The 56,635-nt window shown below is 61.9% G+C and carries 53 protein-coding genes and 2 tRNA genes (2 of these 55 cut by a window edge); 30 read left to right on the top strand and 25 right to left on the bottom strand.

Annotated elements, in window-relative coordinates; translation table 11 throughout:
* Together ACODR6_RS25195 and ACODR6_RS25190 are read left to right on the top strand one after the other, a co-directional pair.
* On the top strand, positions 1-106 hold the final stretch of the coding sequence (locus tag ACODR6_RS25195) for an acetyl-CoA C-acetyltransferase (protein WP_489025043.1). The gene continues 1,103 nt to the left of window position 1, outside the view; only the last 106 of its 1,209 coding nucleotides appear in the window; the start codon falls outside the window, past its left edge; its stop codon occupies positions 104-106.
* A 13-nt stretch (positions 107-119) separates the two neighbouring features.
* The gene (locus ACODR6_RS25190) at positions 120-2,333 is read left to right on the top strand and encodes an FAD-dependent oxidoreductase (RefSeq protein WP_489025041.1); all 2,214 of its coding nucleotides are present in this window, start codon (positions 120-122) and stop codon (positions 2,331-2,333) included.
* A 164-nt stretch (positions 2,334-2,497) separates the two neighbouring features.
* Here ACODR6_RS25190 and greA read toward each other — a convergent pair whose 3' ends face one another.
* Both greA and ACODR6_RS25180 read right to left on the bottom strand, forming a co-directional pair.
* Positions 2,498-2,980, bottom strand: a complete 483-nt coding sequence (gene greA / locus ACODR6_RS25185) for a transcription elongation factor GreA (RefSeq protein WP_489025039.1) — start codon at positions 2,978-2,980, stop codon at positions 2,498-2,500.
* A 69-nt stretch (positions 2,981-3,049) separates the two neighbouring features.
* Entirely contained in the window at positions 3,050-4,399 is a 1,350-nt protein-coding gene (locus ACODR6_RS25180) for a peptidoglycan L,D-endopeptidase MepK (RefSeq protein ID WP_489025037.1), read from the bottom strand.
* Between the two features lie 225 nt (positions 4,400-4,624).
* Between ACODR6_RS25180 and ACODR6_RS25175 the strand changes: the two genes are divergently transcribed.
* On the top strand, positions 4,625-5,434 hold the full coding sequence (locus tag ACODR6_RS25175; protein ID WP_489025035.1) for a hypothetical protein: 810 nt from the start codon (positions 4,625-4,627) through the stop codon (positions 5,432-5,434).
* Positions 5,435-5,486: 52 nt separating this feature from the next.
* Positions 5,487-6,215, top strand: coding sequence for a hypothetical protein (locus tag ACODR6_RS25170; RefSeq protein ID WP_489025033.1), 729 nt, complete (start codon positions 5,487-5,489; stop codon positions 6,213-6,215).
* A 19-nt stretch (positions 6,216-6,234) separates the two neighbouring features.
* Here the strand turns inward: ACODR6_RS25170 and ACODR6_RS25165 are convergent, their stop codons facing one another.
* The 3 genes from ACODR6_RS25165 to ACODR6_RS25155 form a co-directional block, all read right to left on the bottom strand.
* On the bottom strand, positions 6,235-7,209 hold the full coding sequence (locus tag ACODR6_RS25165; protein ID WP_489025031.1) for an NAD-dependent epimerase/dehydratase family protein: 975 nt from the start codon (positions 7,207-7,209) through the stop codon (positions 6,235-6,237).
* Positions 7,210-7,217: 8 nt separating this feature from the next.
* Positions 7,218-8,429: a glycosyltransferase family 4 protein gene (locus tag ACODR6_RS25160; RefSeq protein ID WP_489025029.1), complete on the bottom strand. Its 1,212-nt coding sequence runs from the start codon at positions 8,427-8,429 to the stop codon at positions 7,218-7,220.
* A 152-nt stretch (positions 8,430-8,581) separates the two neighbouring features.
* Positions 8,582-9,787, bottom strand: a complete 1,206-nt coding sequence (locus ACODR6_RS25155) for an MFS transporter (protein ID WP_489025027.1) — start codon at positions 9,785-9,787, stop codon at positions 8,582-8,584.
* A gap of 139 nt (positions 9,788-9,926) precedes the next feature.
* Here ACODR6_RS25155 and ACODR6_RS25150 point away from each other — a divergent pair, with 139 nt between their 5' ends.
* Positions 9,927-10,514 (top strand): TetR/AcrR family transcriptional regulator, encoded by a 588-nt coding sequence (locus ACODR6_RS25150; RefSeq protein ID WP_489025025.1) that lies wholly within the window; start codon positions 9,927-9,929, stop codon positions 10,512-10,514.
* Here the strand turns inward: ACODR6_RS25150 and ACODR6_RS25145 are convergent.
* Positions 10,474-13,971, bottom strand: coding sequence for a hybrid sensor histidine kinase/response regulator (locus tag ACODR6_RS25145; RefSeq protein ID WP_489025023.1), 3,498 nt, complete (start codon positions 13,969-13,971; stop codon positions 10,474-10,476). The genes ACODR6_RS25150 and ACODR6_RS25145 overlap by 41 nt on opposite strands.
* Before the next feature lie 214 nt (positions 13,972-14,185).
* On the opposite strand from ACODR6_RS25145, the gene mscL reads away from it, so the two are divergent.
* The 5 genes from mscL (at position 14,186) to ACODR6_RS25120 (ending at position 20,355) form a co-directional block, all read left to right on the top strand.
* Complete coding sequence (mscL, locus tag ACODR6_RS25140; protein ID WP_112713422.1) at positions 14,186-14,617, top strand: large conductance mechanosensitive channel protein MscL; 432 nt, start codon at positions 14,186-14,188, stop codon at positions 14,615-14,617.
* Positions 14,618-14,743: 126 nt separating this feature from the next.
* The gene (locus ACODR6_RS25135) at positions 14,744-15,910 is read left to right on the top strand and encodes a pyridoxal phosphate-dependent aminotransferase (protein ID WP_449098380.1); all 1,167 of its coding nucleotides are present in this window, start codon (positions 14,744-14,746) and stop codon (positions 15,908-15,910) included.
* A 202-nt stretch (positions 15,911-16,112) separates the two neighbouring features.
* Positions 16,113-17,147: a UDP-glucose 4-epimerase GalE gene (gene galE / locus ACODR6_RS25130; RefSeq protein ID WP_489025021.1), complete on the top strand. Its 1,035-nt coding sequence runs from the start codon at positions 16,113-16,115 to the stop codon at positions 17,145-17,147.
* A 111-nt stretch (positions 17,148-17,258) separates the two neighbouring features.
* Complete coding sequence (locus ACODR6_RS25125; protein ID WP_203429605.1) at positions 17,259-19,232, top strand: putative bifunctional diguanylate cyclase/phosphodiesterase; 1,974 nt, start codon at positions 17,259-17,261, stop codon at positions 19,230-19,232.
* Between the two features lie 64 nt (positions 19,233-19,296).
* A complete protein-coding gene (locus ACODR6_RS25120; protein WP_489025018.1) occupies positions 19,297-20,355 on the top strand; it encodes an enoyl-CoA hydratase/isomerase family protein in 1,059 nt (352 codons plus the stop codon).
* 6 nt (positions 20,356-20,361) lie between these two features.
* Here ACODR6_RS25120 and ACODR6_RS25115 read toward each other — a convergent pair whose 3' ends face one another.
* From ACODR6_RS25115 to ACODR6_RS25105, 3 genes are all read right to left on the bottom strand, one after another.
* Positions 20,362-22,422: an ATP-dependent helicase gene (locus ACODR6_RS25115; protein ID WP_489025016.1), complete on the bottom strand. Its 2,061-nt coding sequence runs from the start codon at positions 22,420-22,422 to the stop codon at positions 20,362-20,364.
* Positions 22,423-22,512: 90 nt separating this feature from the next.
* Positions 22,513-22,743 (bottom strand): hypothetical protein, encoded by a 231-nt coding sequence (locus tag ACODR6_RS25110; RefSeq protein WP_246777543.1) that lies wholly within the window; start codon positions 22,741-22,743, stop codon positions 22,513-22,515.
* A 136-nt stretch (positions 22,744-22,879) separates the two neighbouring features.
* Positions 22,880-23,017 carry a hypothetical protein gene (locus ACODR6_RS25105; RefSeq protein WP_162708636.1) on the bottom strand — a complete coding sequence of 46 codons (138 nt, stop codon included), beginning with the start codon at positions 23,015-23,017 and terminating at the stop codon, positions 22,880-22,882.
* 162 nt (positions 23,018-23,179) lie between these two features.
* Here ACODR6_RS25105 and ACODR6_RS25100 point away from each other — a divergent pair, with 162 nt between their 5' ends.
* Positions 23,180-23,446, top strand: a complete 267-nt coding sequence (locus tag ACODR6_RS25100; protein WP_112713410.1) for a hypothetical protein — start codon at positions 23,180-23,182, stop codon at positions 23,444-23,446.
* A gap of 315 nt (positions 23,447-23,761) precedes the next feature.
* Here the strand turns inward: ACODR6_RS25100 and ACODR6_RS25095 are convergent, their stop codons facing one another.
* From ACODR6_RS25095 to ACODR6_RS25085, 3 genes are all read right to left on the bottom strand, one after another.
* Positions 23,762-24,004 (bottom strand): DUF982 domain-containing protein, encoded by a 243-nt coding sequence (locus ACODR6_RS25095; protein WP_199626167.1) that lies wholly within the window; start codon positions 24,002-24,004, stop codon positions 23,762-23,764.
* A gap of 215 nt (positions 24,005-24,219) precedes the next feature.
* A complete protein-coding gene (locus tag ACODR6_RS25090; protein ID WP_489025014.1) occupies positions 24,220-24,387 on the bottom strand; it encodes a Thivi_2564 family membrane protein in 168 nt (55 codons plus the stop codon).
* 202 nt (positions 24,388-24,589) lie between these two features.
* Positions 24,590-24,664, bottom strand: a tRNA-Thr gene (locus ACODR6_RS25085).
* Between the two features lie 154 nt (positions 24,665-24,818).
* Between ACODR6_RS25085 and ACODR6_RS25080 the strand changes: the two genes are divergently transcribed.
* The 11 genes from ACODR6_RS25080 to ACODR6_RS25030 all read left to right on the top strand — a co-directional run bounded on the left by ACODR6_RS25080 (position 24,819) and on the right by ACODR6_RS25030 (position 31,757).
* Complete coding sequence (locus ACODR6_RS25080) at positions 24,819-25,013, top strand: hypothetical protein (protein ID WP_130279080.1); 195 nt, start codon at positions 24,819-24,821, stop codon at positions 25,011-25,013.
* Positions 25,014-25,119: 106 nt separating this feature from the next.
* Positions 25,120-26,412 (top strand): UDP-N-acetylglucosamine 1-carboxyvinyltransferase, encoded by a 1,293-nt coding sequence (gene murA / locus ACODR6_RS25075; protein ID WP_413710971.1) that lies wholly within the window; start codon positions 25,120-25,122, stop codon positions 26,410-26,412.
* Positions 26,413-26,566: 154 nt separating this feature from the next.
* The gene (locus ACODR6_RS25070; protein ID WP_112713398.1) at positions 26,567-27,004 is read left to right on the top strand and encodes a DUF2948 family protein; all 438 of its coding nucleotides are present in this window, start codon (positions 26,567-26,569) and stop codon (positions 27,002-27,004) included.
* A 53-nt stretch (positions 27,005-27,057) separates the two neighbouring features.
* Entirely contained in the window at positions 27,058-28,356 is a 1,299-nt protein-coding gene (gene hisD / locus ACODR6_RS25065; RefSeq protein WP_489025012.1) for a histidinol dehydrogenase, read from the top strand.
* A 3-nt stretch (positions 28,357-28,359) separates the two neighbouring features.
* Positions 28,360-28,833 (top strand): UPF0262 family protein, encoded by a 474-nt coding sequence (locus tag ACODR6_RS25060; protein WP_112713396.1) that lies wholly within the window; start codon positions 28,360-28,362, stop codon positions 28,831-28,833.
* Entirely contained in the window at positions 28,830-29,315 is a 486-nt protein-coding gene (locus tag ACODR6_RS25055) for an arsenate-mycothiol transferase ArsC (protein WP_489025010.1), read from the top strand. The genes ACODR6_RS25060 and ACODR6_RS25055 overlap by 4 nt, the downstream gene beginning before the upstream one ends.
* A gap of 119 nt (positions 29,316-29,434) precedes the next feature.
* Positions 29,435-29,653: a translation initiation factor IF-1 gene (infA, locus tag ACODR6_RS25050; RefSeq protein WP_112713392.1), complete on the top strand. Its 219-nt coding sequence runs from the start codon at positions 29,435-29,437 to the stop codon at positions 29,651-29,653.
* A 45-nt stretch (positions 29,654-29,698) separates the two neighbouring features.
* A complete protein-coding gene (locus ACODR6_RS25045) occupies positions 29,699-30,319 on the top strand; it encodes a Maf-like protein (protein WP_112713390.1) in 621 nt (206 codons plus the stop codon).
* 19 nt (positions 30,320-30,338) lie between these two features.
* On the top strand, positions 30,339-30,551 hold the full coding sequence (yacG, locus tag ACODR6_RS25040; protein WP_489025008.1) for a DNA gyrase inhibitor YacG: 213 nt from the start codon (positions 30,339-30,341) through the stop codon (positions 30,549-30,551).
* 183 nt (positions 30,552-30,734) lie between these two features.
* Positions 30,735-30,810, top strand: a tRNA-Phe gene (locus tag ACODR6_RS25035).
* A 590-nt stretch (positions 30,811-31,400) separates the two neighbouring features.
* Entirely contained in the window at positions 31,401-31,757 is a 357-nt protein-coding gene (locus ACODR6_RS25030; protein WP_130279075.1) for a VanZ family protein, read from the top strand.
* Here the strand turns inward: ACODR6_RS25030 and ACODR6_RS25025 are convergent.
* Positions 31,754-32,968 carry a TIGR03862 family flavoprotein gene (locus ACODR6_RS25025; protein ID WP_489025006.1) on the bottom strand — a complete coding sequence of 405 codons (1,215 nt, stop codon included), beginning with the start codon at positions 32,966-32,968 and terminating at the stop codon, positions 31,754-31,756. The two genes, ACODR6_RS25030 and ACODR6_RS25025, sit on opposite strands and share 4 nt — an antisense overlap.
* 116 nt (positions 32,969-33,084) lie before the next feature.
* Between ACODR6_RS25025 and ACODR6_RS25020 the strand changes: the two genes are divergently transcribed.
* Positions 33,085-33,513 carry an OsmC family protein gene (locus ACODR6_RS25020; RefSeq protein WP_130279073.1) on the top strand — a complete coding sequence of 143 codons (429 nt, stop codon included), beginning with the start codon at positions 33,085-33,087 and terminating at the stop codon, positions 33,511-33,513.
* A gap of 109 nt (positions 33,514-33,622) precedes the next feature.
* Positions 33,623-34,516, top strand: coding sequence for a DMT family transporter (locus ACODR6_RS25015; RefSeq protein WP_489025004.1), 894 nt, complete (start codon positions 33,623-33,625; stop codon positions 34,514-34,516).
* 3 nt (positions 34,517-34,519) lie between these two features.
* Here ACODR6_RS25015 and ACODR6_RS25010 read toward each other — a convergent pair whose 3' ends face one another.
* From ACODR6_RS25010 to ACODR6_RS24980, 7 genes are all read right to left on the bottom strand, one after another.
* Complete coding sequence (locus ACODR6_RS25010; protein ID WP_489025002.1) at positions 34,520-35,545, bottom strand: polysaccharide pyruvyl transferase family protein; 1,026 nt, start codon at positions 35,543-35,545, stop codon at positions 34,520-34,522.
* A gap of 40 nt (positions 35,546-35,585) precedes the next feature.
* Positions 35,586-37,076, bottom strand: a complete 1,491-nt coding sequence (locus tag ACODR6_RS25005; RefSeq protein WP_489025000.1) for a lipopolysaccharide biosynthesis protein — start codon at positions 37,074-37,076, stop codon at positions 35,586-35,588.
* 49 nt (positions 37,077-37,125) lie between these two features.
* Positions 37,126-38,055, bottom strand: coding sequence for a glycosyltransferase family 2 protein (locus ACODR6_RS25000; RefSeq protein ID WP_449099134.1), 930 nt, complete (start codon positions 38,053-38,055; stop codon positions 37,126-37,128).
* Between the two features lie 514 nt (positions 38,056-38,569).
* Entirely contained in the window at positions 38,570-40,129 is a 1,560-nt protein-coding gene (locus ACODR6_RS24995; RefSeq protein WP_489024998.1) for a VOC family protein, read from the bottom strand.
* Positions 40,130-40,191: 62 nt separating this feature from the next.
* On the bottom strand, positions 40,192-41,814 hold the full coding sequence (locus ACODR6_RS24990) for a response regulator (RefSeq protein WP_130279067.1): 1,623 nt from the start codon (positions 41,812-41,814) through the stop codon (positions 40,192-40,194).
* A gap of 2 nt (positions 41,815-41,816) precedes the next feature.
* Entirely contained in the window at positions 41,817-42,242 is a 426-nt protein-coding gene (locus ACODR6_RS24985; RefSeq protein WP_112713368.1) for a response regulator, read from the bottom strand.
* Complete coding sequence (locus tag ACODR6_RS24980; RefSeq protein ID WP_112713366.1) at positions 42,229-44,376, bottom strand: PAS domain S-box protein; 2,148 nt, start codon at positions 44,374-44,376, stop codon at positions 42,229-42,231. Before ACODR6_RS24980 ends, ACODR6_RS24985 begins: the two co-directional genes overlap by 14 nt.
* A gap of 187 nt (positions 44,377-44,563) precedes the next feature.
* On the opposite strand from ACODR6_RS24980, the gene ACODR6_RS24975 reads away from it, so the two are divergent.
* From ACODR6_RS24975 to ACODR6_RS24965, 3 genes are all read left to right on the top strand, one after another.
* Positions 44,564-44,932: a response regulator gene (locus tag ACODR6_RS24975; RefSeq protein ID WP_489024995.1), complete on the top strand. Its 369-nt coding sequence runs from the start codon at positions 44,564-44,566 to the stop codon at positions 44,930-44,932.
* 469 nt (positions 44,933-45,401) lie between these two features.
* Positions 45,402-46,106, top strand: a complete 705-nt coding sequence (locus tag ACODR6_RS24970; RefSeq protein ID WP_112713362.1) for a response regulator transcription factor — start codon at positions 45,402-45,404, stop codon at positions 46,104-46,106.
* A gap of 14 nt (positions 46,107-46,120) precedes the next feature.
* Positions 46,121-46,558, top strand: a complete 438-nt coding sequence (locus tag ACODR6_RS24965) for a response regulator (protein ID WP_112713360.1) — start codon at positions 46,121-46,123, stop codon at positions 46,556-46,558.
* A gap of 5 nt (positions 46,559-46,563) precedes the next feature.
* Here the strand turns inward: ACODR6_RS24965 and ACODR6_RS24960 are convergent, their stop codons facing one another.
* The 4 genes from ACODR6_RS24960 to ybaL form a co-directional block, all read right to left on the bottom strand.
* The gene (locus tag ACODR6_RS24960; protein ID WP_489024993.1) at positions 46,564-47,265 is read right to left on the bottom strand and encodes a sensor histidine kinase; all 702 of its coding nucleotides are present in this window, start codon (positions 47,263-47,265) and stop codon (positions 46,564-46,566) included.
* A gap of 94 nt (positions 47,266-47,359) precedes the next feature.
* Entirely contained in the window at positions 47,360-49,915 is a 2,556-nt protein-coding gene (gene secD, locus ACODR6_RS24955; protein ID WP_489024991.1) for a protein translocase subunit SecD, read from the bottom strand.
* 89 nt (positions 49,916-50,004) lie between these two features.
* Positions 50,005-50,382, bottom strand: coding sequence for a hypothetical protein (locus ACODR6_RS24950; RefSeq protein ID WP_112713354.1), 378 nt, complete (start codon positions 50,380-50,382; stop codon positions 50,005-50,007).
* A 57-nt stretch (positions 50,383-50,439) separates the two neighbouring features.
* Positions 50,440-52,257, bottom strand: a complete 1,818-nt coding sequence (gene ybaL, locus ACODR6_RS24945; protein ID WP_130279062.1) for a YbaL family putative K(+) efflux transporter — start codon at positions 52,255-52,257, stop codon at positions 50,440-50,442.
* Between the two features lie 79 nt (positions 52,258-52,336).
* On the opposite strand from ybaL, the gene ACODR6_RS24940 reads away from it, so the two are divergent.
* A complete protein-coding gene (locus tag ACODR6_RS24940; RefSeq protein ID WP_112713350.1) occupies positions 52,337-52,600 on the top strand; it encodes a helix-turn-helix transcriptional regulator in 264 nt (87 codons plus the stop codon).
* Here the strand turns inward: ACODR6_RS24940 and ACODR6_RS24935 are convergent.
* Entirely contained in the window at positions 52,597-54,024 is a 1,428-nt protein-coding gene (locus ACODR6_RS24935; protein WP_489024988.1) for an ArnT family glycosyltransferase, read from the bottom strand. The genes ACODR6_RS24940 and ACODR6_RS24935 overlap by 4 nt on opposite strands.
* A 646-nt stretch (positions 54,025-54,670) precedes the next feature.
* Here ACODR6_RS24935 and ACODR6_RS24930 point away from each other — a divergent pair.
* Together ACODR6_RS24930 and ACODR6_RS24925 are read left to right on the top strand one after the other, a co-directional pair.
* Positions 54,671-56,299, top strand: a complete 1,629-nt coding sequence (locus ACODR6_RS24930; protein ID WP_489024987.1) for a globin-coupled sensor protein — start codon at positions 54,671-54,673, stop codon at positions 56,297-56,299.
* A gap of 63 nt (positions 56,300-56,362) precedes the next feature.
* Positions 56,363-56,635, top strand: partial view of an STAS domain-containing protein gene (locus ACODR6_RS24925; protein ID WP_112713344.1) — the 5' portion only. It continues 24 nt past the right edge of the window; only the first 273 of its 297 coding nucleotides appear in the window; its start codon is at positions 56,363-56,365; its stop codon lies off the right edge, out of view.

Raw genomic sequence — 56,635 nt, 5'->3', positions numbered from 1 at the left:
CGGCACAGTGCTGGACGAACTGGAGCGCCGCGATCTGAACACCGCGCTGGTCACGCTCTGCATCGGCGCCGGCATGGGCACGGCAACCGTCATCGAACGCGTCTGAGGGAGGAAAGACCATGACCTACAAGAATTTCACCCTCGCGACCGACGCAGACGGCATTGCGCTCGTCACCTGGGACATGCCCGGTAAGTCGATGAACGTCTTCACCGAAGAGGTGATGGAGGAGCTCAACGCCATCGTTGACGCCACCGTCGCCGACAGCGCCGTGAAGGGCGTGGTGATCACCTCGGGCAAGTCGTCCTTCTCCGGCGGTGCCGATCTGTCGATGATCAAGTCGATGTTCACGCTGTACCAGACCGAGAAAGCCGCCAATCCGGATACGGCCGCCCAGAAGCTGTTCGATCTCGTCGGTCGCATGACCGGCCTGTTCCGCAAGCTTGAAACCTGCGGCAAGCCGTGGGTCTCGGCGATCAACGGCACCTGCATGGGCGGCGCGCTCGAAATGTCGCTCGCCTGCCATGGCCGCATCGCCTCGAATGCCAAGTCGGTGAAGATCGCGCTCCCCGAGGTCAAGGTCGGCATCTTCCCCGGCGCCGGCGGCACGCAGCGTGTCGCGCGCCTTGCCGATGCGCAATCTGCTCTTCAGATGATGACGACCGGCCAGTCGCTGACCGCCTCGCGCGCCAAGGCGATGAACCTCGTTCATCAGGTCGTCGAACCGGATCAGTTGATCCCGGCTGCCAAACAGATGATCAAGGATGGCCTGAAACCGGTCGCCCCCTGGGACGAGAAGGGTTTCAAGGTTCCCGGCGGCGGCATCTGGACGCCGGCTTCCGCACAGCTTTGGCCGGCCGCGCCGGCGATCCTGCGCCGCGAGACGGCAGGCAATTATCCGGGTGCGCTCGCCATCCTGAAATGCGTCTATGAAGGCCTGCAGGTGCCTTTCGATACGGCGCTGAAGATCGAGCAGCGCTATTTCACCCAGGTGCTGCAGACCACCGAAGCCTTCTCGATGATCCGCTCGCTGTTCATCTCGATGCAGGAACTCGGCAAGGGCGCCCGCCGTCCGGCCGGCCAGCCCAAGACCGAACTGAAGAAGATCGGCGTCGTCGGCGCCGGCTTCATGGGCGCCTCGATCGCCTATGTCTCGGCCGCTGCCGGTCTCGAAGTCACGCTGATCGACCGAGATATCGACGCCGCCAGCAAGGGCAAGGCGACAGGCGAGGGACTGGCGAAGGATTCCGTCGGCAAGGGCCGGCTGACGCAGGATGAGGCTGCCGCCATCCTCGCCCGCATCACGCCGTCTGCCGATTACGCCGATCTCAAGGATGCCGGCCTCGTCATCGAAGCTGTCTTCGAAGACCGCGAAGTCAAGAAGGCCGTGATCGAGGCTGTCGAGGAAGTGCTGCCCGAAGGCGCGATCTTTGCCTCCAACACCTCGACCCTGCCGATCTCGGGTCTGGCCAAGAGCTCGAAGCGCCCGGCCGATTTCATCGGCATCCATTTCTTCTCGCCGGTCGAGAAGATGATGCTGACCGAAGTGATCCTTGGCAAGGAAACCGGCGACAAGGCGCTTGCCGTCGCGCTCGACTATGTCGCCGCGATCAAGAAGACGCCGATCGTCGTCAACGACACTCGCGGCTTCTTCGTCAACCGCTGCGTCCTGCGCTACATGGCCGAAAGCTATGACATGCTGATCGAAGGCGTCCCGCCTGTCATGATCGAGAACGCCGCCAAGATGGCCGGCATGCCTGTTGGACCGCTGGCGCTGAACGACGAAGTGGCGATCGACCTGTCGCTGAAGATCCTCAAGGCGACCGTCGCGGACCTTGGGCCGACGGCGATCGATCCGCGCCACATGGAGCTTGTCTCCCGCATGGTCGAGAAGGAAGGCCGCTTCGGCCGCAAGAATTCCAAGGGCTTCTACGACTACCCGCCGAAGCCCGCCAAGAAATCGCTCTGGCCTGAATTGAAGACCTTCTATCCGCAGAAGAAGGCCGATGAGGTGGACATCGAAGTGCTGAAGCAGCGCTTCCTCGTCACGATCGCGCTGGAAGCGGCCCGCACCGTCGAGGAAGGCATCGTCACCGATCCGCGCGAGGCCGATGTCGGCTCCATCCTCGGCTTCGGTTTCGCGCCCTATACCGGCGGCGCTCTAAGCTATATCGACGGCATGGGCGCCAAGGCCTTCGTCGAACTGGCGGAAAAGCTCGCGGCCTCTTACGGCCCGCATTTCAAGCCGACACCGCTCCTGAAGGACATGGCCGCCAAGGGCGAAACCTTCTACGGCCGCTTCGACCCCTATCGCGGGGAAAAGGAGGCGGCGTAAGCCGCCTCTGGCAGGGTAGGGCAAGCCGCGGCCCACCACCACGCCGTCATGCTCGGGCCTGTCCCGAGCATCTGCAACGGCGGATATGGAGTGAAACGGTTGGCGTAGGGGCTTGTTAGGTCCTCGGCTCAACGCCGAGGATGACGCCCCCTCTGGAGGCGCCCTCAAGCGATCGCCGTAATCTCCAGCTCCTGATCGCCCACCATGGCGAGATCGCCCACACGCTTGCCCATCAACCCCCGGGCCACCGGCGAGACAAACGAAATCGACCCAGCCTTGGGATCGGCCTCGTCCTCGCCGACGATCCGGTAGGTCTGCACGCGGCCGTCGTCGCGGCTGAAGGTCACCTTGCTGCCGAAGGCAACGACGTCGTTGGAGGCGGGGGCGGGCATCACCTGCGCGGTGCGCACACGCTCGGCGAAATAGCGGAAATCGCGCAGCGGAATAGCCGTCTGCCGCCGCTTCTCGTTGACATCCTCGATCCCGGCCGCGGCTTCCACGCCCTCGCGCGCCTGCTGCAGCTGCTCTTCCAGCGCCTTCAGCCCGGCTTCGGTGACGAGGTTCGGATGCGGCGAGATCGGGCGATCGGGCAGATGGGTTTCTGCCGCGGTTTCGGCGCTCTCTTCCTTGACGAAAGCGGTACTCAATTCTCAAGACTCCATTCAGGCACGCGCCATCATCGGGCGCAAAGGGGCGCTCAAGCGGCGCCCATCCCCTCAGCCTGCCTGATCGGACCCGAAGCGGTCAACATCGAACTCGGCTTCGTCACCTTCCTCTTCGTCGTCGAGGATCTCGTAGGCCGTGCTGTGATCGGCAAGGATCGCCCGGCGGATGATGCGCGGCGCGCTCATGCCGAGCTCGCGGCCGTTGCCATGCAGCGCCCAGCCCATCAGCGCCTCGTCGGAGATGCTTGAGACGCCGCCATCGAGCTCCGGCGATTTGGCGAGCGGCAGCGCCGCCATCAGCTCAGCCTGCGCGCCGGGCATCGAGCTCGGCGTGAGGGAGGCAAGAGCGCTGGCACCGAAGGAGGGACCGGCGGGGCGGATTTCCGGGCGGATGGCAACCGGATCAATGGAGGCGGTCTGCACCGGATCGACAGGCGCGTTCGCCTTCTCGCTGCCCGGCCGCAGAACCGGCAGCGGCACGCTGAGCGAGGCGAGATTGGTATAGCTCTCGGGTGCGGGCTTTTCAGGCACGGGCACGGCCGAAAGCATCGGAATGTCACGCTTCACGCTGCTGCGCGGCGTCGGCACCAGCGCCGTCGCGAGCTTGCTCGGGAGCGCAGCGCTGCTGCCCGTATCCTCGTCGTCCTCGACGGAGGCGACTTCAACGGTCTTCACGCTGCCGCGCTTCTTGTATTCGGCGACCGCCTGGTTGTAGCCCGGCAGCGGCCGTCCGTCAGCGGGAACATGCATGGTCTTGCCATCAGGGAAGATCCGCGCCAGCTCCTGGCGCGACATGCGCGGCCAGGCGCGCACCCGGCCGACATCGAGATGCACGAAGGGCGAGCCGGATTTCGGATAGTAGCCGACGCCACCCACCTGCGCCTGCATGGCGATGCCGCGCAGCTTGGCGAGCTGCACGCCCGGAATATAGAAATCCATCGCCTTGCCGAGCATGTGCTGGCTGTTCTTGGCAACGCCCGTCACCCGTGAGCGGGTGCGCAGCATGTTGTTGGTGGCAGGCGAGCGGTAGGCGGAGACGACATGGATATAATCGCGCCCGCCGGCCTTCTGGTAGACCTCCCAGACGAGATCGAGCAGCCGCGGATCCATGCGCGCCGGCTCGTTGCGGCGCCAGTCGCGCAGGAAGCGGTTGATCTGCTTCAACCCGCGCGGATCAAACCTGCCGTCACGCTTGAAGGTGATCGTCGCCTTCTCGCCGGTATGGGTGAAATAGAGCTTCAGCGCCCGGTCTTCGGCAGCCGCCGCAACCTCAGAGCCCAGAAAGGCCGGCACCGCCAGAAATGCCGCCACGACAGCGCGCACAGCCTGCCGCGCCAGTGCCGAAAAGAGGCCAAACCCCTTCTCATCCTGACCCGCCCGCGTCTTCGCCGCACATTCCATATGACCATCTCCGTCTTACGCGAGTAAAGGCAGCAGAGGTCCGGTGAACGCCTACAATACCGCGCCTGAAGCGGCGATTATGGTCAATAAAGGTTTAACAAGGGGTTGATGGGGGTGAAGAGCTCGGACTCTTGCCTCTCTCATAACCGGGCCTTCGCCAAAAGTAGAGTAGCCCCATTGAAGAATTCTAGTTTGGCGAGTATTCGTTAGTGCAGGGCAGTTATCGTGACCGCGCCGTCATTTAGATGGCGCGGTGGGGTGTTGGGGATGGCGTTACCGCCGAATGGCAATGTTCCGCAATTAGTGGCGCTCGAAGCTGTATTTTGCGGTGCCGCAGATTTTGGAAGCGAAGATACCAATGAAGGGTGTTTCTGTGGCGATGCAGGAACGTTTGTAATCAAAAAGAATAATGTTCATCTAGCGCTCCCGCATTGTGAGTGGTTCTGTTCCTCACTTGCGAACCTGGTTGGTGTCCCGCAGGTGCCATTCAGCGTTATACGCCATCCAGATGGAAATCATTGGTTTGGTTCTCAATGGACAAATGGCAAAGTTCAAGATTGGTGGAATTTGGCGTTAAGGGGAGCAATTGACTTCGCCTCGATCGCCGAAGATCTTTGCAGAATTTATGTATTTGATTTGTTTGTCCATAATGTGGATAGGCATGCGAATAACTTTATGGTGGTTCCAGCTGCGCACGGGCATAGGGTACTCTCATTCGACTATTCTCGGTCATGGATCATCAACGGTTTTCCGCCTCCTGACGTAATGACAGACCCAGCCATAGCGACAATCAGTGTAAAGGACTGGCTGAAACAAAAGTTTGGAAACTACGTAAGCATCGATGTGGCGGACCAAGTTCTTGATGCAATCGATTCGGTCGATTCTTCCGCGGTGTCTCGCATTATCCATACCCATCCACGCGACTGGTTGACCACCCAAGAGGAGAATGCGATCATAAATTGGTGGGCTAATGGGATGGCGTCAGCCAGGGTCGCAGAAATAAGGGCTGGCTTGAGAGATGGCACACTCATATAAATTTTCCATCATACAGGCGCGACCAAGTGCGTTACGCGGCGAACGCGTAAACGTGGGTATTGTAGCCTTTGGCCCGAATGGCGTCGATGTACGTTTCACGGAGATACGGAAGCTTGCTCATCTGACCGGCCACAAATGGGATCAGATTGCGGACGCCTACAAAGACATGTTGACCGAGCTTGCGCCGTCAGATCTTGCTGCGCTGCAAAGTGGCGATTCGAGCAAATCAGCAGTTAGAAGCGAAGTCTTTTCCTTAGGAAGACCTGGTGATTTAAGTGCTAGATCGTCTGAAGAATTTGATGATGCGGTAAGAAAAATTCTGTCGGTCTTCGTTGATAAGCCGAGCCTTAATCGCAAGGAAAAGCAGCAGAAAATTAATACTGAGATAGCTTTGATGCTTCGTCAGGTTGGCGTTCTTGGTGAGCGCGGACAGCCACTTGAAGTAGGGAAGGTGATCCCTAAGTTTGTGGTCTCAGAAGAAAAGGACATTGTGGCAGATTTCGCTTACAAGCCGAATGGCCTAAAGGTCGTTTCGACGCTCGAATTACGTGGTCTGATGACTGGAGCTCATGCCAAAGCGTGCGAAAAGGGGGCAACGCTCTATTTCGCTAAGCAAAGATTTGGAGGTGAGGTTAAGACACTGGGAGTATATGCTGCGTCCGCAAACGAACTCCCGGTTCACAGGGGCGAAATTGAGATATTGACCAGCTTTGCCGACGGCAACGTTTTCAACTGGATGGATCCCTCAGACAGGCAAAAATTCAAGGCAGCACTCTACTAACGCAGGCCGTTTTCGCCGCCTAAGCCATCACCTCCATCTGCCGATGGAACACCAGCGACCGCCTGATCCCTTCCTCAAGGCTCACCTTCGGCGCCAGCCCGAATTCCCGCTGCAGCGCTGTATCCCCGCAGCGGTAGAACACGCCTTCCGGCCGGCTGGCGGTGCCGTTTACCTCCGGTGACCAGCCGAGTTCGCGGGCGATCAGTCTGGCGAGTTCGATGAAGGAGGTGGCGTCTCCGGTCGAGAGGTTGAGGGTCATGCCTGATGTCATGGCGTCCATCGTGTCGATGACGAAACCGATGCAGTCGGAGATGTGGATGAAGTCGCGGCACTGGTGGCCGCTGCCCCAGACGGAGACGTTCGGCGCCCCGCGCTCGCGGATCAGGCGGCGGCAGATGGCGGGGAAGGGATAGGCGAGATCCTGGTCTTCGCCATAGCCGCTGAACGGGCGGTAGGCGACGGCGCGGCCGCCATAGCGCTCCACATAGAGCTTCATCAGATATTCGCCGGTCAGCTTCGTCCAGCCGTAGCTGAGGTCGGGCACGCCGATCGGCCGGTCGAAGGAGATCATGTCTTCCGAAAGGATCGTCTGCGCCTCGAAGGTCTGCAACGAAACGGGATAGGCGGCACTCGAACTGAAATAGACCACATTGCCCGGGCGTCTCTCGCCCGCCCAGCGCCAGAGCGCGGCATCGACGGCGAGATCCTCGGCAACGAGAAGCGTCTGGTTCTCCAGCGTCATGCGCCCGCCGACCAGCGCTGCGAGATGGAAGACATAGTCGAAATGCTCGTCCGTGCGCTCGAAATAGCTGCGGCAATCCTCCTGCAGGAAGGTGAAACGGCGGTTGGAAAGCAGTCTAGGCGATGGCGGCAGCGCACCCGTGCCCGGCTTCATCAGGTCCACCGAGACGACGTCCATTCCTTCGGCAAGCAGCCGCTCGCATAGATGCCGGCCGACGAAGCCGCATCCCCCAGTCACCAATGCACGCGCCATGATCCCTCCTAGGCCGCAAGAAAGGCATTTTCCCCCGTGTAGATCGCGATCATCCGCTGGTCCCATTCCTGGCGGGAGGGCGCGATCTTCTGTCCGAAGGCGCGGGCGCCCTCGGTGAGCTTCTGGACAAGGCTGTCGCTCTTGACCTTGTTGAGCGCATCGGCGAGCGAGGCGGCATCGCCGCTCTTGAACACCAGCCCGGCGCCATTCGCCGCGATCTCTTCCGAGATCAGCGCATTGCTGCTGACGATCAGCGGAATGCCGCTCATGATCGCCTCGGCCGCGACCAGCCCATAGGGCTCGGGCATCCGCGACGGCATGATGAAGACGCGTGCTTCCCCGGCAAGCTTGGCGACGGTGGCGTCATCCAGCCAGCCCGGCACCCAGCAATGCGGCAGGGTCTTCTGCATCTCTTCCAGCAGCGGCCCGCGGCCGATCAGCGTCGCCGCCTGGCCGGTCATCCGCAGCGCTTCGCCGAGCGTCCGCACACCCTTTTCCCAGGTCATGCGGCCGAGAAACATGATGCGGTCGCGTAGCCAGGGTTCGGTCGGCTGGCGGGTCAGCGGTTCGGTCGGGGTGCGTAGCGTCTGGAAGTGTTTCAGCGGCCCCGGCGTCAGATAGGCCTCCATGTTCTCATGGGCGAGGATCACCTCGATCCGCTCCCAGAAGGCATCGCCGACACCGGCCTGCGCCAGTGTGCGGCGGAAGCGCCAGAGCTTGTGGAGATAGTTGCGCTTGTCGCAATTGGTGGTCAGGCAGCTCATCGACATCGGCGTCACCGAGCAGATCTCGCCGCTCTTGTAGTTCAGGAGGCCGCCATTCGGGCAATTCAGGAAGAAATCATGGGCGGTGATGATGACGCGCGCCTTGTTCTGCGACAGCGCGTGGAAGATCGAGGGCGAGAGAATCTGGTTCCAGCCATGGACATGCACGACGGTTTCGTCGGCGGATTCGGCAAGCAGGCCGGAAAGCGCCTCATAGGCCCGCTTGTTGAAATGCCGGTCGAAGATGTTGGCGATCGCAGGGCCGTCGCGCAGCGGCTTTTCGCCGAGCGCGATGGTGCGCACATCGAGCCCGTATTCCTTGAGCCCCGCCCCGTCGTCGCCGACGAAGAAGGTGCAGTTGACCCCGGCATCGACGCATGCCTCCAGGCACTGGATCGCAACCTTGGTGGCGCCACCCCGGACAACGGACACGTCATTGACGACAATCAGGCGCATGTGTGAAACCAAAGCGTTGCCAGGGGCCCAGGGCGGACCCGTGTCGATGAGGATAGAAGATTGTTGCCCGGCTCAATGAGGCGATGGATCGCACGCTATTGCAATTCAGCCTTTTGCATTAGCCTACCAATGCGCGCATAGGCGGCTGCGTTTTATGCAACCGCCGCGCTTGGCTTTCCCGCCCTCATGACGGCCAGCAGCCCGGCAAGACTGATGAGTACGATCGCCGTGCCATAGATATCCGTCGTCAGCGCATAGCCGATCGATTTCGCCAGGAAACCGGCCAGAATGGCGGGTAGGCTGAAGGCGAGATAGCTCTGGATGTAGAAGGCAGACAGCAGGCCGGCCCGCTCGTCGGCCCTGGCAAGCGGCATGATCGAGCCGACCGAACCCATGAAATTGACGCCGAAGCCGATGCCGGTCAGCAGCGTACCGGCGAGCAGCACCGGAACATTGGCGAGATGCACGCCCGCGACGACGGTCAGAATACCCGCAGTCGTTGCCGAAACACCGAAGCGAAGATTGGCCCTCGGCGCCTGCGCACGGCGCAGATAGACGGCGATTGCGCCGGAGATCATCAGCGCGGTGACGACAGCGCCACCCGTCAGCGGCGCATGGCTGCCGGTTGTTGAGACGACGAGCGAGGGCACGAGCGACAGATAGAAGCCGCCGAGCGTCCAGTTGGCGATGTTGATCGGTGTTATCAGCGCCAGCGTCCGCTTTACCTGCGGCGGTACGGCGATCCGCGGTTTCAGCGAGGCGAGCATGCCCGGCCGCTTGCCGCCGGTCTCCGGCGTCAGCCAGATCGCGACAGCCTGGATCGCGAAGCCGATCAGCAGCAGCGCATAGACGAGGTGCAGCGGGAAGGGGCCGTATTGGATCAGCGCGCTGGTGCCGATCGCGCCGACAGCCATGCCCGAAAGCGGCGCCAGCGAATTGACGAGCTGCCCGCGGGCGCGGTCGACATCGACGAGTGCCGCCCCGATCGAGGCGCCGGCAATGCCGGTGGCAAGGCCCTGGACGATGCGGGCGGCGATCAGCCAGCCGGGGCCGTTGGCGACGGTGAACAACCCCATGGCGGCGATCTCCAGCATGAGCGCCGTAAAGATCACCGGCTTGCGGCCGAGATGGTCGGAAATCGAACCGGCAATCAACAGCGCCGTCAGCAGCGCGAAGGCATAGACGGCGAAGACGACGGTGATCATCACCGGCGAGACGGAGAAGCTCTCCTGATAGATGCGATAGAGCGGCGTCGGCGCCGCCGACGCGCCGAAGAAGGTGGCAAGCGTCACGGCATGAAAGGCGATCGGATTGCGGGCTGCGGCATCCGCTTCACTGGATTTGCGATCCGAGACCATCTATATACCCCTTAAAGCTAAATCGTTGCGTTTGCCTCATGTAGGGCGGTGCGATGCCAAAAGCAAATAATTTGCGTTTATGGCTCTATGAGAATCGTTGAACCATCGGCGCCGGGGCAGGAAAGGCAGGGTAAGAGAGATGGCAGGCAGGGAAGGCCCGCGTCCGGGCGGCAGAAGCGCAAGGGTTCAGGCATCGGTGCACAAGGCCGTGCAGGATCTCCTGGCAAAGATGGATCGCGCCGAGATCACCGTGCCGCTGATTGCCACCGAGGCCGGCGTCACGCCCTCGACGATCTACCGCCGCTGGGGCGATCTGCGCGAACTGCTGGCAGACGTCGCCGTCGAGCGCCTGCGGCCGGACATGCAGCCGGTCGACACCGGCAATGCCCAGCGCGACCTGCAGCAATGGGCGGAGCAATATGCCGAGGAAATGGCCTCCGGCCCCGGACGCCAGATGATCCGCGATACGCTTGCCTCCATCGAGGCCGCGGGCGCGCAGCAATGCTGCGATTTCACCCGCCAGCAGATCGGCGTGATCGCCGCCCGCGCCGCCCGCCGCGGCGAGGCTTTTCCGGATATCGAGCATGTGCTGGATCGGGTCGTCGCGCCGATCATCTACCGCATCCTCTTCGACACGTCCCTAGGGCCGGAGCGCGTCTCGGCACTGGTGGAAGACATGATGAAATCTATTCCGCCGCGGCCCGCTTCTGCCCTGAAATCTGCGTGATGAAGGCGCGCAGCGCTGCCGGGCGCACCGGCTTGTGCTGCACGGCAATGCCGTAGCGCTCCGCCTCGGCGCGGATTTCGAGCGTCCGGTCGGCAGTCAGCAGCAGGGCCGGGAGCTCGGCTCCGAAACGCTGCCGGAGATCGAGAATGGCGGCAATGCCGGTTCCATCGTCGAGATGGTAATCGGCGATAACCAGATCGGGCGCCGCCGAGCGGAAATCGGCGACCTCCGCAAGCGAGGCCAGCGATTGCACCTCGCAACCCCATCCGGATATCAGGAGCCGCATCCCCTCGAGGATCTTCGGCTCGTTGTCGATGCAGAGGATGTTGAGACCGCGCAGCGTCTGCGTCTGACGTTCAGCCGTAACGGCGGCGACAGGCGCGCTCCCTGCCTTCGTCACGTCGAGCGGCATGACGATGCGGAAATCCGTGCCCTTGCCATGCGTCGAATGCAGCTCGACCGGATGGTTCAGAACACGGGCGATGCGATCGACGATCGACAGGCCAAGCCCAAGCCCGGTCGCCGTCTTGGCACCTTCGTCGAGACGCGCGAATTCCTTGAAGACGGTGCGGAATTTTGAGGGCGGAATGCCGATGCCGGAATCCATCACCTGGATCACCACCTTGTCGCCACGCCGTCTGACCCCGACCAGCACCTTGCCCGTCAGGGTGTATTTGATCGCGTTCGAGACGAGGTTCTGCACGAGACGGCGCAGAAGATTGGGGTCGGAGCGCACCCGCAGCGTCGTCGGCATGACCGTAAGCTTGAGCTTCTTCTCACGCGCAATCGGCGCAAAGTCGGTCTCGATGCGTTGAAGCAGGTCGGAGAGCGGCACCGTCGTCAGCCGCGGCCGCATGGCGCCGGTATCGAGCCGCGAGATATCGAGCACGGCGCCGAGAATGGTCTCGACGGATTCCAGCGCCGAGTCGATGTTGCGCACGATCGGCCCGTTGTCCGACTGCGCCATCCGCTCCACCAGCGCCGAGGAATAGAGCCGCGCCGCATTCAACGGCTGCAGAATGTCGTGGCCGGCGGCGGCGAAAAAGCGCGTCTTGCCGATGTTGGCCTCGTCGGCGGCGGCCCGCGCTTCGCCAAGCTCGTGGTTCACTCGCGTCAGTTCTACGGTGCGCTCGGCAACGCGCTGCTCCAGCGTCTCGTTCGCCTGCTTCAGCGCCTGGTCTGCGGCAACGCGCTGGGTGATATCGGTGAAGGTCGCGACGATGCCCTTGTCGGGCATGGCGTTGGAGCGCACTTCGATGATCCGCTCGCCGCCGCCGAGCACCAGCGAGAAGGGCTTGTCGAGTGTCTGGAAGTGGCGAACGGTCTGCACCAGATCGGCGGGCGCGATATCGCCGCGCTGGCCGAGAATGGCGACGATCTCCGACAGCGGAAAGCCGACACGTCCGGCATCTTCGGGCAGGTCCAGCAGCTGGCGGAAGCGCCGGTTCCAGATCGTCAGCTGGTTGGAGCTGTCGAAAACGGCGATGCCCTGGTCCATCTGCGAGAGCGCCGTCTGCAGCATGTCCTGGTTATATTGCAGCGCCTCGCTCGCCTGGTCGAGCAGCCAGGCGGTGTCAGAAGAGGCATCCTCAATCTTCTGCAGGATCAGCGAGAGCACCAGCCGTGCCGAGGACGAGCCGATGGCGCTGCCGAGCAGCTGTTCGGTGAAGTGGATCAGCGCCATGTCGGCCGGCTGGTCGTCTTCGAGCTTGCGGCCGGAGCTCTGCTCATAGGTCGCGAGCGAACGCTGCATCCGCTCCTCGCCGAGATAGCGGGCAATCGCCGCCTTCAGGTCGCCGACGCTGATCCGCGTCTTCCAGCCGCGCGTCGCAAACTGCGAGCGCGACTGGCGCTTGACGAAGATGCCCGCCTGGATGCGCTCCAGCGGCCGCGCATTGCGCGTCATCGACCCGACGATGAAGAAGGCGGTGTTGACGAGCAGGCTCATCGCCGTGGCATTGACGAGAGGATCGGCATCCGGAGCGGTGAAAACCGTCGTGCCGGGGAACAGGAAGCCCAGGAAGCCGCTGGCGATATAGGAATAGTCAGGCCCGCCGAGCGAGGGCAGGAACAGCAGATAGAACCAGATGACGAAGCCGGAAGTCAGGCCGAGGATCGCGCCCTGCGCATTTGCCCGCCGCCAGATGAGACCGCCGAACAGTGCCGGCGCGATCTGGCCGATTGCCGCAAAGGAGAGCAGGCCGATCGACGCGAGCCCCGCCGTGCTGTCGGTCGAGCGGTAATAGGCATAGCCAAGCAGCAGCACGGCGAAGATCGCGCTGCGGCGGATATTGAGGAGCGTCTTGGCGAAATCGTCACGCTGGCTGGCGCGCCCGGCAAGCTTCCGCCGCAGGAAGATCGGCATGATGATGTCGTTCGACACCATGATCGACAGCGCCACGGAATCGACGATCACCATCGCCGTTGCCGCCGAGAAGCCGCCGATGAAGGTGATCAGCGAGACGACCGGCATCTGGCCTGCGAGAGGTAGCGACAGCACATAGAGGTCGGCATTGCCGGCGCCGCCAAAGGTCAGCAGCCCGCCGATTGCCACAGGCAGCACGAAGAGATTGATAGCGATGAGATAGAGCGGGAACAGGTAGCCCGCGAGCTTCAGCTGCTTCGCCGTCCGGTTTTCGACGACCGTCACATGGAATTGCCGCGGCAGCATGATGATCGCGAAGGCCGAGAGCAGCGTCAGCACGATCCAGCGGCTGATCGGCGTCTGGTACTCCAGCGCCGCCGTCACCAGCGGGTTCGCCGCACTTTTCTCCCAGAGATCCATCGGCCCGTCGAACAGGAACCAGATGACACAGACCCCGGCCGTCAGAAAGGCGATCAGCTTGACGACGGATTCCATGGAAACCGCAAGAATCAGCCCGTCCTGATGTTCGGTCGCATCCGTGTGGCGGGTGCCGAACATCACGGCGAAGCAGGCAAGCACCAGAGTCACGATCAGCGGCAGGTCGAGGAAATAGAGATTGCCGCTGCCGATGCCGTAATCCTGCGGGTTGACGACGACCGATACCGTGCTCGAAATCGCCTTCAGCTGCAGCGCGATATAGGGGATGACGCCGACCAGCGATATCAACGCCACGATCGTCGCGACAGTTGAATTTTTCCCATAGCGCGCCGCGATGAAGTCGGCGACGGAAGTGAGCTTCTCGGCCTTGGCGAGTTCGATGATCCGCCTCAATACCGGCATGCCGAGCGTGAAGACGAGGATCGGGCCGATATAAATCCCCGCGAACTCGAGCCCGTGCTGGGAGGCGAGGCCGACGCCGCCGAAATAGGTCCAGGAGGTGCAGTAGATCGCCAGGCTCAGCGCATAGACAACAGGCCAGCCGCCCTCAAGAGTGCCGAGCCGGCGGCTCTTGCGGTCGCCATAGCTTGCGACGGCAAACAGCAGAAGCATGTAGCCGAAGGCAGAAGCAATGATCACCCAACCCGGAAGCATCGATCCTCCACCGGCGTGTCATGCGCCGGTTCTCCCTGATGCAAGCGAGATTAGGTGAAATCCCCCACTTTGGAAATTGGGGTGATCTAGGCATTAAGTCCAAGACGTAGGAAGCGGTGATTATTCAAAATTAACAATTGAATAATTGTGGCGGAGATGTAGCTAATTAACGCACGGACTGTCAGTGAGAGCACTTCAGAGGGAGACAGATCGGATGCTCAACGAATTCAAAGCGTTTATTGCCCGCGGTAACGTCATGGACCTGGCGGTCGGTGTCATTATCGGTGGCGCTTTCGGCGGTATCGTCAAGTCGCTTGTCGACGATATCATCATGCCTATCGTTGGCGCCATCTTTGGTGGCTTCGACTTCTCCAACTACTTCATCGGCCTGTCGTCGGCTGTCAATGCACCGACGCTGGCTGCCGCCCGTGCCCAGGGCGCCGTCTTCGCCTACGGTAACTTCATCACCGTCGTCATCAACTTCATGATCCTCGCCTGGATCATCTTCCTGATGGTCAAGGGCGTGAACACGCTGCGCAAGCAGGTCGAGCGCAACGAGGAGAAGGCCGCCGAAGCTGCGCCGCCGCCGGCCGATGTCGCGCTTCTCACGGAAATCCGCGATCTCCTGGCCAAGCGCCCGGCCTGATCCGGGGCATTTGAGCCCTGCTTTCCGGCAGGGCTCAATCCATCACGAAAATCGATGTGACATCACGCATTCTCATTGGGATTTGCGCCGGGTTTTGTTCTATGAAGGCCAAAACCGGAGTCCTTCATGTCGATCGTCAATAGCCTCAGCCCGCGCGCCATCACGGCACCCGAAAGCGGGATCGTCGAAGTCGTCAATTATGCCCGCGGCCGCGAAGGCCTGCTGCCCCTTTGGGTCGGCGAGGGCGATCTGCCGACCCCCGATTTCATCAGCAAGGCGGCGATGGATGCGCTGGCGGCCGGCGAGACCTTCTACACCTGGCAGCGCGGCATCCCGGAGCTTCGCCAGGCGCTCTCGGATTACTATGCCCGCCACTTCGGCGTGACGCTGTCTCCTGAACATTTCTATGTCACCGGCTCGGGCATGCAGGCGATCCAGATCGCCGTGCAGGCGATGACCTCGCCCGGCGACGAGATCGTCTATCTGACCCCCGCCTGGCCGAATATCGCGGCAGCACTTGAAATCGCCGGTGCCCGCTCTGTCGGTGTCGAGCTGCAGTTCGAAGGCGGCACATGGGCTGTCGATCTCGACCGCATCGAAGCGGCCATCACCCCGAAGACCAAAGGCCTCTTCGTCAACACGCCGTCGAACCCGACGGGCTGGACAGCGACGAAGCAGGATCTGAAACAGATCCTTGAGATCGCCCGCAAGCACGGCCTCTGGATCATGGCCGACGAGATCTACGCCCGTTACTTCTATGCCGGCGGCCGCGCGCCCTCGTTCTTCGATGTCATGGAGCCCGGCGACAAGATCTTCTTCGTCAATTCCTTCTCGAAGAACTGGTCGATGACCGGCTGGCGCGTCGGCTGGATCGTTGGCCCGCCGGAAACCGGCCAGGTGCTGGAAAACCTGATCCAGTATTCGACCTCGGGTGTGGCGCAGTTCATGCAGAAGGGCGCGGTCGCGGCGCTCAACCACGGCGACGATTTCGTCGCCGCCAACGTCCGCAAGGCCACCGAAGCCCGCGATATCCTCTGCGACGCCCTGATTGCCACCAATCGCGTCGAGACCTTGAAGCCGGACGGCGCGCTCTATGCGTTCCTGAAGATCGACGGCGTCACCGACAGCCGCAAGGCGGCGCTCGATATCGTCGACAAGACCGGCGTCGGCCTGGCGCCCGGTGCGGCCTTCGGCGCTGGCGGCGAGCTCTTCCTGCGCGCCTGCTTCCTGCGCGATCCGGCTCAGGTGCGCATCGCCGCCGAGCGTCTTTGCGACTACATCATGAGCCGCTGAATACCGCATGCCCGGCTCCTTCAGCCGGGCATCTGCCCCGGATTCGGCCGGTTCGATAAAATTGTAGCGAAAGCCGAAATCGGCCTCTAACCACACCCGCAAACTTACCCGCCGGAACGGCCCAAAACGGGCCTTTGATAAGAAAATCCGAAAGGGAAAATCCGTCTGATGCCCCTGTGCGACAAAACAGGGAATGCGGGACATGGCAATCTTGGTGACGGGCGGTGCTGGCTATATCGGCAGCCATATGGTCTGGACACTGCTGGAGGCAGGTGAGGACGTCGTCGTTCTAGACCGCCTGTCGACGGGCTTCCGCTGGGCGGTGGCGCCGGCGGCTCGCTTCTACCTCGGCGATGTCGCAGACCCCGAGATCCTGCGGACCATCTTCATCGAGAACGATATCGAGGCGATCATCCATTTCGCCGGTTCGGCCGTCGTGCCGGTGTCGGTCGCCGATCCGCTCTCCTATTACGACAACAATTCCGGCAAGACCCGCGCGCTGCTAAGCGCCTCGATCGACGCCGGTGTCCGCCATTTCGTCTTCTCGTCGACCGCTGCCGTCTATGGCCCGCAGAAGACGTCGGATCCGGTCAAGGAAACCGCGACCCTCAATCCTGAAAATCCCTACGGCCAGTCGAAGCTGATGACCGAGTTCATGCTGCGCGATGCCGCTGCAGCCTATGATTTCAACTATGTGGCACTGCGCTATTTCAACGTCGCCGGAGCCGACCCGCAGGGCCGCGCCGGCCAGTCCACCAATGGCGCCACGCATCTGATCAAGGTCGCCTGCGAAGCCGCTCTCGGCAAGCGCGACGGCGTCAGCGTCTACGGCGTCGATTACCCGACCCATGACGGCACCGGCGTGCGCGACTATATCCACGTCACCGATCTCGCCGATGCGCACCTGAAGGCGCTGCAGCACCTGCGCCAAGGCAAGGGCTCGCTGGTCGCCAATTGCGGCTATGGTTTCGGCTATTCGGTTCTCGACGTTCTGAACATGGTGACCCGCGTTCACGGCCACTCCTTCAAGATCCACATGGCACCACGCCGCCCCGGCGATTCCGCGAGTGTCGTCGCCGACGCAACCTTGGCGCGCCGCGTGCTCGGCTGGGTGCCGCAGCATGATGCGCTCGAAACCATCGTGCGCAGCGCGCTCGACTGGGAACTGGAGCTGATGCATCGCCGCGTCGGCGATCTGCAGGGCATCTACCGCGAACTGGCTGCCGCGTCGTTCTGATCGCGCTAACACGGCATTTACCATCCGCGGCGGGATAGCCGTGCGAAAACAGCGAAACTAAGAAAAAATCAAGCTTTCTCTGGCTGTTCTGTAGCCAAGGGAAAAGGGACAATGAAAAGCTTCATCGCTTCGCTACGGCTGCAAAAAGACAACCCGAAGTTCTTGATGGCACAGTTTCAGGCTCTGTCGACACAGATCCCGATTCTCTATGTCCTGCTGATCATCAACGCGCTCTCCGTCGCGATCACCCATATCAAGACCGCGCCGCTCTGGCTGGCGCTCTATATTCCGACCGGCCTCAGCGTCGTCTGCCTCTTCCGTCTCTGTTGGTGGGAAATCAACGGCAAGGAAAACGTCACCCCCGAGCGCGCTTACAAGCTGATGCGCTTCACGATCGTCGGCTCGTGCATCCTGACGGTTGCCTTCGGCTTCTGGGCAGTGGCGCTCTATAGCTATGGCAATGCGTTTCAGCAGGGCCAGATCGCCTACTTCCTCGTCGTGACCGGCATTTCCTGCATCTTCTGTCTCATGCACCTGCCGATCGCGGCTGCAATCACCACCGTCATCACTTTCACCGCGATGGCGCTGACCTTCCTGTCCTCGGGCAATCCGGTTTTCATCGCCACTGCCGTTAGCGGCCTGTTCCTGATCCTGCCGTTCCTCAGGGTGATCAACAGCTACTTCCAGAACTTCGCCGGTCTCGTGCAGATGACCGAGGAGCTGGAAAAGAAGCAGGCCGAAGCCGAAGAGCTCAATCTCGTGAACAGCCGCAACGCGCTGCAGGACCAGCTGACCGGCCTTGCCAACCGCCGCAGCTTCTTCCTGTCGCTCGAGCGTCTGCTGCAGCAGAACCCGAACGAGCCGCCTGTCATCGGCATCATCGATCTCGACGGCTTCAAGCCGGTCAACGACGTCTTCGGCCATTCGGCAGGCGATCTCGTGCTGAAGGAAACCGCCCGCCGCTTTGCCGCGCTTGCCGGCAGCGAAGCGGTCGTCTCGCGTCTCGGCGGCGACGAATTCGGCCTCATCTTCCCGCAGGGCATCAGCCGCAAGGATGTCGCCGATCTCGGCCACGCCCTCTGCGCCTCCGTGCACGAAGCCTTCGAAATCCCCGATGGCTCGGTCCGGGTGTCGGCCTCCTGCGGCATCGTCTATCCCGAGGATCGCGATTCCACCGCCGAAGACCTCTATGAGAAGGCGGACTTCGCCCTCTATCAGGTCAAGAGCAAGCGCCGCGGCGGCGTCGAGTTCTTCTCTTCGGAGCACGAGAAGATCCTCAACCAGCGCTATCAGATCGAGCTCGAACTGCAGGCCAACGATTTCTCCAGCGAATTGTCGTTGGAATACCAGCCGATCATCGAGCTGAAGAGCGGCCGTGTTGTCGGCTATGAGGCGCTTGCGCGCTGGGATAGCGCCCGCTTCGGCCGCATCAGCCCGGATGCCTTCATCCCCGCCGCCGAGCGCACCGCCGTCATCGGCCGCATGACCCGCGTGCTGTTCGGCCAGGCGCTCGATGCGCTGAAGCAAATCCCCGATCATCTCTGCCTGTCGTTCAATCTCTCGGCCCGCGACATCTGCGACCACGAGACCTCGATGAACCTGCTCGCGATGATCCACCGCTCCGGCGTCGATCCGAAACGCATCGAGTTCGAAATCACCGAGACGGCGCTGCTGTCGGACTTCGATACCGCCGACCAGGTGATCGGCCTGCTGCGCGCCGCCGGCATTTCGATCGCGCTCGATGATTTCGGCACCGGCTTCTCAAGCCTCAGCCATATCCACCGCCTGGCCTTCGACAAGCTGAAGATCGACAAGACCTTCGTGATGAATTTCGATCGCGATGTCCGCTCGATGAACATCACCCGCTCGGTCGCCAATCTCTGCCAGAACCTCGGCATCGCCTCGGTCGCCGAAGGTGTCGAGAGCGAGGAAATCGCCGACGGCCTGCGCGCCATGGGCGTCCGGCTGGCCCAGGGTTACCACTTCTCCAGGCCGCTGAAACTCAACGCCGCGATCGACTATGCGCTCCAGCGCGACGCCATGACGATGGCTCACGAACCGCTCCACGCGCTGCTTCCGTATTGATCCCCACTGGAACGAAGTGCCCTGCCTGTCTATTGATTAGCTGATCAAGGAGGCGCGGCACACCATGCACAAGAACAGCGACCGGGAAGTCTTCATCGAAAAGCGCGGCAGCGCCGGCATTGTCCGCCTCAATCGCCCCAAGGCCCTGAACAGCTTGACGCTGCCGATGGTGCGCATGCTGGATGCTGCATTTGACGAATTCGAGGATGACTCTGACGTCGCAACCGTGGTCGTGACAGGCGAGGGCGAGCGCGGCTTCTGCGCCGGCGGCGATATCCGCGCTCTGCATCAGAGCGGTCTTTCCGGATCCGAGGATGCTGAAGCCTTCTGGCGCGAGGAGTTCGCGCTCAATCATCGCATCGCCCACTTCCCGAAACCCTATGTCGCGGTCATGGATGGCATCACCATGGGCGGCGGTGTCGGCCTCTCGGCGCATGGCCGCCACCGGGTCGTGACCGAGCGCACCCGGCTTGCCATGCCGGAAACCGGCATCGGCTACTTCCCGGATGTCGGCGCGACTTGGCTGCTGCCGCGCATGCCGGGCGAAACCGGCACATGGGCTGGCCTCACAGGTCTTGAAATGAACGCCACCGACGCGCTCTATGCCGGTCTCGCCGACGTCAAGATCGCCTCCGGCCGCTTGCCAGAGATGATCGATGCACTGGCCCGCATGCCGCTCGGATCGTCTTCGACCGCGGTCGATGCGCTGCTGAAGCATCTCGCCATCCACCCGCATGCCGGCCACCTGCAGCATAACCGCGATGTGATCGACCGCGCCTTCGGCTTCGACAGCGTCGAGGAGGTTATCGCTGCCCTGGAGGCGGAGGAGGGTGAGTTTGCCGCCGAGACCCGCGCCACCATCCTCAAGCGCTCGCCGACCAGCCTCAAGGTGACGCTGAGGCTGCTGCGACAGGGAAGAGCGAGTGCCGATCTCGCCGAATGCCTGAACCGCGAGCTCGCCGCCTGCATGCAGATCCTGAAGGCACCGGATTTCTACGAAGGTGTGCGCGCCGCCGTCATCGACAAGGACCGCAATCCGAAATGGAAACCGGCCGAACTTGCCGCCGTCAGCCCGGAAGCCATTGAACCGTTTTTCGGCAGTGTCAAACCTCTGGCGCTTTAGGCGGTCCTAGCGCCACATGCCGCGCATGCGCGCGCCCACATCGATCCGCACCTGACGCGCGTGCTGGCTGGCCGCCGTCTCGGCCTTGGCCTGTTGCCAGCCGCAGACTTCGAAGAACTGCAGAAGCGTCGCCGGGATGAAGCGGGTGCGGGCAGCATAGACGTGACGGTCGCCCTGGGCATTCTGCCCATGGGTGAAGAAGCGCTGCGGCACGACGAGATCGAGATTGTCCTTCGCCCGCGTCATCGCGACATAGAGGAGCCGCCGCTCCTCCTCGATTTCGGCGCTGGTGCCGACAGCGAGGTCGGAGGGAATGCAGCCGTCCACGACGTTCAGCATGAACACCTTGGTCCATTCCTGCCCCTTGGCCGAATGGATGGTGGAGAGGATCAGATAATCCTCGTCCAGCAGCGGTACCCCGGCCTGATCGCTGGTCGCATCCGGCGGATCGAGCGTCAGCTCCGTCAGGAAGCGCTCGCGGGAAGGATAGCCTGCGGCGATCTGCTCGAGCTGTAGCAGGTCGGCCTGGCGCGTCGAGGCGTCCTCATGCAGCCGTTCCAGATGCGGCTGGTACCATTCCCGCACGAGCCCGATCTCGGCCGGCCATCCCGCCTTGCCGGTCTTCAGCTCCTGCATCACGGACACGAAGGCCGTCCAGTCATCGCCGGAACGCGGCGGTGCGGCCAGTTCGGCAAGCGCTTGAATCGGGCTCGGATCGGCCGCCATATGATCCAGCGTCTTCTGCGCCGTCGAGGGCCCGACACCGGGCAGGATCTGCATCAGCCGGAAGCCGGCGACGCGATCGCGCGGATTGAGCGCAAAGCGCAGTGCGGCCAGCATGTCCTTCACATGGGCGCTGTCCAGAAACTTCAGCCCGCCGAATTTGACGAAGGGAATGTTCCGCCGGGTGAGCTCCACTTCCAACGCGCCGCTGTGATGCGAGGCGCGAAACAGCACCGCCTGGCTCTTCAGCTTCACGCCTTCTTCGCGGTTCTCCAGCACCTTGTCGGCAACGAAGCGCGCCTGATCCGCCTCGTCGCGCACGGTGACGAGGCGCGGCCGCTCGGCAGACTGCCGCTCCGTCCAGAGGTTCTTGGTGAAGCGTTCCGAGGCGAGATCGATGACCGCATTGGCGGCGGCGAGGATCGGCTGCGTCGAGCGGTAATTGCGGTCGAGCGTGACGATATTGGCGGCTGGCGTGAACGAGGCCGGAAAGTCGAGAATGTTGCGTACCGTTGCGGCGCGGAAGGAATAGATCGACTGTGCATCGTCGCCGACGACGGTCAGTCCCTGCCCATCCGGCTTCAGCGCCAGCAGGATCGAGGACTGCAGCCGGTTGGTATCCTGATATTCGTCGACGAGCACATGGTCGAAGCGGCTGCCGATATCCTCGGCAATCATCGGCTCGGCCACCATCTGCGCCCAGTAGAGCAGCAGGTCGTCGTAATCGAGAACATTCTGCGCCTGCTTGGCCTCGACATAGGCGCCGAAGAGTTCGCGCAGTTGGTGCTCCCAGGTCGCGCACCAGGGAAAGGCATCGCGCAAGACGAGCGGCAGCTCGCCTTCGGAATTGACGACGCGCGAATAGATCGCCAGGCATGTGCCCTTGGTCGGAAAGCGGTTCTCGGTCTTCGAGAAACCGAGATCGTGGCGCACGATGTTCATCAGGTCGGCGCTGTCTTCCCGGTCGTGGATCGTGAAGGCCGGATCGACGCCGATCTGCTCGGCATAATCGCGCAGCAACCGCGCGCCGATGCCGTGGAAGGTGCCGCTCCAGGCCAGCGCATCCGCCATGATGCCCGAATTGGCGCCGAGCACTTCGGCACAGATGCGCTCGACGCGCCGCGCCATCTCGGAGGCCGCCCGGCGCGAAAAGGTCATCAGCAGGATGCGGCGCGGATCGGCGCCCTTGACGATCAGATGCGCGACGCGATGGGCCAGCGTGTTGGTCTTGCCGGAACCGGCGCCCGCAATGACGAGCAGCGGGCCTGCGACATGGCTGCCCTCGGTAAGGGTTCCGTGTTCCACGGCCATGCGCTGTTGCGGGTTGAGCTTTTCGAGATACATCCAGCCGTCCGGTTGGCGCCCGCGCGCTTGGCGTCACGGACTATGAGACGTTCCTTGAATGTTCTTGATAGTGATTCCTGTCAAGCGCGGTCAGTAAACGAAGTCTGAAACCACTTCCTGGCGCGTCAGCTTCAATGTCCGGTCCGGCTGCAGGATATAGGTCTCCTGCACCTTCTGGCCGCTGGAATTGTAGAAGCTGTTATAGACATAGCTGCCGGGCGGCGACTTCGTCAGCTTCGAGCGCGCCGGCCCGCCATAGGTGAGGCTTCCCGGGATCGGCGTTGGCCCGGCGCTATCGGCAGCGCTGCAGGCCACCAGCATGGCGGCGGCGGTGAAAACCGGAACGATGACCTTGAACATGAAAGCTGCCCCTATTTCGACCCATCATTGATATGGCGCCAAAAATCCGCTTCGCCAAGTAGAGCGCGCCGAAATTTGCGGGGGCAAGACCGGGGCGCTACTTAGGCTCCGGCTGCTGGATGGTCTTTTGCGGCGTGTCGTCCTGGCTGCCGCCCTGTTCGAAGGGCTTGATGACGAGGATACTCAGAATGGAAGCGACCATGAGCGCGATGATGATCAGCATCAGTGTTTTCATGATTAATTCTACTTCGTCCGGCCATGCTGTTCTCAACCTTATTGAACAGCGCCGCTGCCCGAAAAGTTCCGGCAAGTGCGCACGAAAACGTGCGAAGAAAAGCGGGGAACCAAAGCTGCCCTTCACGGGTTGATTGGGCGGATTTCAACGCTGGAGATAGTCATGAGGACCTGCATCCGTCTGGGGGTTCCAGCCCTTTTTATTGCAAGTGCCGCTTTCGCCATTCCCGCATCCGCCGCTCTCGAAACCGATGTCGATTATTACTCGGCCCTGCCGCAGGACCAGATGGCGCTGAACGAATATAGCGGCACCGTCGCCTGCCCGCAGCCCGAATCCCACTACGTGCCGTCCTTCATCCGCGCTCCCGACGGAACAATCATCGGTGTCGGCTATCTGGAAATGGACAGCCAGAGCGACGCCGGCTGTTAACGCATGAAATTCTTGAAGTATTGCCAGAATATCGGTTGTGCGAGGCTCGTCTGCATAGTGCAGAGGGTGACGAGCCTCTGACCATCATCATGATGGCTGCAGATGTTCTATTGATGCACAACGTGAGGGCGCAACGGCAATACTTGGGCTATCCCGCGCCAGATTCCCCCACGGTTAAGCGAAAATTAACGGCCATCCCGTTCCGGCACGGCGCCGGCAAAACCGCATTCAGCGATATCAGTCCGCATAACCTTGCGACCGTTTCCGGCCAGCGAGCCATGCCCGACTGCGGGCTCGGCTCGCCCGGCGGGACGTTTAGTGAAGCTTGAGCTTCGCCTCTTCCGCAGCCGCCACGAACTCCATCCGCGCTTCCTCGGCCGTCTTGCGGCCATCGAGTGCAGCACGGCAGGTACTGCGGGCCTTGAGGTAGCGCAACCCGCGCGCGGCGGGCCAGAGATCGGCAAGGCACTTCAATGCATCGAACGGACCGTTCACGGTACGGGCATCGGTATCTTCGAAACCCACCTTGACCGGACTATCCCATCTTTCAGTTGCCATAGGCGTATTCCTCCAGTGTTTACGCCAAAACGCGCAGCCAGCCCCTCGCGTTCCTCCCGCAGTGCCGCTGCATGAGGGTATTTTAGCGGGTTATTTTGGCGGGGCAATGGGGGAGTGTGGGGTGAGGCGATGCAACGGATGCATCATATAGGGGTAGCGATCAGGTCGTGCAGCACCTTGGTAATTGGCCCGGCGGAAGCCGGGCCTTCAATACTTTACCAGATTGCGAGATATTTCAGCAGCGACACGATACCGATGATGATCACGATAATCTGCACGATCTGACGTGTGCGGCCATCGATCGGCAGGCGTTGAACTAAGTACAATACGAGAATGATGACGAGAAACGTGATCAGAATACCGATCAGTATCGAAGCACCCATTTATCCCCACTCCTATCAAAAAAGCCTTTCGGCGACAGGGAGTTAACTATGGGACAGCAAGTCAAAGAAAAGGGGGAGGCCTGAAACTTGATAAGTTGCCTCGCTGGTGCGATGCCGTCATTCATGCTGGTGTCGGCACATGCTAGTCCAATATTGGACGGCGGGTATGAACAGGAAACCGCGTAGATTATATGATGAAAACTGGTGCTGCCGAGTGGGATTGAACCACCGACCTCACCCTTACCAAGGGTGTGCTCTACCACTGAGCTACGGCAGCAGGACCAGGAACGCTTCGAGCCGTTGGGCTGTGTTGCGTGGACGGGGCGCCTATTGCCACAGGTTCTTGACAAGCGCAAGCCGCAATTTCCAACTTCGCGTGGATTAACGACGAAGCTCTTTTGACAAGGGCGGGAATCCGGTAAGCAGAACACATGGAAGACAATAGCGAAAAGCCTGTAAACGGCCGCAAGGCGGCGATCGAAGAGCAGGCCCGGCTCCGGCGGGAGCGGGCTGCAGAAAAACTTCGGGAAAATCTTTCCCGGCGCAAACAGCAGACCCGGGCGCGCCGTTCCGGCGAGGCAGATCAGACGATCGGCCTGCCTGCCGCAAAAATGGACGAATCGTAATGTTGGCTCCGCGGCGAATTGAAGCGTCGCGGGAATTCGTCTAAAGACCCCCATCCCTTTTAAAGGCAGAACTTTCAGGAAAGGCGGGCGCAGCCCGTAAGCCCCCATGGATCGTATCAGAATTGTCGGCGGGAATGAGCTGAATGGCATCATCCCGATTTCCGGCGCCAAGAATGCCGCACTGCCGCTGATGATCGCCTCGCTCTTGACCAGCGACACGCTGACCCTCGAAAACGTGCCGCATCTGGCCGATGTCGAGCTGCTCATGCGCATTCTCGGCAATCATGGCGTCGACGTTGCCGTCAATGGCCGCCGCGAGCGCCAGGACGATGCCTATTCCCGCACGATCCATTTCACCTGCCGCACCATCGTCGATACGACCGCCCCCTATGAGCTGGTCTCGAAGATGCGCGCATCCTTCTGGGTCATCGGTCCGCTTCTGGCGCGCGAGGGACAGTGCCGCGTTTCGCTGCCGGGCGGTTGCGCCATCGGCACGCGTCCGGTCGATCTCTTCCTTGAGGGCCTGACGGCGCTCGGCGCCAATCTCGAGATCGATGGCGGCTATATCAACGCCACAGCCCCGAAGGGCGGCCTGATCGGCGCCAAGTACACCTTCCCGAAGGTTTCCGTCGGCGCCACCCACGTCATGATGATGGCGGCAACGCTTGCCCGCGGCACGACGGTGATCGGCAATGCCGCCCGCGAGCCCGAAGTCGTCGATCTCGCCAACTGCCTGATCGCCATGGGCGCCAAGATCACCGGTGCCGGCACCTCGACCATCACCATCGAAGGCGTTCAGTCGCTCTCCGGCGCCCGCCACCGCGTTCTGCCGGACCGTATCGAGACCGGCACCTATGCCATGGCTGTCGCCATGACCGGCGGTGACGTCGTTCTCGAAAACACCGACATGGCGCTGCTCGAAACCGCTTTCGAAACCCTGCGCCGCGCCGGCGCCGACGTCTCGGCCACCAATAGCGGCGTGCGCATCAAGCGCAATGGCGCCGGCATCAAGCCCGTCGACGTCGTCACCGATCCCTTCCCGGGCTTCCCGACCGACCTGCAGGCGCAGTTCATGGCGCTGATGACCCGCTCGTCCGGCGTCTCCCATGTCACCGAAACCATCTTCGAAAACCGCTTCATGCACGTGCAGGAGCTTGCCCGACTCGGCGCCAAGATCTCGCTGTCCGGCCAGACGGCGAAGATCGAAGGCGTTCCGCGCCTGAAGGGCGCACCGGTCATGGCAACCGATCTGCGCGCCTCCGTGTCGCTCGTCATCGCCGGTCTCGCGGCTGAAGGCGAGACCATGGTGTCGCGTGTCTATCACCTCGACCGCGGCTTCGAGCGTCTCGAAGAAAAGCTCACGCGCTGCGGCGCGATCGTCGAGCGCGTCAGCGAATAAGGGAAGGGCGGTTTCCGCCCTTTTATCCCCCGGCAATGCGGCCGCGCCGCATTGCCGCTTGGGAGTTGCGCATTGCCGCGCGGCGTCCTATTTCCCTTGTCTAGCGCATCGTCATACTGGCGATGCGGCATCATCGACCGGGGGTACAGCCTGCATGACCGATCTGAAGCTTCTTGCACTCGACAGTGAAGACCTCGCCGTGGTCTCCGCGCATCTGCAGGACGCCGTTTTCAAGGTCGGCGACATCGCCTGGTCGCCCAAGGATGCGCAGTTTGCTTTCGCGGCAAACCGCTTCGTCTGGGAAGAGGCGAATGGCAAGCGCAAGGGCTTCGAGCGCCGCCGCGCCGCCCTCGTCTTCAAGCGCGTTCTTGCGGTCCGCTCCACCGGCATCGACCGCAAGCGCCGCGACGAAGTGTTGTCGCTTCTCTCCGTCGTCTTCGAGCCGAAGGGCGAGGGTCCTGAAGGCACGATCGAAATCACGCTGTCGGGTGCCGCCGAGATCGTTCTCGATGTCGAATGCATCGAAGTTCAGCTTGCAGATATCGGCGGGGCATGGGAAACCGCCTCCAAGCCGCGCCATCCCGGCGCGTAACGATCTTTTCTGCGCTGTTTGGCGTTTAGCGTTGGTTTGGAAGGGAATTGAGCGTGGCAATCTGGCTTGATCAGGCATCCGAAGGTTTCGAGCAGCGTTTCGCCGCGTTCCTGACGACCAAGCGCGAGGTCTCCGAAGACGTCAACATCGCGGTGCGTGCCATCATCGATGACGTGCGCGCCCGCGGCGATGTCGCCCTTGCTGAATATTCGAAGAAATTCGACGGAATCGATTATGCCAAGGTGCCGATGCGCGTCACCGAGGCCGAGATCGACGCTGCCGTCGAGGCAGTTCCGGCCGAAGTGCTGGGCGCGCTGAAGGTCGCCGCCGTCCGCATCGAATCCCATCACGCCCGCCAGCTGCCGAAAGACGATATTTACGAAGACGCCATGGGCGTCGGCCTCGGTTCGCGCTGGACGGCAATCGAAGCCGTCGGCCTCTATGTTCCCGGCGGTACCGCAAGCTATCCCAGTTCGGTGCTGATGAATGCCGTTCCGGCCAAGGTCGCGGGTGTCGATCGCATCGTCATCGCCGTTCCGGCAACCGGCGGCGTCGTCAACCCGGCGGTACTGGCTGCGGCGAAGCTCGCAGGCGTCTCCGAAATCTACCGTGTCGGCGGCGCGCAGGCGATCGCCGCACTTGCCTATGGCACGGAAACCATCGCGCCCGTCGCCAAGATCACTGGCCCCGGCAATGCCTATGTCGCCGCCGCCAAGCGCCATGTGTTCGGTACTGTTGGTATCGATATGATCGCCGGCCCCTCCGAAGTGCTTGTTATTGCCGACAAGGACAACAATCCGGACTGGATCGCCGCCGATCTGCTGGCCCAGGCCGAACATGACGCGAGCTCGCAGGCGATCCTCGCCACCGATGATGCGGACTTCGCCAAGGCCGTCGAAGCCGCCGTCGAGCGCCAGTTGAAGACGCTGAACCGCGCCGAGACCGCTGCCGCCAGCTGGCGCGATTTCGGCGCGATCATCCTCGTCAAGGACCTGAAGGACGCCGTCCCGCTCGCAAACCGCATCGCGCCCGAGCATCTGGAGCTCGCAACCGCAGATCCGGACGCGCTGCTCGATGGCATCCGCAATGCCGGTGCGATCTTCATCGGCGCGCATACGCCTGAAGTGATCGGCGATTATGTCGGCGGCTCGAACCACGTTCTGCCGACGGCGCGTTCGGCGCGCTTCTCTTCCGGCCTCTCGGTTCTCGATTTCGTCAAGCGCACCTCGATCCTGCGCCTCGGCCCGCAGCAGCTGCGCGAGCTCGGCCCGGCGGCGATCGCGCTTGCGGTTTCCGAAGGCCTCGATGCCCACGCGCGATCGGTCGCGATCCGCCTCAATCTCGAAAGGTGAGGCATGGCGAAGGGCGACTTCCGGCTTTCTGATGTCGTCCTCGACGACACGATCGGCCGTTCGACGCCCGATGTCGAACACGAGCGCGCCGTCGCGATCTTCGATCTGATCGAGGAAAACACCTTCGAGCCTGCCGGTCACCCGGGCGGGCCGTACAAGCTCAACATCTCGCTTGTCGATAGCAAGCTGGTCTTCGTCATCAAGACGGAGGAGGGCGGCGATGTCGCGACTCATATCCTCTCGCTGACGCCGTTCCGTCGCATCGTGAAGGACTACTTCATGATCTGCGAGAGCTATTACGAAGCGATCCGCTCGGCCTCGCCCAGTCGCATCGAGGCGATCGATATGGGCCGCCGCGGCATCCATAACGAGGGCTCGCAGACGCTGAAGGACAGGCTGAAGGGCAAGATCGACGTCGATTTCGACACGGCGCGCCGCATCTTCACGCTGGTCTGCGTGCTCTACTGGCGCGGATGACCGGGATGGAGCCCGCTCCGCTCACCGCAGAAGGCAAGGCCCCGGGCGCGATCCTCTTCATGTGCGGCATGAACGCCATCCGCTCGCCGATGGCCGAAGCGATTGCCCGCAGTGTGCTGCCGTCAAATGCCTATATACGCTCTGCAGGCGTTCGCGCCGGCGAGCGCGATCCCTTCGTCGATACGGTGCTCGAGGAGATCGGCCTGTCGCTCGGCCGCCACCTGCCGAAGACGCTGGACGAGCTCGAAGACGATTATTTCGATCTCATCATCACGCTGTCGCCGCAGGCCCACCACGCCGCTCTGGAACTGACGCGCGCCAACGCCGTTGAAGTGATGTATTGGCCGACCATGGATCCGACCGGCGAAACCGGTAGTCGCGACCAGATTCTCGATGCCTATAGAGAGGTGCGGGATCACATATCGGCGCTGATCGAGAGCCGGCTACTCAGGCGAAGTGGCATCGCCGCGCAGTCGGCGTGAACAAAAGGAAGAAAGCCCAATCAATTAGGTTCACAAATGACCCTTGATTGTGTAGTTTCCGCGCAAATTTTGAGGCGGCCCAGGTCCGCCATCTCAACCGACAGGAAGAAAAGCCTTATATGCCTAAAGAAGAAGTCCTTGAATTTCCGGGTATCGTGACCGAACTTCTGCCGAACGCGACCTTCCGCGTGAAGCTTGAGAACGATCACGAAATCATCGCCCACACCGCCGGCCGCATGCGCAAGAACCGCATTCGCGTTCTGGCTGGTGACAAGGTTCTTGTGGAAATGACCCCGTACGACCTCACCAAGGGCCGTATTACCTACCGTTTCAAGTAAGCTTGGGCCGCAAGCCCTCGAGGCTTCCTTTCCGGTCGAGGTTCAATGGCGCTCACATACAAGCTCATCCTGGCTTCCGGTTCGCCGCGCCGCGTCGACCTGCTCAATCAGGCAGGGATCGAACCATCGCGGCTGATGCCGATGGATATCGACGAGACGCCGAAGAAATCGGAACATCCCCGCTCGCTGGCGCGCCGGCTTTCCACTGAAAAGGCGGAAGCCGCGCTCGCTGCGATCAAGGGCGACATGGCCTGGAAGGGCAGCTACATTCTGGCGGCCGATACGGTCGTGGCCGTCGGCCGCCGCATCCTCGGCAAGGCCGAATTTGCGGATGAGGCCTCTGCCTCGCTGCATCTGCTTTCCGGCCGCAGCCACTGGGTCTATACCGGTGTCTGCCTTGTAACTCCGGATCGCAAGGTCCGGCAGAAGATCGTCGAGACCAAGGTTCGCTTCAAGCGCCTCTCCGGCTTCGAGATCGAAAGCTATCTCGCCTCCGGCCAATGGCGCGGCAAGGCCGGTGCCTACGGCATCCAGGGCCTGGCGGGTAGCTTCGTGCAGAAAATGGTTGGCTCCTACACCAATGTCGTGGGCCTGCCGCTCTATGAAACCATCCTCCTGCTGACTGGCGAAGGCTTCGACGTGCACAGCCGGTGGCCCGAGGGCTAAGCCCGGAGGAGACATCCTCATGTCTGAAGACGAAAAGAAGCCGACCGCCAAGGTCGAACCGCTACGCAAGACGCGTCCCTGCCCGGAATGCGGCAAGCCATCGCATCGCGAACACTACCCGTTCTGCTCGAACCGCTGCCGCGAGGTCGATCTCTCGCGCTGGCTGACGGGCGCGTATGCCATCCCGGTGGCGGAGGACGAGAAGAAGGCCGGCTACGAGGACGAAGAATAGCCACAGATTTTTGCGAGCGAACCCATTCAATTTGCTCGGTAATTTGTAAAAATTCGTCAACTGGCAAAAAACTGTCATTTGACGCTTGCCATGTCCCGACAAGATGCTATAACCCCGCTCGCTTCCGGGGCACACCAAACCCTCCGGTTCCTTCTCAGAAGGAATGCAGGCCGAAGCAGGAATGCCCAGATAGCTCAGTTGGTAGAGCAGCGGATTGAAAATCCGCGTGTCCGTGGTTCAAATCCGCGTCTGGGCACCACTCTTAATCCTTCGGATTTCTCTTCGATACTTTTGAATTTTTCGTAGTTGGCGATCAGTCGTCTCCTCGTCGATCAGATTTCCGCATTGCGCTTCTCTGGTGTCTGAGGCGAGCTATCAGGAACTAAACCGCCTAAGAGGCGTTATTTGAACGATGTCAATGGCGCTGAAGAGGCTCATTGGAGCATCGGGTTCCGCTATGGTTACATGACTGGATTAATAGATGAAAAGACTGATAGTCGCTTGCCTCCTCGCCTTAGCATCAATTGCGGCGATGCCGTCAGTTAGTATGGCTGCGAGTTCTGAGAGGACGCGAGAGGCATGGAGCCGCGTTCACCGCCAGGAATATCGCCCACGTTACTATCATCGCAATTACTACCGTCACCATCGCCCCCACTGCTATACCAAAACGGTCCGATATTGGCGACATGGCGAACTGGTTGTACGGCGTCAACGCGTATGCAGATAGACCTCGTCTGCGTATCGCGCGACAGCGGCGTTGAGATCTAAGGCAGCAAGGGCTGAGGATTAGCCCATTTTGTACTTTTGGCTGAATTGCGCCCGGCTGCCATCGGCCTAGGCTTTCGGCCCATGAACAAGCTGTTTCTGGTAAGAGTGGCCGCCTGGCTGTCGCTGGCGGCCGTCATCTTCGTTACCGTCTGCCCCATCGAATACCGGCCGCACGACATCATCGATGTCGATGTCGACAGGGCGATGGCCTTCATGGTGATGGGCATTCTCTTTGTAACCGGTTATCCGCGCCGTGTCGTGCTTTGCGCCGTGCTGCTGGTGATCGGGGCATTTGCGTTGGAGACGCTGCAGTTCCTGTCCCCGACGCGCCACGCGCATTTCGAGGATGCGGCGACGAAGAGCATGGGGGCGCTGTTCGGTGTCTTCCTGGCCGAAGTCGTCAACCGTATCAGGGGCATACGGCACAAGGCCGGCTAGGTGGTTTTCTCAAGCCAGGCCCGCATGCCAACAGCGGCGGCTTTTCCGGTCGCCATGCAGGCGGTGAGCAGGTAGCCGCCAGTCGGTGCTTCCCAGTCCAGCATCTCGCCCGCGGCAAACAGGCCGGGCAGGGCCTTCAGCATATAGCTGTCATCGAGCGCATCGAGCGAAATGCCGCCGGCCGATGAGATGGCTTCGGCGATCGGGCGGGTTGCCGTCAGCGGGATGGGCAGCGCCTTGATCTGCCCCGCAAGCGGCTGCGGATCCTGCAAGGCGTCCTGCGGCGCAAGTTCGCGAACCAGCGCAGCCTTGACCGCATCGAGACCAGCTCCCTTGCGCAGGCGGTTCGAGAGGCTGGCCTTCCTGCCCTGCCGGGCTAGATCGGCCGCGATGCGCTCGAGCGGCCGTCCTGGCGCCAGGTCGATGATAAGTGATGCTGCTCCCTTGCCGTCAAGCTCATCCCGAAGCGCAGCCGCATGCGCGTAGACGAGGCTGCCCTCGATACCGTTGCGCGAGATGACGAATTCGCCGGGGAGGGTGCCAGCCGCGGATGTCGCGGTCACTGCCTTCAGTGGCGCACCGGCGAAGCGCTCCCGGAAGATCGCGCTCCAGTCGACATCGAAGCCACAATTGGCCGGGCGGAAGGGTGCGATCTCGACACCCCTATCGCGCAGCCAGGGCATCCAGGCGGCGTCGGAGCCGAGCTTCGGCCAGCTGGCGCCACCGAGGGCCAAGAGCGCGGCATCGGCTTCGATACTCTTGCTGCCATCTGGCGTCTCGAAGACATAGGCGCCGCCGTCGAAGCCGGCCCAACGATGGCGTTTGGCGATCGTAACGCCTTGGCTTTCCAGCCGGGCGATCCAGGCCCGGAGCAGCGGCGATGCCTTCATCACTGTGGGGAAGACGCGGCCGGAGGAGCCGACGAAGGTTTCCGTGCCGAGCGCGGCGGCCCAATCGCGGATATCCGAAGGCGTTAACTGATCGAGCGCCGGGCGAAGCCGGGCGGATGCACCGCCGAAGCGCGCTGCAAACCGCTCGTAGTCCTCGGAATGCGTGATGTTGAGCCCGGATTTTCCCGCCAGCAGAAACTTGCGCGCCAGCGTCGGCATCGCATCGTAGATGGTGATCGCATGCCCGGAACCGGCCAGCGTTTCCGCCGCAATCAGGCCCGCCGGGCCACCCCCGATGATCGCGATCTGTTTTTTCTTCATGTGCTGCCTGATACAGCATTCAAATGCGCACGTCTCCGGATTTGAGAGAAGCCGTTTCGTTGCTTCCCGCCGCCAAACTCACTATCTCAATCTCATATCAAATGGAGTGTCGCGGCATGGCCGATCTCAAAGCAAGACCCAGACCCACAGGCGCCAAGGCCGTTCTCGGCCGCACCGGTTTCCCGCATGTCACATCGGCCACGAAGGGCGAGATCGATATCGTCACCAGCCCGTCGCAGCCGGGCTTCAACCCGCTCGATCTTCTCTATTCCTCGCTCTCCGCCTGCCTGGTGCTCAGCGCCCGCATCGCCGCCAGCAATCTCGGCATTCTCGACAAGATCACCGAGATCACCGCCGACGTGACGGGCGAGAAGGCGCCCGAAGGCCTGTCGCGTGTCCAGAAGTTCAACATCGCCTTCTCGATCAAGGGCGATATCGACGACGAGACCCGCCAGAAGATCGCCCATCTCGCCGAAGACGAGATCTGCACCGTCAGCAATACGATCCGCGGCAACCCGGAATTCTCCTCCGTGGTCACCGGCTGAGCTTTTGTTTCGGGGGTGTCGTTCCTGCGCTATCCCTCGGCATGGCGATCTGATAATCCGCCTCAGGGCTGGCACCTCAATCTTCGCCGCCCTGAGAGCATAGAAAATCATGTCGCAGGCCGCAGCCCCCTCCGTTGAAACCGCTCCCTCCCAGCGTTTTGCCCTGACCGCGCTCATCCTCGGCGGTGCCGCGATCGGCGGCTCGCCGATCTTCGTGCGGCTCTCGGAAGTCGGGCCGATGGCGACGGCCTTCTGGCGCGTGGCGCTGGCGCTGATCCCGATCTTCATCTTCTCGCTGATCAAGAAGGACAGCGGCCCGAAGCCGGAAAAGCTTTCCGATTACGCAATGCTGATCCTGCCGGGCGTGATCCTGGCGGCCGATCTTGCCGCCTGGCACCTGTCGATCACCATGACCTCGGTCGCCAATGCGACGCTGCTCGCAAACCTCGCGCCTGTCTTCGTCACCGTCATCGGCTTCATCTTCTTCCGCGCGCCGGTCTCCCGCATCTTCGTGATGGGTCTGGCGCTGGCGCTTCTCGGCGTCATCGTCCTGAAGGGCGGTCCCTCAGCCTTCGGCAATGGCGACCTGCGCGGCGATGGCGTCGCGATCATCGCCGCTGTCTTCTATGCCGGTTACATCCTGGCGATCGGCCAGCTGCGCAGCCGCTTCGATACGGTTCGCATCATGCTCTGGAGCACGGCATCGGCCGCCGTCTGCGTCTTCCCGCTCGGCTTCTTCTTCGAGCCGCAGATGCTGCCGCCGACGGCTTATGGCTGGGCGATCGTCTTCGGTCTCGCCTTCGTCAGCCATGCCAGCGGCCAAGTGGCGATCGCCTTCGCGCTCGCCTATCTGCCGGCCGCCTTCTCGTCGCTGACGCTGCTGCTGCAGCCCGTCGTGGCGGCCATTCTCGCCTGGGTGCTGCTCAACGAGGCGATCGGCCCGATGCAGGCGCTCGGCGGTCTGGTGGTGCTCGCCGGGATCATGATCGCCCGGCGAGGCTGATCGTCAGGCGACGGCTGCCGGCTGCATGCGCCGGGCATCGAGGATGCCGAGCGCTTCGTCGACCGTTGCAGCGATCGCCGCCTTTTCAACATTGTTGCAGGTGCCCCAGGCTTCGATAAAGCTGCTGGTCTTGCCGTAGCTGTTGTCGAGCACGCAATGGTCGGCACCGAGAAGCACGCACATGATATGGCCGTGCATGCGGTCGGTGATGACCTGCCGCGCAGAGCCGAGCAGGGCAACGCCGCGGTCGAAACGCTGCTGCGCCCGCTCGCGATAGGCAAGCTCGGTCATTTTCGCGCGTCCGCCGATGCGGCCGGACATCAGCCCCTTCAGGATCGCCGTGTGCTTCGTATGACGCTGGAAATCGGCAGGCTCATCAGGCCAGTCGGATTTCACCGTGCCCGGGCGGCTGGTGGCAGCGGTTAGATCCTGCGGCGCACCGACTTCCTGGTCTTCGCGCAGGTTGAGCAGCAGCTCGTGCTGCGGCGCCGGGCGACTAACCGGGCCGATGCAGAAGGCCATGTCGGGGCAAAGGCGGACATCGCACTGGAACCAGCGCTTGGCGAATTCGAAGCTCTTGTGGTCGCGCACCAGAAGCGTGAAATTGCCGTGCTTCTCGATGGCGCGGGCCGTGCTGTCGATACCGGCCTGCTCCCTGAAGTGGATCGTCTGCGGCATCTGCACGATCGGCCGGCCCTTGTACTTCGTCAGCATATCCTCGCGGAACTGCCGGTAGCCGGCCCAGATATCGCCGAAATTGCCGCCGCCATGCAGGAAGATGCGGCCATCGCCGATCGCCGCCAGCATGCGCTCGTCATTGTAGGTCGGGATTTCCGTCACATAGGCCGGCCGCGTCTTGCGGCGGTCGAAATAGGCAAGTTCCCCCAGCCAGATGGCGCTGTCGCCGATATTGTAGTGGTTCGGGAAATCGAGCAGCGCGAAGCGCTCGGCCGGATCGACAAGATCGGAAAGGCAATTTGCGATCAAACCCTGAAGGCGGTTGATGATCGTAATGTTGGTTTCCTGCATACAGTGGCTCCTGTTGAAGAGTCTGGCCCAGCCCCGGCGGCTAGGCCTCTGCCCGCTTCCCGAACGGCAGCAATGACTTGCCGAGCGCGATATAGGGGCGGATTGCGGATCTGCCGAAGACCGGCAGGAAGGCGAGATAGATGACGGCGCCAAGGCCGATGCTGAACCCGAGCACCAGCCAGCGGCTCTGGATATGAGCGGCAATGACGGGGTGCGCGAACCCGACGCAGACGGCCATCACGGCGGCACCGCAGAAAGGCAGCGCCACGGCCTTGAAGGTGCCGAGCGAGTCGATGCCGGCATAGCGATGCAGCACATATTGCTGATAGGGCATCGTCAGCCAGGCGCGCAGGACGTAACCGGCCGCAACGGCGAGAATGCCGTATGGCACCAGCAGCCACGTCAGCAGCAGCGTCGCGGCAAACTGCAGGGCGGCGACCGAAAGGATCGACTCTGCGCGGTTGACGGCTGAGAGCGCCGAGGAGGCGAAGAAGTTCGTCACGAACGGCACCGACATCAGCACCAGCACGGTGGCGATATCGCCGGCATTGCCCCATTTGTCGCCGAAGAGCAGGGCGATCATGTCGTTCGACAGGGCGCCGAAGCCGAAGAGCAGCGGAATGGTGCCAAGTGCCGCGGCGCCGACGATCTTGTTATAGGCGTTGCGGAAGGCGACGCGGTCGTTCTGCAGGCGCGAGAGCGTTACCAGCGAAACGCTGCCGATCGGCGCCAGAACGGCCTGGCCGATCAGCTCGATGAGCCGCCAGGCGATGCGGTAGCGGCCGACTTCGACGGCGCCGTACCAGCGCGAAATGAAGATGTCCTGCACGCGCGCCAGCAGCATCCACATCAGCTGCGTGACGACCAGGCTGACGCTGAACAGGAAGACCGAGCGGAACTTCTCGACGTTGAAGCGCAGGCGCGGCATCCAGGGATAGGCGACCCAGCCGAGAACGACAGTGACCGCGGCGTTGACGGCGGTCTGCGCCACCAATGCCCAGATGCCCCAGCCGAGATAGGCGCAGACGACCGCGGTGATGCCGGAGAGAAGGCTGGCGGCAATGCTCTGCGCTGCAAGGTTCTTGTGACCGAACTCCCGGGCGAGGCGCGCATTGTGGATGACGGCAAGCGAGGAGACCGGCAGCAGCGGCGCCAGCCAGCGCAGGATGCCGGACACCGATTCATCGCGAACCAACTCACCGTAATAGGGCGCGAAGACGAAGACGATCGCCGCCACGATGGCGCTGAAGGCGACAGTTGCCCAGAAGCAGGTGTCGGCCAGTTCCTCGTCGAGATCGAGCTGCCGCGTGATGGCATCGCCAAGCCCGGCATAGGCGAGCACGCGGCCGATCTCGACGAACAGGCTGGCAAGCGCAAAGGTGCCGAAGTCGCCGGGGCCGAGAATGCGCGCCAGGATCACGAAGATCACGAAGGTCGCGATCGTGCTCCAGGCCACGCGGACCACCGACCAGAGGACGGAAAGGGCCGTCTTCTTTTTCAGGTCGGCGTGCGCAACTGCATGTTCTGCCATTCGGCGTCCTATCGATTGCAGCCGCTCGCGGGCGGCCTTTGGATCTGTTTCAGGTGCGGGCAGCGGCCGGGGTCTTGCCGCGCGTGCTGCGCCAATAGGCGAGCATGCCGGTCAGATTGTCCCTGAGCTGGCGGCGATAGGTGAGGCCCATCTCCTTGCTCATCGGCTGGCCGCCGAGCGCCTCGCGAACCGCCTGGCGAATATCCCAGCGCAGCATGCCGCGCATGTTCGAGCGCTTGTCGAACAGATATTTGGCGTAGAGCGCACCGTTGCCAAAGGCGTATCCGGCATGCAGGCGATGGATATCCTCGACCTTGCGGCGACCGTGGAAATGCTTCACCTCGAGTTCCGGAACATATTCGACGCGGATACCGGCATTGAAGGCGCGGTGGATGTAATCGGTGTCCTCGCCCGAGCGGAACGTCGCTCCGGCGCCGAAGCGCGGATCGAACTGGCCGACCTGATCGACGAGGGCGCGCGGAAACACCATGTTACAGCCATGGATGAAGCCACCGGCATGCAGCTCGTTCGTCAGCACGGCCGGTTCGCGCTCGGTCTTGATCGTGACGGGTAGATCGCGGACATCGCCGAGCTCCACCCGGCCGCCGCGCATGACGATGCCCTGATCAGCCGCAAACAGACCGGCGATCACGGTGAAATAGTCGGGCAGCACTTCGCAATCGTCGTCCGTGAAGGCAAGCAACCTCCCGGCCGCCGCGGCGATCCCGCTATTGCGGGCATTGGCGAGCCCCGGCAGCGTCTCGTAGATGAGATTGGTATGCAGGGGCGCGACCGCGGCCCAGCGGCGGAATACTTCCGACGTATCGTCTGTCGATCCGTTATCGACGAAGACGAGCTCCAACTGCAAATCGCCCGATAGACGGGCGGCATTTGCAATCGCATCCAGGCAGTTCAACAGGCCACTCGCCCGATTTCTCGACGAGATAATCAGGCTGATGTCAACGGGCCGAGGAGGCATTCAATTTCCCCTTCTGCGATCGATGTCCGGGGCAAGATAGGTCGGACACAGAGGTTCGGCAAGAAATTTTTGCAATGCAGCAAAATAGAACAGGCGCAGAAGAAACGGAAAGAATGAGGTAATTTATAGGCGAATGAATTTTATTCGTGAATTATATAAATTGATCTTCCGAATATTTGTAATAATTCGTGATCAACGTGAAATTTATAAGTCGATAGGTATTTAAGGTAATCTCAGCATCGATATAATCTCTGTAATATCGGTTTTGTGTCGCAAAAATATATGTGAATCCGATAGAGGTATATTTATTTTTCTTTGGTGATTGTTTTTCCGATGCTCACTGGCTGATTTGCGCTGCACAATAGAAGGTTGTGCGCTGAAACCGGTGACTTCAGCTATTTGCATCCTGCCTGCCGCAAAGTTCTAAAACACCGGTTGCTGCCGGATTAACTTCAAGCGCAAGTTCAAAACCAAGAACAAGCGGCGGCGCGGACAGTCTTTCCGCGCCGTGCCGTTACTGGTTTTCTCTGAGCAGCCATTGCTGGATAATCGGCACGTCGGCGTCGCCGAGATCGTGCCCGCCGGGGATAACGTCCGAATCGACCGTCGCGCCCGAGGTCTTCAGCCGCCCTTCCAGCTCGCTCGCATATTTGCCATAGGCGTCTGTCTTGCCGCTGATGACGAGCAGGTCGGTGCCCTTCAGGTCGGCATGCGGATAGTTGGTCAAGACGGGCATGGAGCGCAGCAGCACCGCTTTGTGAATGAGCGAGGGGTGCAGGTAGATCAGCGAGTTCAGAAGGTTCGCGCCGTTGGAATAGCCGACATAGACGATCTTCTTCGGGTCGAGCCCGTAGGATTTGACCGCGCCGTCGATGAACGCCGCGAAGGCTTCCGCCTCGTTCTTGATGTCGTCCTGATCGAAGGAGAAGGGGGTGATGCGCTTGTACCAGCGCGGGAAGCCTTCCTCGGTGGCGCGGCCGCGCACGCCGAGCAGCGTCGCCCGCGGGGCAACCTTGTGCAACAGCGGCATCAGCGTCGTCTCGTTACCGCCCGACCCGTGCAGCAGCACGAAGACGCTGCCATCCGGATCCGGCGGCGTGTAGAAGCGGTGCACGAAGGGCAGTTCGCGGTAATTCACGCGCGGTTCGCCCGGCATCGAGAATTGCGGCAGGATGACCTTGAGGTCCTTCAGGTCCTTGATCGAATCCTTCGGCGGCAGGAACAGCTTGGTGCCGAGTGTCGGTGCCGGCTCATCGATCGTCATCCCGGGCTTGTCGGTCGCAAGCTCGATCAGCGTGCCACCGGGTTCGCGCACATAGAGCGATTTGAAATACTTCCGGTCATGCATGTTGGTCGCCGAGTCCGTCGAACTGGCAAGCGCGTCATGAACGGCTTTCAGTTCGGCCTCATCCGCGGCGCGGAAAGCCACGTGATCGATCGCACCGGTGCCCGGCGCCCCCGACCAGAAACCCTTCGCGTTGCGAACATCGATGACATCGCCGGAATCCGAAACCAGCCGGTCGATGGCGCCCTTGTTTTCCTGGAAGCGATAGCCGAAATGGCTCTCGATGAAAGCGCGGCTTTCGGCCGGCGTCTCGGTCAGCATGGTCGCGCCGCGCACGCGCTGCACGGCGTGCTCGATGGGAACAGGTCCGTCCGTCCAGGCCGCCGCCGTCTTCAGATCCTTGTTGCCGGCAAGCTTGAGGATGATGTTGTCGGGGTCCTTGAAGCGCAGTACCGGCTCGCCGAATTCATCGGCCGGCCCTTCCATGCGGATGCCGAAGCTCATGGCCCGCGTCAGCCAGTAGCCGATGCTCGTCGGGTCGATCGCCAGCGCGATCTCGCTGATCTGGCCGAAGCCGGCGCGTCCCTGTGAGCCGTCTTCCCAGGCAAGGAAGGTCAGCAGCGAGCCGGGCGTGCCCTCGCCATCGCCATAGAAGAGATGCAGCTGGGTTTCGTCCTCGAAACCTGCGGTCTGCTTGACGAGCCGCATACCGAGGAAACCGGCATAGAAATCGACATTCGCCTGCACTTTGCGGGTGATGGCGGTGATGTGATGTATGCCAGAAATCATCGAAAGCAGTCCGTATTGTTGGGGAGTGGCGAGAAGCGCCAGAACTAATGCGGATACTAAAGTCATACCAGTGCCGTTGGAGATTGCCTCGATTGTTCTGCACAAAGAACTAGGGCATCACCGCGCGGCTGCAATTCCAAACTGTCGACGCCTTCGAGCGCCTGCTCCAACTGCTGGAGCGTCGGCGGCTTGATCATATAGGCGAGAGCGCCGAGGTCTTTGGCCCTCTGCATGTCGCCTTCGTCGCTCGATGTGCTCAGGATGCAAACCGGTATTTCCTTGAAGCGCGCGTCCGCCGAAAGCGCGTTCAGCACCTCGAAACCGTCCATGATCGGCATGTTGATATCGAGCAGCATCAGGTCCATCGGCGGCTGCGAAACGTTGCCCGCCCGATCCTCCAGAAGCCGCATCGCCTCGCGCCCGTTCGTCGCCACATGCAGGTTGAAGCTCACCTTTTCACGCCGCATCAGCTTCAGTTTGAGAAGCTGGATATCGGCCGGGCTGTCCTCGACGAGCAGCACCTCGGCAAGGCGGCCACCCGTATCGGCGCTCTGCTCGGAGACGCGTGCCGCCTGTGCCTCGGCACCGCGGGCAGCGGTGGCAGGCATGCTCCGCGCCAGCGGCAGTTCGAGCACGAAGGTCGCCCCACGCCCGGTCTTTGCCTCGCACCAGATCGCCCCGCCATGCAGCTGGGCGATACGCCGGCAGATCGCAAGGCCAAGCCCGGTTCCCTCGATACCGCGTCCGACCAGCCGCTTGAAAGGCTGGAAAATCAGTTCGCGATGCTCGGGATCGATGCCGGGGCCATTGTCGCTGACGAGCAGGCGGCAGAGCCCGCCGTCGGCCGCCTCGGCGGTCACCCGCACTTCGGGCCGCTGATCCTCGCAATAGCGGATGGCGTTGGAGATCAGGTTCTGCATCACCTGGATCAGCAGCGTCCCGTCACCCATCACCTCCGGCAGCTCGCCGCGCACGATCGTTGCCTGGCGGCTTTCCATCTGTTGATGCAGGTTGTCCTCGACCTGGTCGAGCACGGCGGCGATCGACACCGGCTTCATCTCCAGATCGCCGGAGACCTCCAGCTTGGTGAAGCCGGAAACCTTGACGATCAGGTCTTCCATGTGGTCGGCGGCGCTCAGGATGTAGTCGAGCAGCTCGCGGTCTTCCGTCGGAAGCGCTGCCGAGCCATGCAGGATCTTGCTGAACGACTTGATGGTCCTCAGCGGCTCCTTCAGGTCATGCGCCATGGCACGGGTGAAGATCTCCAGCGATTGGCGCTTCTGCTCCAGCTTCATCTCCAGCGCGCCATGCATGACGGCGCTCTGGATGCAGCGATGCAGCGATTCAGGCGAGAGCGAATCCTTCGTCAGATAATCGCGCGCGCCGTTCTTCATCACCTCGACGGCAACGGTCTCGTTGCCCTGGCCGGTCAGCATGATGACATTGGCTGTCGGGTCGCGCTTGAGGATTTCCGCCAGCACGCCGAGGCCGTCGCGGCCGGGCAGCGAATAGTCGAGCAGGATGCAGCTCGGCCGCTTGCTCTCGGCGAGCTTGATGCCCTGGTCGCCGGTTTCGGCTTCCGAGACGATATAGTTCATCCCGGCGACGCGCGAGAGCATCCGCCGGTAGACCTCACGGTCGTCGATATTGTCGTCGATGATCAGTACCGGGCAGTCTTCCGCCAATGTCAGTCCTCGTGCGGCAGGATGGCAATTTCGAACCAGTATTCCTTCAGCCGCTGGATGGCGGCGAACAGCCCGTCCAGATCCACCGGCTTCTGCACATAGGTATTGGCGCCGAGCGCATAGCAGCCCTCGATATCGCGCTCGTCGTCGGATGTCGTCAGGATCACGACCGGGATCTTGCGCCAATGCGCATTGGATTTGATGGCTTCAAGCGTCTTGCGCCCATCGAGGCCCGGCATGTTCAGGTCGAGCAAAACCAGGCCGGGGCGCGGGTTCATCTCCGCCAGCGCGTCGAGCGCTTCCTGGCCGGATGCGGCCCAGCGGATGGGGTTTCGCAGGTTGGTGCGCTTGAAGGCGCGCATCGTCGCCTCGAAGTCGTCCTCGCTGTCCTCGACAATCAGGATCGGCTGCATGTCACGCGGCTGCATTCTGGTCCTCTCGTTTGCTTCCCAGCGTAAAATAGAATGTCGTGCCTGTCCCGAGCTCGGATTCGAGCCAGATCTCGCCATTGTGGCGGGCAATGATCTTGCGTACGAAGGTCAGACCGGCTCCGGTCCCATCATCCGAATCTTGCGATTTTTCCAGGCGTTTGAAAATGCGGAAAATGTCTTCGTAGAATTCCGGTGCGATGCCCTTGCCATTGTCCCGGACAAAGAACACGTCGCTCGCCTCCGAGCCGTCCTTGCCATGGTAATGGTCGAGATAGCCGATCGTCACCAGCGGCTCGGCCTTGTCGTTGTATTTGACCGCGTTGGTCACGAGGTTGCGGAACACCTCGGTCAGCCGCGTCGCGTCGCAGACCACCTCGGGAAGCTCCCCATCCGTCGTCACCTGCGCATTGCGCTCCTCTAGGAACACTTCGAGCGTGCCGACGACATCCTTGACTACGAGGTTTATGTCGGTGCGCTTCACCGCCAGCTGCTGGCGGCCGATGCGGGAGAAATAGAGCAGGTCGTTGACGAGCTTCTCCATCCGCTGGCTGAGGCGAACGAGGCGGTTCAGACGCCGCACGCCATCCTCGTCCAGCTGCTGCTCATAGTCTTCGAGCAGGAAGCGGGAGTGATTGTGGAGCCCGCGCAGCGGCTCCTTCAGGTCATGCGAGGCGATATAGGCGAATTCGTCGAGATCCTGGTTGCTGCGCTCCAGATCGGCCGTATAGGCCTCAAGCTGGCCGACCATGGTCTTCAGCCGCTCCTCCTGGCGAATGCGCTCGCTGATATCGCGCACGATGCCGACAAAGGTGCGCGAACCACCGGTCGGCACGACGCTGACGGAGAGATCGAGCGGAAAGGCAGCGCCATTCTTGCGCCGGCCGGAGACCATGCGGGTCGTGCCGATGATCCGTTCCTCGCCGGTCTGCCGGTAGCGGCTGAGATAACCGTCATGCTCGGAGTGATAGGGCTCCGGCATCAGCATCTTGATATTCTTGCCCAGCGCTTCGGCCGGCGTATAGCCGAACATCTGTTCCGCCGCCGGATTGAAGCTCGAGATCACCCCGCGCTCGTCCATGGTGATGACGGCATCCGGCGTGTTGCGCACCAGCGAGCTGAAGCGGATGCGCTCGGTCTCCAGGCTCGCGCTGTTGCGCATGTAGTGATGCACCAGATAGGCGATCAGCCACAGCATCGCGATGGTGACCGTGCGATTGGCGATTTCCTGCCACAGAATGTCGTCCGGGTGGCTGACGGCAAAGAAGCCGAGCAGGATCAGGATGGTGCAGACGAAGGCGAAGAACAGCGGTGCCTTGCGATTGCCGAACCAGAGCGCCGTCAGCACCAGGGGGACATAGAGAATGCCGTTGGCAACGCCGAGCGGCGTGTAGAGGTCGGCGAGCAGGCCGGTGAAGCAGATGACGCCCGGGATCCAGAGCGGCACGCTGGCGCCGCCTTGCGGCTGCCGCCACCAGGCGCTTGCCAGCAACCCGCCGCCGAACACCATCATGCCGATCGACGTGTGCAGCGCCATCGCCGCATAGGGCCCCCATCGGTAACCATGCTCGGCGCTGGTGATATAGGCGGCAAAGGCGATCATCCCGAGCGTGATCGCCACATAGCTCGTCAGTTCCTGGACGAGCGGCGCCCGCTCGTCCTTCCAGTTCAGCGTCGCAAACAGCGCAACATTGCCGATCAGGAAGATCAGCGCCGTATTCGGCCCCATGCCGCCGCCGATCAGGTCGGAAAATTCCTGGGAAACCAGAAGATTGGTGAGCAACCGATCGACGAGATGTGAGGTTCGTCCGAGTGCGATGATTTCGCTGAAGCGGATCAGCGTGATGGCAATGACGCCGGCGGCAAACACCGAGGCCGCGATATTGAAGCGCCGCCTGGTCGAGACCGAGCCGGCGAGCGCGAAGCCGGAGAGGATGAAGCAGAGCGCCGTGTTGAAGGCCATCGCCGGAAAGTCCGGCACCACCGAGACGATCACCTCGACCTCGAGCAACCAGCCGGCGATCGCGGCGATGCCGAGCAGCCCGATCAAGCTGCTGACGGTCAGTGCTGTCGCCCGATAGCGCTTCTTCTTCCGCTCGTCGTCCCGCGATTTGCCAGCGGCTTCAGCCCACACGCGCCCTGTCCTCCTGAGTTCGTGCCATCTTTTCCGAATTCGGCGAATACTCAATAGGAAACGCAGGGTTGCGATCGTGTTCTACTGACGATTTTCACAGGATTGATAGCGATTGTTAGCGAAACATATCTAGTGTCATGTTTCGGGTCAGTGAAGCGAGGCCCGCCGATGATCGGATCGAGCAGCTATGCCTTTGATATTCTACATCGACGATAGCAAGGATGATCTTTTCTATCTCGACTACATGCGCCGCAAGAACGTGCTGAAGGCGGATCTCGTCACCTTTTCCCAGCCGCAGGAGGCGTGGGAAATGCTGCAAGCGCGCCATGGAAAAGGCGAGCCGATGCCCGATCTGCTGATCGCCGATCTCTACATGCCGCTCGATGGCGGGCTGCTTTTGATCCGGCAGATCAGTCAGGATCCGCGATTCGCAGGCATCAGGCTGGGTGTCTGCAGCGGCTCGGATGCGGAAGAAGACCGCCAGCGTTCGCTGGCAGCCGGCGCCCATGTGTTTTTCGTGAAGCCTTTGAATCCTGAGGATATTCCGCTCGGTTGAGCAGCATGGAACCGGCGCTCGGAACGCTCCGGGCGCGCACGGAAAGGCCGATTGACAAGGCCGTTTCAGCGTCTCAAGATACAACCAATGGGAAGAGGAGTGATTTGAGCGCTGAGAGAGCCGACCGACCCTTGTTCGCCGCCACGAACTTCAGCCAACCCCTTAGCTGAACGGATCTATCGGCCCTCCCGCGCTTACTTCCGGCACTTTTTCCGCTATTCGAGAGATCAAGAATAACGAAAAATGCGATACCTAGGTAAGACTACGATTTCAGTACATCTGGCCTTTGCATCACTTGCGGTTGAGAAATCGATGAGCGTTTATGCCTCAGGATATTGGAGGTCCCTGTTCCTTTATCCTCATCAACTGTCTCGGAAATTTTTCTAACTGTTCGCGTTTAGGACGTATATCCCAAGATTTCGGGATGAGGTGGGGTGACTTGTGAAGGCTTCGAGGTAAGGTTGCCGGAATGACCAACGCAGCGGCTGTTCCTTTTCATACTGGGCCCGAGCTGAACCGGGCCATCAACCGCACCGATTTCTTCCGCCTGTTCAAGGCGGCGGCGCACCATTATCACTTCGACAATTTCGCATTGGCGAAGATTTCCGAAGCCGCCGCCCCGTTCGGCGAGCGCGAAATCGTCATCACCAATATCGCCGAGCGCCGCGCCAGCCTGTTCATCCAGACGCTCAAGGAAGCGCTGGGAACGATCAAGGCCAAGTCCGCGCAGTTCCTGACGACGCCGGTCTTCGGCAAGAGCGCCCAGCTGGAAGGCTATCCGGCCGATCTGGTGTTCAACGAGTTCAACGGCAACACTTTCCTCTTCATCCCGCTCTTCACGCCCGAGGGCCGCCGCTACTGTCTGGTGCTCAGCGGCATTCGCCAGGAGCCGGATCAGAGCGAGATCGCCGATGTCCTCCTCGATGTCATGCGCATCTTCGACAAGCTGTACGAGGAAATCTTGACCCAGGAAATGACTGGACGTCTGACGCAGCGCGAGGCCGAGATCGTCAAGTGGACGAGCGAAGGCAAGACCTCTGCCGAGATCGCCATCATTCTTGGCCTCTCGGAGCATACGGTGAATTCGCATATCACCGCTGCGGTGCGGAAACTCGATGCGGTCAATCGCGTTCATATGGTTGCGATAGCGCTGAGAAACGGGCTCGTTTCGTGACCGGGGGAGATCAGATGACAGCCGAGGCCAGAGCCGCGGGGACCGTCAAGGTCCTGTTCGTGGACGACGAGTTCATCGAGTTCCGCTCGCTGAAAAAGAAGATCGGCAGCCTGTCGGAGCCGGCGGTCGATGTCGAATATGCCCAGTCGGTGGGCGATGCCGTCGACAAGATGAAGAGCGTCAAGTTCGACCTGATCCTGCTCGACAACCGCCTGCTGCCGAATGCCGATTTCCGCGAGACGGTGCCGGAATTGCGCGGCATCGGCTATACCGGCCCGATCGGCGTCATCTCGACGGATATTTCCGACGGCTATTTCCAGCAGTTTCCCGACTACGGCGTCGATTTCCGCATCGGCAAGGACGAGATGGACGCGCGCACGCTGCAATACATCATCCGCGAATACGTGACCTACGACGTCCCGGATTTCTGGAAGGACGACTACAATATCTGACGATCTCAGGTGGGCAGGCGGATTTCGAACCGGCTGCCATTCTCGGATGAGCTTGCGAGATCGAGCGTTCCGCCCATAGCAGTGATCAGCTCGCGCGAGATCGACAGCCCGAGCCCCGGACCCGCAATGCGGCCTGGCTTCGGCAATTTCCAGAAGGCTTCGAAGATGCGCCCCTGATGATCCGGATCGATGCCGTGTCCATTGTCCGCAACGGCGATGACCAGCGCGGACCCATCCCGCGCTGCCGTTACCTCGACCCGCAGGGCATCCCGCTCGCCATGAAAAACCGCATTCGCGAATAGCTGCCTCAGCACCGCGGTCAGCAGCGCGCTGTCGGTGCGCAGTTCCGGCAACTCGCCATGGACCAGGGTCGCATCGGTACCGGGAACCTCGGCAATCGCCTCATCCCATGCCGTTTGCACAGCAGCGTTGAGATTGACGTTCTCGCGCGCTACTTGCGGCGTACCGGCAGCAAAGGTCATCAGCGCCTTCGTCAGCCGCTGTGCCGTCTGCACCTTGTCGAGAATGGTCGTCAGGCTCTGCTTTTCGTCGGCGCTGATCCTGCCTTCGAGATCCTCAAGCAGGATTTCCGAATACATGGCGATATGACGGAGCGGCGACTGCAGGTCGTGCGATGCGACTGCGAGGAAGCGGCGGATGCGCTCCTCGGTAGTGTTCGTCTCCTGCGGCGTCGTGCTGGATGACATGGCGGTATCTCCCCTCGACCTCAGGGCTACCATAAAAAGAGGGCGCCGGTTCTGCAACCGGCGCCCGCCTCAAGCTTTTGTTAACAACCGGTTTTTAGCCGATCGATTTGCGCGGCTCCACAGCGTCCGGAGGAATGATCTCTGCTTCGGGCTTCGCATCCGCTGCCGGCTTGGCATGGCGGCGGCGCCAGTCGCCGAGGAAGAGCAGGATCGGCGCCGCGATGAAGATCGACGACGCGCCGGCAACGAGGATGCCGAAGACCATCGGGATCGCGAAGCTCTCGACCGCGCTACCGCCCCAGATCGCCATCGGAAGCAGGGCGAGGAATGCGGTGGCGTTGGTGTAGAGGCTTCGTGCCAGCGTCTCGTTGATCGAGCGGTCGATGATTTCGCGCAGCGGCATCGACTTGTAGAGGCGCATGTTTTCACGCATGCGGTCATAGACGACGACCTTGTCGTTCACCGAGTAGCCGACCAGCGTCAGGATCGCCGCGATAGCCGTCAGGTTGAAGTCGAGGCCGGTCAGCGCGAAGAAGCCGATCGCCTTGGTGACGTCGAGGACGAGCGTCACGATGGCGCCGACAGCGAATGGCCATTCGAAGCGTGCCCAGATGTAGGCAAGCATCGCAAGGCTGGCAATGACGACGGACAGGATACCCGCCCATGCCAGTTCGCCGGAAACCTTCGGGCCGATGACGTCGGTGCCGGTGACCGTCGCTGAAGGATCGATCTTGACGATCTCGGCCTTCAGCTTTTCGACGGCGACGGTCTGCGCTTCTTCGCCACCTTCCTGGCGCTGCGCACGCACTGCCATGGTGTTGTTGTCGCCGTAGGACTGCAGCGAGACTTCGCCGAGGCCGAGGCTGTTCAGGCCTTCACGGAACTTGCCGAGATCGGCAGCTTCGGTCGTCTTGACCGACATCTGGATACCACCACGGAAGTCGACGCCGTAGTTGAGGCCCGGATGGATGAAGAGCACGACCGATGCGATCGACAGCAGGGCCGAGACCGTGACGCCGAAGAAGCGTGCCTTCATGAACTGGATGTGGCGGCCATAGGGGTTGAACATCATCGGCAGCAGCGGCTTGATGTTCAGCACCTTGAGCTTACGGCGGCGGGTGATCTCGATCATCGTGACGCGAACGAAGGCGACCGAGGTGAACATCGAGATGATCAGGCCGAGTGCCATGGTGACCGCGAAGCCGCGGACCGGGCCGGAGCCGAACCAGAACAGGATGGCGGCAGCGATAAGCGCCGTCATGTTGCCGTCGATAATCGTCGAGTAGGCGCGGCGGAAGCCGGTGTCGATGGCGGCAAAGGCGCTCTTGCCCTTGCGTGTTTCTTCACGGATGCGCTCGTTGATAAGAACGTTCGCGTCGACCGCAAGGCCGATACCGAGAACGACACCCGCGATACCCGGCAGCGTCAGCGTCGCGCCGACAAGGGTCAGGGCCGAGAAGGTCAGGATCGTGTGGATCAGCAGGGCGAAGTTCGCGAGGAAGCCCCAGGTGCCGTAGAGCACGAAGATGAAGAGGGCGACGAGAACGAAGCCGACGATACCCGAATAGATACCCATGCGGATCGCGTCCGCGCCGAGGTCGGCGCCGACGGTGCGTTCTTCGATGACCGTCAGCTTGGCAGGCAGGGCGCCGGCGCGCAGCATGGCGGCGAGCGTCGTTGCCGTATCCGGCGAGAAGCTGCCGGAGATCTGGCCCGAACCACCGGTGATCGGCTCGCGGATGACAGGTGCGCTCAGCACCTTGTCGTCGAGAACGATGGCGAAGGGGTTGCCGACATTCTGGCGGGTGATGTCCGCGAAGCGGGTCGCACCGGCGCTGTCGAAGCGGAAGCTGACGATCGGCTCATGCGTGTTCGGGTCGAAGCCGACGCGGGCATCCGAGAGGCGGTCGCCGGAGATTTCGACGCGGTCGAGAACCGGATAGCTGTTGCCCTGATCGTCCTTCAGCATGGTGACGCCAGGGCCCGGCTGGTTGTTCGGGGCGAGCATATGGAACGACATCTTGGCGGTCGAACCGAGCAGCTGGCGAAGGCGCGACGGATCCTGGGCGCCCGGCAGCTGCACGAGAACGCGGTTGGCGCCGATGCGCTGGATCGTCGGTTCGGCAACGCCGACCTGGTCGACGCGCTGACGGATGACTTCAAGGCTCTGCTGAACGGCGGAGTCGACGTGGCTCGCAAGACCGGCCGGCGAGAAGGCGACGATGACGTTGCCGCCATTTGCCGTGACCGAGAGATCCGACTGGCCGGCGCTGAGACCGCTGCTGATCGGGTTGCCGAGCGTCTGCAGCTGGGTGATCGCTTCGCTGCTCTGCGCCGGATCAACCGGGGTCACGACGATCTGGTTGTTGTTGAGAACGATCGACTTGGTCTGGATGTTCTGCTCGCGCAGAACACGGCGGGCGTCCTGCAGCAGCGTCTGGAGACGTTCCTTGGTCAGGTCCGCTTCATCGACTTCGAGCACGAGGTGCGAGCCGCCGCGAAGGTCGAGACCGAGGGAAACCTGGCTGTGCGGCAGCCAGGTGGGCAGCTTGTCGAGGGTGCTCTGCGAGAGCATGTTCGGCAGCGCGATGATAATGCCGAGCACGATGATCACCGAATAGGTGAACACCAGCCATGGTGAATTGCGCATTCTTTCAGATCCTTGAATAAAAGTAGGCCGGCGCAAGGCGCTGGCTGTGTCTCTGCAGTTCTGGAGGCGCCCGTCAGGGGCGCGGAAAATCAGGCGACCGGCGGTGCGCGGGGCTGATGGGCCGCCGGGGCGGCAGGCCGGATGACCGTATCGGCGATGCCTGCAGGCGCAGGTGCCGGCCATTCGGCGAATGCGAGATGCGCAAGAAGCGGCAGCGCCGCGGCATCGGAATCGTGCAGTGTCTGTTTCGGCGCGATCTTGCGCTCGGTGGCAAGCAGCCCGCGCACGGCCTCGCGCGCCGTCAGCTGCAGCGGCTGGCTTTCCTTGCCGGGCGCGCTCAGCGCATTATTGCTTTGGGAGTCGGGGCCAAGAACGAGGTTGCCGCCGAAAAGCAGGCCGAGATAGGCGAATACGGCAAGCAAGAGGGAAACGGCGATGCGGGCGCTCAGGCGGCGCGCATCCGGCATTCCCTCGTTATGTCCTGCGATCTCGCTCTCAAACCGGCTCAAAAGCGCAAAAACCCGTCATTCTTTCTCCGGCGGCTCTGTGGCCGCGGGCGGAATTGTATCAGTCTCCGGCCCATCTTCATAGGCTGGTCTGTCATGATGCACTTGAGCGAGCCGGTCAACCATCCCCATGGCGATTTCTCGCTCGCCCATGATCACGGTATCGGCGCCATATTGCTTGAGTTCTTCCACCTCGGCGTCCGAATGCGCCCGCGCGACGATCAGGATCGAGGGGTTGACCGTACGGCCGAGCTCCGCGACGTGGCACGCCTCGAAGGCATTCGGAATGGCGATGACCAGGCTGCGGGCGCCGTTGAGATTGGCGAGATCCAGCACCTCGCGGGCCGCCGCGTTGCCGAGTACCGTCTCGACGCCCTGGGCCGAGAGCTCTTCGATGCGCTTTTCAGAATCTTCGATGACGAGGAACGGCGTGCCTGACGATTTCAGGTTCTGCCCGACGATGCTGCCCACGCGGCCATAGCCGACGAGGATGACATGGCCGGACAGGGAGGTCGGCTGGATGTCGTCCTCCTCCGGCTGGATAGGCTCGACGGGGGCGGACTCCGGGGACTCCGCTGCCTCTGCCGCTGGCTCCTCGCGCTTCGGACGCTCCAGGAGGGGCTTGATGCGGTCGCAGAGGTAGAAGAGGGCAGGGTTGAGAATAATCGAGATGATCGCACCGGCGAGGATGAGATCGCGTCCTTCTTCCGGCAACAGGCCGAGATCGACGCCAAGCGCCGCGAGGATGAAGGAGAATTCGCCGATCTGACCAAGGCTCGCCGAAATCGTCAGCGCCGTGCCCACCGATTTCCTGAACAGCAGCACGATCAGCAGGGCTGCGACCGACTTGCCGATGACGATGATGAAGACGGTGGCGAGAACCGGCAGCGGCTTCTCGATCAGAATGTTCGGGTCGAACAGCATGCCGACCGAAACGAAGAAGAGAACCGCGAAGGCATCGCGCAGCGGCAGGCTTTCCTGCGCGGCGCGGTGGCTGAGCTCGCTTTCGGCAAGAACCATGCCGGCGAAGAAGGCACCGAGCGCCAGCGAAACGCCGAACATCTTCGAGGCGCCGAAGGCAACGCCGAGCGCGATCGCGAGAACGCCGAGGCGGAACAGTTCGCGAGAACCGGTATGGGCGATGCGATGCATGGTCCAGGGGATCAGCTTGCGGCCGAAGATCAGCATCAGCGCCACGAACAGCGCCACCTTGACCAGCGTCATGCCGATGATGCCGCCGATGCCAAGATCGAGGCCGAGCAGGCGGTTGAGACCGGCCGAGAGCGGCTCGACCGTCGCATGCTCGCCACCGCCGATGCTTGCCGCCGCCGGGATGAGAACGAGTGCCAGAACCATGGCGAGGTCTTCGACGATCAGCCAGCCGACGGCGATCTTGCCGCGCTCCGTCTCGACGAGACGCCGCTCCTGCAAGGCCTTCAGAAGCACGACGGTCGAGGCGACCGACAGCGCCAGGCCGAAGACCAGGCTGCCGCCGGTCGGCCAGCCCATCAGCCAGCCGAGACCCCAGCCGAGCAGCGTCGCAAAGCCGATCTGTACGATCGCGCCGGGCACCGCGATGCCGCGAACGGAAAGGAGATCCTTGAGAGAGAAATGCAGGCCGACGCCGAACATCAGCAGGATGACGCCGATTTCGGCGAGTTCGGGAGCTAGATTCTGGTCAGCGACGTAACCGGGCGTATGCGGCCCGACGAGAATACCGGCGAGCAGATAGCCCACCAGTGGCGGCAGCTTCAGCCTGTTGGCGATGGCGCCGAAGATAAACGCCAGCACGAGACCTCCGACGATTGTCGAAATCAAAGGTGTGTCGTGCGGCATCGCAATCTCCCGATCTGGTATTCCCGTTCAAAACATGACATATATGGCTTATGTTGACCAATATGGGTGACTTGAAATCATGGGTCAAGGAGCTAAAGAAACAATTCTGACGCCTGCTTTATGCCGCGCTGCCCGAGGCTTGCTCGATTGGACGCAGAGCGACCTTGCCGACAAGGCCGCCGTCTCACGCAGCACGATACGCGACTATGAAGGCCGGCACCACGAAATCCACCGTGCGACCGAGGCACAGCTGCGCCTCGCCTTCGAGGAAGGCGGCGTAAGGTTTGTTGATGTGGAAGGGGCGGGGACCGGCCTCTGCCTGCCCCCGCAAGCGCCTGCCTAGCGCTGCCGGTCGAGGCAGCTGCCCGGCATCTTGTAGGCGTAGACGTCCTTGCCGCGATAATAACCGTCGGCCGGCTGCCAGCTCTTCACCAGCTCGGCCGTCCCGGTGGTGCAGGTAAATTCATTGCGGCTGACGAAAAGCACCGGCTCCTGCGAACCCGCGGGCAGGGCGAAGTTCTGCTCGTAATAGTTGTTCGGCAGATCGACGGGCGCCCGGGCATAGATCTTCACCGGCTCGTTGCGCAGCGTGTGGAACATGTCGGCGACGAAATCGCGGTTGTCGGTGACGATGGTCGCGGTCCCGGCCTGCTTGGCAAGCGCGGCGGCTTCGCGGCTGATTTCGGCCCGGCCGAGATAGCGCTTCATGATCTCGTTGCCGCCGGGTAACACGAGTTCATGCGCGAAGATCGTAGCCAGCGGGAAGAGGATGCTGGCGACAGCGCCGATGATCAGCGAGATGTTGAGCCCCTTCGGCCAGAGGCGCGAAAGAACGGTGACGGCAAGGACAGTCCCGGCCACATAGGCCGTCACGCCCCAGTTGGCTTCGGCCTTGGCGACGAATGCCTGCAGGGTGATCAGGAACACCACCGGCAGCGAGAACCAGACGAGCAGCTTTTCCGTTTCTCCGCTCCGGCCCCGGATCATCCGCCATCCGGCCCAGAGCATTGCGAAGAAGATGATCGGGCCGACGACGCCGAACTGCGCAGCGAAGAATTCCGCAGCGCCGGCGAAATCCAGCTTCATCTGGTCCCACTTGGCGATGTCCTCGGTGTGGCGAACCGTGGTCGCGTCATGCGTGAAGTTCCACCAGAGGTTCGGCGAAGCGAAGATCAGCGCCGTGACGACGGAAATGAAGAAATCGCGCCAGGCAATGCGCGCTGCAGGCACGAAGAGCAGCGCAATCAATCCGCCGGGCACGACGAAGAGGATCGCGTATTTCGACAGGAACGAGCAGCCGAAGGCAGCGCCCATCAGCAGTGCCAGCCCGATCGAGGACTTCTTCGTCAGGCCGGCATAGGCCCAGAGTCCGATCGTCATGAAGAACAGCAGCACGACGTCGGTGGAGAAGAACACCGACGAAAGGGCAACCGCCGGCATCGTCACATAGATGGCGCCCGTCCATCCCTCGACCTCGGGTCCGACGACGCGCTTGGCGAGCTTCATCAGCAGGAAGGCGGTGGCGGCGTGAACGATCGGTCCGCAGAGCCGCACCCAGAAAATATCGGTCGAACCGGCAATATCGGTCATCGCCCGGATGAACCAGGCGATCATCGGCGGCTTGGAATAGTAGCCGAAGTCGAGATTTTGCGACCAGAACCAGTATTGCGCCTCGTCGACGAAGAAATCCGTCGTATCGAAATGCAGCGTCACGATGCGCCACAAGGTGACGGCAAGAATGATGAAAAGGCCGGTTCTGGCAGACATATAGAACTTCCGCTGGTTAAGGCGCCTGCCATACATCAGCGAAGCAAGGCTGCCAACAAGGGCGGCTCACAAAGCCGCACTATGCCGCAGTCAAAGGTTTTTCAGAGAACCCGAAGGTCGATGCTGCCGCGGCGCGCCTCGATCTGATCGAGCAGGGCGACGGCTGCCAAAGTGGCAATTGCGATGAGGCAGGATCCCAATCCGAGAACAATCATTGCTCTATCCTTAACGACATCATGTCATGTCTTAAGGGTGCGATATAACACAAAGCTTGCGCAGGACTTGTAGCGCGCCTGCAACTCCTTGGGACTATTTCATTTGTTGCTCCAAAAATGCTTTCAGCGGCTGCGTTGATTAAAAAGCGCATTAACCTTCAAGCAAGGAATTAACCATAAACATGGCGTTACACGTCGGAATGGGAAATGTTGCTCGTTCCCACCAGGCATGACGCCGTCCCGCCGTACCGGCTCGATCCGGTATCCACTCTTTTCCGAAACAGATTTCTGTTGATGGGAGACGCCTGTCTTCCGGCCATACTGCCGGAGGCTGAAGGCCGCTTCCCTGCATTGTGCTCGTCGGATGGAGCAAAACGGTTTTTCACCGGACCAGGTCCGGATGTGGTTGGGGATAGGCATTGCGGCAGGATATGCCATCAGATCAGGCCAAGGGCGCGCAGGCAGGCAGCCTCCGTGATCGCCTGCGTTTTGCCGGCCTAGATGCCGCGCAATGCGAGCTTGTTCGCCGCCACCGCCCGCTGCTCGAAACCGAGCTGAAGAGCGGCCTCCGCGATCTTTTCCAGCGGTTCCAGGCATTTCCGGACGCTGCCAGCAATTTCCAGAACGACCGCCAGCTCGACCGGCTGCACGATCTGCAATCCTCGCACTGGGATGTGCTGACGGATGCGCGCTTCGACAGCCTCTATGCCGAGCGCGTCAAGGTTCTCTCCGATACGCAGAGCAAGATGGGCCTCGACCCGCGCTGGCACGTCGCCGGCCACGGCGTCATGCTCGAGCATATCATCTCCGGTCTCGCGAGTGATCTCGCCGGCAAGCCGCTGCTTCCGGGCGCCAAGCGCCGCGCCAAGGAAATCAGCGAGATGATGACGGCGATCATCCGCCTCGTGATGGTCGATGTCGAAATCGCTGTTTCGCTCCGCTTCAATGCCCTGCGCGCATCGCAGGGCCGCGTGCTCTCCGAGCAGCGCGAGAAGGACAAGGCAGATATCGCCCGCATCTTCGGCGACGTTATCGATGGTCTTGCCGCCCGCGACCTGACGGTTCGCGCACCCGTCGAGGCCGATGGCGCCCATGCGGAACTTGCCGCGGCCCTCAACGCCGCGCTCGACGCCGTCCAGACAGAATTCGTAGGGATCTCCGATCGCACCCAGAAGGCAGAGCTGTCGACGCGCTCGCTTTCCGAGGCATCGAAGAACTTTGCGGGTCACGCCGCCGGTCATGCCGGAGAGCTGCAGTCCTCGGCTGCTGCGCTGCAGGCAATCGCCGAAAGCGTCCGTCAGGGGGCGACGGGAAGCCGCGCCGCCGAACAGGCCGCCGCGTCGACGCGCGTTGCCGCCGAAGAGAGCGGCGCCGTCGTCGGCAGGGCGATCACCGCCATGGCCGATATCGAGCAGTCGGCGGAGAAGATCGGCCAGATCATCGGCGCCATCGACGAGATCGCCTTCCAGACCAACCTTCTGGCGCTGAACGCCGGTATCGAAGCCGCCCGCGCCGGTGAATCCGGCCGCGGCTTTGCCGTCGTCGCCCAGGAAGTCCGCGCTCTGGCGCAGCGCTCGGCAGATGCCGCCCGCGAGATCAAGACGCTGGTGACGACCACCAAGGCGCAGGTCGATGCCGGTGTCCAGATGGTCGGCCGCACCCAGGATTCGATCGGCAGCATCGTCCGCCAGGTCACCGGCATCAACGAGGCGATCGCCGCGATTGCCGTCAATACAGGCGAGCATGCCGCAAGCCTCGATGCCGTCACCGGCGAGGTGAAGAGCCTGAGCGTCGGTGTCGCCGCCAATGCCAATGCAGCCCGCCATTCGGCCGATGGTGCCGATCACCTGCACACCGTCATTCTCGAACTCGGGCAGACGATCCGCGAATTCCGCATCGCCCGCGAAAACGCCCAGCCGGCGCGCCGCGAACCGGTTCGCGCAGCAGCGCCGCGCGTCGAGATCGCCGCCCAGCCGGTGACGCTTGACGAGCAGTTCGACAACGAAGATTTCGACTTTTCCCGCCCCGCAGCAAGCTTCGGAGGACGGAATGTTTACTAACCTATCGGAATATGAGGTCCGCTCGCTTTTGCGGGTTGGACACAAGGGGACAAGGACAGGCTGATGGCAGCGAAGAAGAGCGGCAAGACGCTTAATCTTGCAGCGGTACTCGATCTCAATGAAGCGACAGCACTCCGCGACAAGCTTCTTTCCATGCGCGGCAGCGACATCGTTATCGATGCATCGGGCGTCGAGCGTGTTGGCGGCCTCTGCGCACAGGTGCTGATGGCTGCGGAAAAGACCTGGGATCAGGACAAGCAGTCTTTCAAGTTCTCGAAAGTGTCTGATGCATTCGAAAAAACCATGCAGCTGGTCGGCGTCGATATAGACCACCTG

The sequence above is a fragment of the Rhizobium sp. FG96 genome, assembly GCF_057808655.1.
This window is presented reverse-complemented; position numbering and strand designations above follow the sequence as displayed.

Coding starts and splice junctions, on each gene's coding strand:
- ACODR6_RS25190 (WP_489025041.1), top strand. CDS start 120: ATGACCTACAAGAATTTCACCCTCGCGACCGACGCAGACGGCATTGCG.
- ACODR6_RS25180 (WP_489025037.1), bottom strand. CDS start 4,399: ATGGAATGTGCGGCGAAGACGCGGGCGGGTCAGGATGAGAAGGGGTTT.
- ACODR6_RS25165 (WP_489025031.1), bottom strand. CDS start 7,209: ATGGCGCGTGCATTGGTGACTGGGGGATGCGGCTTCGTCGGCCGGCAT.
- ACODR6_RS25160 (WP_489025029.1), bottom strand. CDS start 8,429: ATGCGCCTGATTGTCGTCAATGACGTGTCCGTTGTCCGGGGTGGCGCC.
- ACODR6_RS25155 (WP_489025027.1), bottom strand. CDS start 9,787: ATGGTCTCGGATCGCAAATCCAGTGAAGCGGATGCCGCAGCCCGCAAT.
- ACODR6_RS25150 (WP_489025025.1), top strand. CDS start 9,927: ATGGCAGGCAGGGAAGGCCCGCGTCCGGGCGGCAGAAGCGCAAGGGTT.
- ACODR6_RS25145 (WP_489025023.1), bottom strand. CDS start 13,971: ATGCTTCCGGGTTGGGTGATCATTGCTTCTGCCTTCGGCTACATGCTT.
- mscL (WP_112713422.1), top strand. CDS start 14,186: ATGCTCAACGAATTCAAAGCGTTTATTGCCCGCGGTAACGTCATGGAC.
- ACODR6_RS25135 (WP_449098380.1), top strand. CDS start 14,744: ATGTCGATCGTCAATAGCCTCAGCCCGCGCGCCATCACGGCACCCGAA.
- galE (WP_489025021.1), top strand. CDS start 16,113: ATGGCAATCTTGGTGACGGGCGGTGCTGGCTATATCGGCAGCCATATG.
- ACODR6_RS25125 (WP_203429605.1), top strand. CDS start 17,259: ATGAAAAGCTTCATCGCTTCGCTACGGCTGCAAAAAGACAACCCGAAG.
- ACODR6_RS25120 (WP_489025018.1), top strand. CDS start 19,297: ATGCACAAGAACAGCGACCGGGAAGTCTTCATCGAAAAGCGCGGCAGC.
- ACODR6_RS25115 (WP_489025016.1), bottom strand. CDS start 22,422: ATGTATCTCGAAAAGCTCAACCCGCAACAGCGCATGGCCGTGGAACAC.
- ACODR6_RS25110 (WP_246777543.1), bottom strand. CDS start 22,743: ATGCTGGTGGCCTGCAGCGCTGCCGATAGCGCCGGGCCAACGCCGATC.
- ACODR6_RS25105 (WP_162708636.1), bottom strand. CDS start 23,017: ATGAAAACACTGATGCTGATCATCATCGCGCTCATGGTCGCTTCCATT.
- ACODR6_RS25100 (WP_112713410.1), top strand. CDS start 23,180: ATGAGGACCTGCATCCGTCTGGGGGTTCCAGCCCTTTTTATTGCAAGT.
- ACODR6_RS25095 (WP_199626167.1), bottom strand. CDS start 24,004: ATGGCAACTGAAAGATGGGATAGTCCGGTCAAGGTGGGTTTCGAAGAT.
- ACODR6_RS25090 (WP_489025014.1), bottom strand. CDS start 24,387: ATGGGTGCTTCGATACTGATCGGTATTCTGATCACGTTTCTCGTCATC.
- ACODR6_RS25080 (WP_130279080.1), top strand. CDS start 24,819: ATGGAAGACAATAGCGAAAAGCCTGTAAACGGCCGCAAGGCGGCGATC.
- murA (WP_413710971.1), top strand. CDS start 25,120: ATGGATCGTATCAGAATTGTCGGCGGGAATGAGCTGAATGGCATCATC.
- ACODR6_RS25070 (WP_112713398.1), top strand. CDS start 26,567: ATGACCGATCTGAAGCTTCTTGCACTCGACAGTGAAGACCTCGCCGTG.
- ACODR6_RS25060 (WP_112713396.1), top strand. CDS start 28,360: ATGGCGAAGGGCGACTTCCGGCTTTCTGATGTCGTCCTCGACGACACG.
- ACODR6_RS25055 (WP_489025010.1), top strand. CDS start 28,830: ATGACCGGGATGGAGCCCGCTCCGCTCACCGCAGAAGGCAAGGCCCCG.
- infA (WP_112713392.1), top strand. CDS start 29,435: ATGCCTAAAGAAGAAGTCCTTGAATTTCCGGGTATCGTGACCGAACTT.
- ACODR6_RS25045 (WP_112713390.1), top strand. CDS start 29,699: ATGGCGCTCACATACAAGCTCATCCTGGCTTCCGGTTCGCCGCGCCGC.
- yacG (WP_489025008.1), top strand. CDS start 30,339: ATGTCTGAAGACGAAAAGAAGCCGACCGCCAAGGTCGAACCGCTACGC.
- ACODR6_RS25030 (WP_130279075.1), top strand. CDS start 31,401: ATGAACAAGCTGTTTCTGGTAAGAGTGGCCGCCTGGCTGTCGCTGGCG.
- ACODR6_RS25025 (WP_489025006.1), bottom strand. CDS start 32,968: ATGAAGAAAAAACAGATCGCGATCATCGGGGGTGGCCCGGCGGGCCTG.
- ACODR6_RS25020 (WP_130279073.1), top strand. CDS start 33,085: ATGGCCGATCTCAAAGCAAGACCCAGACCCACAGGCGCCAAGGCCGTT.
- ACODR6_RS25015 (WP_489025004.1), top strand. CDS start 33,623: ATGTCGCAGGCCGCAGCCCCCTCCGTTGAAACCGCTCCCTCCCAGCGT.
- ACODR6_RS25010 (WP_489025002.1), bottom strand. CDS start 35,545: ATGCAGGAAACCAACATTACGATCATCAACCGCCTTCAGGGTTTGATC.
- ACODR6_RS25005 (WP_489025000.1), bottom strand. CDS start 37,076: ATGGCAGAACATGCAGTTGCGCACGCCGACCTGAAAAAGAAGACGGCC.
- ACODR6_RS25000 (WP_449099134.1), bottom strand. CDS start 38,055: ATGCCTCCTCGGCCCGTTGACATCAGCCTGATTATCTCGTCGAGAAAT.
- ACODR6_RS24995 (WP_489024998.1), bottom strand. CDS start 40,129: ATGATTTCTGGCATACATCACATCACCGCCATCACCCGCAAAGTGCAG.
- ACODR6_RS24985 (WP_112713368.1), bottom strand. CDS start 42,242: ATGCAGCCGCGTGACATGCAGCCGATCCTGATTGTCGAGGACAGCGAG.
- ACODR6_RS24975 (WP_489024995.1), top strand. CDS start 44,564: ATGCCTTTGATATTCTACATCGACGATAGCAAGGATGATCTTTTCTAT.
- ACODR6_RS24970 (WP_112713362.1), top strand. CDS start 45,402: ATGACCAACGCAGCGGCTGTTCCTTTTCATACTGGGCCCGAGCTGAAC.
- ACODR6_RS24965 (WP_112713360.1), top strand. CDS start 46,121: ATGACAGCCGAGGCCAGAGCCGCGGGGACCGTCAAGGTCCTGTTCGTG.
- ACODR6_RS24960 (WP_489024993.1), bottom strand. CDS start 47,265: ATGTCATCCAGCACGACGCCGCAGGAGACGAACACTACCGAGGAGCGC.
- secD (WP_489024991.1), bottom strand. CDS start 49,915: ATGCGCAATTCACCATGGCTGGTGTTCACCTATTCGGTGATCATCGTG.
- ACODR6_RS24950 (WP_112713354.1), bottom strand. CDS start 50,382: ATGCCGGATGCGCGCCGCCTGAGCGCCCGCATCGCCGTTTCCCTCTTG.
- ybaL (WP_130279062.1), bottom strand. CDS start 52,257: ATGCCGCACGACACACCTTTGATTTCGACAATCGTCGGAGGTCTCGTG.
- ACODR6_RS24940 (WP_112713350.1), top strand. CDS start 52,337: ATGGGTCAAGGAGCTAAAGAAACAATTCTGACGCCTGCTTTATGCCGC.
- ACODR6_RS24935 (WP_489024988.1), bottom strand. CDS start 54,024: ATGTCTGCCAGAACCGGCCTTTTCATCATTCTTGCCGTCACCTTGTGG.
- ACODR6_RS24930 (WP_489024987.1), top strand. CDS start 54,671: ATGCCATCAGATCAGGCCAAGGGCGCGCAGGCAGGCAGCCTCCGTGAT.